This is a genomic window from Megasphaera hominis (assembly GCF_014269395.1).
GTDB classification, from domain to species: domain Bacteria; phylum Bacillota; class Negativicutes; order Veillonellales; family Megasphaeraceae; genus Megasphaera; species Megasphaera hominis.
In genome coordinates this window covers 1-56,201 of sequence record NZ_JACOGK010000020.1, presented here as the reverse complement: position 1 = coordinate 56,201, position 56,201 = coordinate 1, and the positions used below count along the sequence as shown (strand labels likewise).

The window sequence follows — 56,201 nt, the reverse complement described above, 5'->3', positions numbered from 1 at the left end:
CTGTGCTGCGTAGAAAACGCCACTAACCAGAGTATTCGTGCGGTATTCCGGCTTAAACAGTTCGGCCAATGTTACCTTTTCCCCTGTATTATCGGCTTCGTACGGCGGCAGGGTGTACTGGGCACCGATGTAACGATGTACGAGTTCAAGCCCCTGGTCATACTTGCCTACCGTAGACAGCCATTCGGCCGATTCAGGAATACGGCAGATCAAGCGGACGATACCGGCGACGAGGGCCGGAATAGCCGACGACATGAAGATGAATTTCCAATTATCTGCGCCAAAGCCCGTAATGACACTGCCCGTAAAATAAGAACCGACAAAACCGATAGTCCAGAAAATGATGAGCAGGCTCTGCGCCTTCGGGCTCCATTCTGCCGGCAGCCATTCTGTCAGGAGCGAGGCCCCTGTCGTATAGTCGACGGCAATGGTCAGTCCCAGGAGGACACGGACCACAAAGAGAATCAGCGGATCGTTAATGAAATACTGAATCAAGGCCAGCGCAGCGAAGACGAGCATATCGAAAAGAAAAAGCGTCTTGCGGCCTACGCGGTCGACAATATTGCCGACGATGAGGCTGCCCATGAGACCGATCAACGTACCGGAACCCAGGAGCCCTACCCAGAAGCTGTTCAGGTTCAGGGCGCTTGTAGCCTGCGCCAAGCCTGTGCCGGCAATGCCCAAGGTATACCCGCAGGCAATCTGGCCCAAGATAAAACAGAGAAATACTTTTTTATGAAATGTTAAGAGTGGTGCATCTTTCAAACTGATACTGGTACTCATGGCGACCAACCTTTCCGGCCTTTTGCATAAGGCCCTCTCTCCTTTCCTTCCGGACTACCGTCTGGCAGTCCGTACAGAAAGGATATCCATGAACTTCGTAAACATCTTAGATAACATTCGTTTCGTGCAGATTCTTGATAGCATCCATATCCAGATGGAGCAAATCATGGAGAATCGCATCGGTATGCTGCCCCAGCTGCGGTGCCGGCCGTTCAGCCTGGTCAGCACAGCCATGAATTTTCATCGGTGTTCCCGGTACGGAAATCGTTTCGCCAAAGGCCGGATCATCAATCTGCCAAAGCATGTGACGGCGTTTGATGATCTCACTTTCACAGGCTTCCTTCGTATTGCAAATGCGGCCGAAGGGAATGCCTGCCCCTGTCATCCAGGTTTCCAGCTCAGCCAGCGTGTGCTGGCTGCTCCATTCTTCCAGGAGTGGTTTTAATTCATCCAGGTAGTGGTCACAACGGGCCTGGTTATCGATGAAATGAGGGTTTTCTGCCAGTTCCGGTCGATTCATGACCTGGCAAAGGGATTTCCAGAATTTCTGTGTCCCACAGGCAATGGCAAAGCTGCCATCCTTGGCTTTCAGGACATCGAAGGGCGCAATTTCCGGATCGCGGTTACCTGCCGGTTCAGCGATTTTGCCATTCAAGGTGTAAGAAATGGCCCCTGTTTCAAGGATCGAGAAAATCGTATCGAGCATGGACACATCTACGCGCCGTCCTAAGCCCGTCCGTTCCTTCTGATATAAGGCCATGACGATGGCCAGGGACAAGTACGTACCGGAATAGTTGTCGGCAATGGCCGGGCCGACCTTGAAGATATGGCCTTTTTCACCGGTCATGCTCATGAGGCCGCCCATGGCCTGAGATACGACATCGTAGCTCGGCTGCGTAGCTTCAGGACCTTCCAGGCCAAAGCCGGAGATGGATGCATAAATCAGCTGTGGGTTGATTTCCTTGAGGACATCATAGCCGAGGCCCATCTTTTCCATCGTGCCGACGCGGAAGTTTTCACAGACGACGTCGACTTCGCGAATCAATTTTTTGAAGATTTCCTTACCTTTTTCTTCCTTCAAGTTCAGCGTAAGGCCGTACTTGTTGCGATTGACATAGGCATAGTAGCCGCTGGCACCATTTTTGAAAGGCCCCCAATTACGGCTCTGGTCCCCTTTGCCGGGAATTTCCAGCTTGATGACGGTTGCGCCATGGTCCGCAAGATGCATCGTGCAAAACGGGCCACTGTAGGCATGCGTTAAGTCTAGAATGCGGACACCGGTCAACGGCTTAACTGCTAATTGTTCAATTGTTTGTTTCGCTGTTTGTTTTGCACTTGCACCCATTGTTCCGGCCTCCTAGCCCCAAATGTCGCCGACTGTGAAGCCTTCAGGGAAGGGATCTGTCGAGTCGAGGACGAGATTGTTAAACCCATAAATCCAGGATTCACCTGTAATCGTCGGAATGACTGCCTTATGACCGGCAATTTCCGTTTCTTCAATTAAGTGGCCTGTGTAAACGACGCCCATGAGCCCTTCATGACGGAAGGCTTCGTTCAGCTTCAGTTCGCCTTTGGCATACATGGCTGCCATTCTTGCGCACGTACCGGTACCGCAGGGGCAACGGTCCAAAGCGCCGATCCACGTAGACGGGTTGTCGAAATCTACGGCACCGGAGGCTACGGTTACGGCATTCTTGACATCCGATTTTTCCGGGTTCGGGCTCGGTCCGAAGAGCTGGGAAATGGAAATCCCTACGCCCGGATAGTTCGGGTGTTCTACCGGCAGCTGATCCTGTGCTGCTTTCAGGATCAACGAGGAGATACGCGTAATTTCGCGGCCCTGATCCGGTTCCAGTGCGACCCACGGGAACTGGCGTACATCTGCCATGACATAGAACATGCCGCCCCAGGCTACGTCAACGGTTACTTTTTCTACACCGTGACCGATATGCGGTACTTCAATTTCTTTGTTTACGTATACGGCAAAGGCCGGTACATTCTTGAAGGTAACTGCCGTTACTTTGTCGTTTTCATACATGGCCTTAATGCCGATCAGGCCAGCCGGGCATTCAAGAATGAATTCATTCAGGCCTTCCTTGGCCGGAATCATACCCGTTTCCAACAGTACCGTTGCTACAGAAATGACATTGCCGCCGGACATCATCGGATATTCGGTCTGTTCCATAATGATGAATCCTGCTGCTGCGGAAGGATCCTTCGGCGGTACAATGACGTTGCAGCACATGGGCGGATAGCCGCGCGGTTCACGCAGTAAGAATTTCCGCAGCCCATCGCCGTACTGGCGTAAATATTCTTCCATTTCATAGACGCTGTTGCCGGGAATCGGGCCAATGCCGCCGGTTACGACGCGCATCGGTTCGCCATCATGTGTTTCTACGCAGTTGATTACTCTTTTGAATCCCATCTTAATTTCCTCCTTTTTACTTTCACGTGACATATATGTTACTTTATGAACTTTATTCCACAGGTGTTTCTCTCGTTTCTTCCCGTGTCTCAGCCGGCTTTGCTTCCTCTAGGCAGCCATAGTTCTTTTCCCGGATGCACTTTTCACAAAGCTTGAAGCTGGCGTAAATACAGGCAATGACTACGAAGGAGACCGGCACACCAATGAGGACAAACATGCCTTTGACGGAATTGACACCGCCTGAGGCAACGAGCACATAGGCTACGGTCGTAATGAGAAGACCCATGATAATCTTAATTAATTTCGGCGCTTCATCATCAATCTGCAGGTTCCGCACGCTCAGCGTAGCCAGGACGGCTGCCATAGGATCGGCGAGACAACAGAAAGAAATACATGTGGAAACGATGAAAGCGGCCATGAAAATCGTGCCAAAAGGCAGGCTGGACAGAATCTGGAAAATTGTCGTCTGCATGCCATACGTGTGGACGGCACTCCAGATGTCCAGGATTCCCGAGGTCTGCAGCTTAATCGTCATGCTGCCAAAAATGCCGATCCAGAACATGCAGAAGACAGAAGGAACGACAACACTGACCATGAGGAACTTGCGTACTGTATGGCCTTTAGCCATACGACTGAAAAACATACCGATTACCGGAGCATAGACGAAGAAGGAGCACCAGTACTGAATAATCCAATCGGCAAACCAATGATCCTCCGGTACCAGGGAATTCATGATCGTCGTATGCATCCCCCAATGATCGATCATGTACCCTGTCGCTTCTGTCCCCAGCTTGCTCATAAATTGCGTATCCCCCAAGAGGATGACAAAAACGAGGATGGACATGAAGATGAATATCTTCAACGTGGCCAGCCGCTGCAGGCCCCGTGCCATGCCGCACACACAGGATATGGTAAAAATGGAACAAATACAGACAGAAATAATCAGCCAGACAAGTTTTGACTGAGGAATGCCCAGGAGCAATTCGATTCCCGCGCCTACCTGCATGACGCCTACTCCCATAGAGTTGGAGACGGCGCCACACAGGCAGAAGATAATCAGCGCGTGTACCAGAATCGTCAGCTTCGGCATAGGGCGGCCAAAGATTACTTCCAGTAACGACCCAAAAGACAGGCTCTTTTTCAGATTATACGTCACGATGGCAAAGCCGACGGCACAAATGCCGTACATAGCGTACTGGATGAAGGACCAGTCCCACATGGCCTGCGAAATGGCATATATGGCTGCCTGCCGGCTAAAGGGTGTCACTCCGGCCGCAACAGGTGGCGTAGCAAAATGAAATATCGGTTCCCCCATGGCCCAAAACAGGATCCCCGTCCCTAATGAGCCGGCAATAGTCATGCAGCACCAGCTAAATGTGCTGTACTGGGGCTTCACATCAGCGCCACCAATTTTGATGTCCCCATACCGATAGATGATAAAGACTAGCACCAGGAAAATCATGCTAAGTGATAAAAGATTGATGTACCAGCCCAGGTTATTCGCCAGGCTGTACAGGAGCCCGTTGAGGAAAGCTCCCAGCTGTTCCTGGTCGAACACACCGGCGAGGATGAACAGCCCTAAGGCAATGGTCGCCGGCCAAAAGGACCAGGGATTGAGGTGCTTATCAAACGTATCCGCTTGCATCTTCATGTTTACATCTCCCTAGGAATCACAGCTCACTGCAGCACCGCATCTGCCTCCTTATGCCTGTTCCAGCAGAAAACATGAAATTCACGAATTTTTTATTCAGCTGTAAATGCCGTAACGGCCGCTTCAATCGTCGCACCTTCGGCTAAGTCACCAGCCTGGACCGTTACCCGGGCCGGTTTGTGTGTACCGAAAAATTCACTGTACACTTCATTGAACGCTTCAAAATCGTTGAGATCTTTCAGATACACATCAACTTTTGCGATTGTTTCCTTCGTACCGCCGCCGGCTTCGACGACGAGGAGCAAACAATCCAGAACCATTCTCGTAGCCTTGCGGATATCCGTGACGATTTCATTCGTATTCGGATCAAGGGCAATCTGGCCAGACGTGAGAATCAGGTTGCCGTATTTCGTACCATACGAATACGGGCCGGATGTTCTGGGCAGCTGCGGGTTCGTTAAAAATTCAATTGCCAAATTGGTCACCTTATTTCCATGAGATCTTGCATTCAGCTTATTTTTTTTCTACTGTTGCTACGCCTTTTTGATAGCAAACAAGGTTGGACGGCGTGTTGTGGCCTTTTTTTTCGAAATAGGCATTGAGGCCAGCACCGAATTTCTGCGTATCCATGAGCTTCGTCGCTTCAATGAGTGCGCCGAGCATTACCAGGTTGGCAGCGCGGCTGTTGCCTGCTTCATTGGCTTCGTTCGTTGCCGGAACGGCATAGACGTTGACGTTTTTCGGGAAGTCATGTTCGCCTACCATAGAGCTGTTGATGATGACCGTACCGCCGTCACGCATATTGCCGACATACGTTTCATATGCTTCATCGCTCATGGCAAAGAGGATATCATACTGGGAAGGATAGGGACTGCCGATTTCTTCATCGGAGACAACGATGTTGCAGCTTGCGGAACCGCCACGCATAGCAGCACCATAGGTAGAAGTCCAGCTTACGTTTTTGCCTTCTGCCGCTGCAATATTGATGAGGATTTTACCGGCCGTCAGTACACCCTGGCCACCTAAGCCGCTCATAATAATATCTGCCATTATTGTACACCTCCACGATCTGTGTATACGCCTACGGGGAATATTTTTTCGTTTTCGTTTTTAATCTTTTCCATAGCCTTGACCGGATCGAGTTTCCAGTTCGTCGGGCACGGGGAAAGGACTTCGATGAGGGAGAAGCCTTTGCCATCACGCTGGTTTTCCAGGCCTTTTTTGATGAATTTCTTCGTCTGTTCGATGTGCTTGACATCGTAGAGAGCACCGCGGGCAAGGAATTCTACATCGTAGTTCTGGAAGGATTTCAGCATATCTACAGGGTGGCCCATCGTATCAGGATTACGGCCGGCCTTGCTGCTGACGGTCTTGTCACCGACGAGAGTCGTTGCCAGGTTCAGCTGGCCGCCGGTCATGCCGAAGATACCATTGTTGGCGACAATCATCGTAATGGGTACATCGCGGATAGCAGCGTAAGACGTTTCGGAAAGACCGATAACGTAGGCACAGCCATCACCGGAGTGCACGTATACGTTAGCTTCCGGGCGAACCCGTTTGATGCCAGTCGCTACTGCTGCAAGACGGCCATGCGGGCCGGCGATCATATCATAGTCCAAGGCGTCGAGAGACCAGTAGGAACAGGCAATGTCAACGACACCAATGGTTTTATCCTGCAAGTTCAGTTCTTCTATAGATTCAGCAATGAGGCGCTGAATGATGCCATGGCCGCAGCCACCACAGTATTCTGTCGTATTCACAATCGATTCCGGTTTAGCAAATTTTGCCATTTTAGAACACCTCCGTCTGCTGAACCTTGCCAGCTTTGATATCTTTACAGAAATTGACAATGTCTTCTGCTTTCGGAATGTATTTCGTCGTCAAGTAGCTGTAGAACGGTTTCTGATGTTTCATTGCCAGGAGAACGTCTTCGCCCATCTGGGAGGACATGCCCATTTCTACCGTTACATAAGCTTCTACGCTCTTAGGCATTTTTTCGAAAGCCTTGCGCGGGAACGGCCATACCGTGATCGGCCGGAGCAGGCCCAGTTTGAAGCCTTCCTTGCGGGCCTGACGTACAGCAGATTTGCAGACACGGGAGGAAATGCCAATGGCTACGAGAACGATTTCTGCATCATCCGTCTGGAATTCTTCCCAGCGCTGTTCATTTTCATACATGGTCTTGAACTTGTTGCGCATGAGTTTTTCCCATGCTTCAAAGCCGATGGTGTGATCGAGGTTATAGACTTTGTTCTTCTTGACACCTAAGGGTTTACCTGTCAGCGTCCAGTCGAATTTGTTGATATCGTGTTCTTTTGCCGGTGGCAGCGTGCATTTTTCAATCATCTGGCTGATGGCACCATCAGTAAGAATGATGACCACGTTGCGATATTCTTCTGCTTTGTCGAAGGCCTGGTAGGTCAGTTGTACGCATTCATCGACAGAAGCCGGTGCATATACGAGCTGACGGCTGTCGCCATGACCACCGCCACGCACAGCTTCCCAGTAGGAGTCCTGGCCGGCTGTGATTTCGCCGTCACCTAAGCCGTAACGCATAGCGTCGACGAGGACACAAGGCAGGTTGTACGACGAGAGGTAGGAAATTTCTTCCTGCTTCAGGTCGAAGCCCGGGCCGGAGGAGCTGGACATGCAGCGTGCACCGGCAGCGGCAGCGCCCCAAATCATGCTCATGCTGGCGATTTCATTTTCACCCTGAATAAAGGTGCCGCCGTATTTCTGCATATTCGAGGACATATATTCCAAAATTTCACTTTGTGGAGTAATAGGATAGCCTGCATAGAAACGACAGCCTGCCCGCAGGGCAGCTTCCGCAATGGCTTCGTTCCCTTTCATCAATACGTAGTCTGCGCTCATTTTATAACCCCCTTTCGCTTACGCTATTGTAAATACGCAATCCGGACATGTCTTGTAGCACATGCCGCAGCCAATGCATTTTTCTTCATCAACGCGGATAATCTGATATCCTTTTTTGTTTACTTCTTCGAGAGGAATAATTGCCTGTTTAGGACATGCACCGACACATAATCTGCAGCCTTTGCATAATTCCGTGTTTGGTTTTGCTTTAGCCATCTTGAGCCCTCCATTTTGTTGAATGAATTACAATTATATGAAATGAAGCATACGTATTTTGAAACGCTGTTTTACATTTCTCTCTTCGCGTTTTATAATACTATTTTCAAATTCAAATGTCAATATATAATTCTCGTTTTTGTATTTTATTTTGATTATTTTAATATTGTTTACTATATTTCATTTTTACCAACTATCGTTTCAAAATAAATATTTAGAATTTCAAAATACAGTTTGACAGAATGGGAACTGTGTTGTTACAATAGAAACGGACAAATATAAGCTTATATCTATCTTTACACGAAAAAGAAGGGATTATCATGCCAACTGAAAAACCTGCCTCCTTTCAGGCAATTGACCGTGCCTGCCTGGTATTGGAAACCATTGCCGACCAGGGACAAATGAGCCTGAACGATTTACATACCAGGCTGAAGCTGAATAAGGCATCCCTTTCCCGCATTGTATTATCCTTGACAGAAAATGGCTTCCTAAACCGTGATGAAAAGAGTGGCGAATATTCCTTATCGCTAAAGCTCTTCGAAATCGGTGTGAAAGCGACGAAAGCGACGAACTATCCCCGTCTCATTACCAGTGAGCTCGAGAAGCTCGCTTCATCGCTGCAGGTCGTTGCCCAATTCTCCGTCGAGGACAACGGCGAGCTCCTGTGCCTGCAAAGTATAGATCCGGAAAATATGAATTCCTTTTCCGTCTATACCAGCGTCGGCGGCCGTTCGCCTTTATACGCAACTAGTGCCGGAAAGGCCATTTTAAGTACCTATACGAATGAGGAAATCATGGAAAAGTGGAATACCTTCCATGTCAAGACGATTACGCCGCATACGCTTACGACTCTCGATGCCCTGCTTCAGGACATTGCAGAAACGCGAAAACGCAAGTATGCCGTCGATCATGAAGAAACGGAACCAAACCTCTTCTGCATCGGCGCCGTCATCATGAACTACACAAACCGCCCTATTGGCGCCATCAGCCTGTCAGCCCATAGCCTGACAGCGGAGGAAGAAAAGCATTACAGTGAAGAGCTATTGAAAAGCGTCCAGCTCTTGTCAGCCAGTATGGGCTATACCGGGCCGGTCCGATAACAACAAAAGCTGCCGGCACAGAAATGAGTTCTGTGCCGGCAGCTTTTGTGTATCTATAAACTAAAAAAAAAGAACCACCGGGAAACATCCCAGTAGTTCTTTGTCCAGTAATCTGGCGGAGTGAGAGAGATTCGAACTCTCGCAGGCCTTACGACCTCTAACGATTTAGCAAACCGTCCTCTTCAGCCTCTTGAGTATCACTCCATATATCGCTGACTATATGATAATACAACATTTATGAGGTAATGTCAAGAGATTGTTTATCGGTTTGTCTAATTTTGCAGTCAGGATTTATCCTTTCTGATTGATAGCTTCTTCCAGCCGTTCCATCTTGCCGTTCATCATGTTCGTATAGCCCGGACGGATGTCGGCCTTTAAGACAACAGACGTACGGATCCCTTTATCCGTAAAATGCTGTGTAGCCTTTTTGACAACTGCCATGACGTCGTCCCATTCCCCTTCAATTTCCGTAAACATGGAATAGGTATGGCACGATAAACCGGAATCACGAATGATCTTTACCACTTCTGCTACGAGCGGCGCGTATTCATCGCCTGTGCCACTGGGAGCAATACAAACAGCAACGAGTGTATTCATTTCAAAAGACCTCCTCACGTAAAAAAAGAGAAATACGTTCTTCTTTCATTATACTGTTTTCCTGCTATTTGTCCACCAGTATAGAAAGACCAGTGCTGCCTCTGCAGTGCCTCATTCCTTGTCTGACGGCCGCTGCTGCCATAACCTGTCTTATTATTCATAAAAAGATTCTAACTGGCTTGTATGGCCGGCAAGGGCACTACAGGCTAAACGATAGGATCACAAAGAAAAACCGCCTTCCTCAGAAGGCGGTTAAAGAATCAGATTCTGTTAGATCTGCTACATCCGTAAATTCCGTATATTTCAGGCTTTCCTTATCGGCGGCAAAGACGATCGTGCCACTAATCTTACGGCGTGCCTGCAGCATGGGGATCCAAAGCCGGTCTCCACTCCACATGTCCTCATAGGGCAAGGTCGCAGCGGAAAACCAGCGCGGCTCCATTTCTTCCGTGGGAGCCGGCGTACCTTGCCACGTATGTACGAGGTAGACGTAACCGATATGATCAAGCTCTGCGTGCGTATCAAAACGGAAGTCCAGGAAGGCCACAAGTTCCAGGTCCGCTTCCTTAGCGACCAGGCCCGATTCTTCCCGGAGCTCACGTACGGCACACTGGCGGAACGTTTCGCCTGCTTCCAGTTTACCACCGAAGCCGTTCCATTTCGCTACGCCAAAGCCCCGCTTTTTACGGCCCAGAAGGAATTCTCCTGCGGCGTTAATGGGAAAACATAACGTAGTCGGACGCATGGAAAACACATCCTTTCCCTTATTTTCCTTTCTTTTTCATGTTCTTGAAATATTCATGTTCCTTATTGAGTTCCTGGAGGATCGTATGAATAGACCAGGAAATGTTGTTGGGCGTCAGCATGGCTTTAAGAGGAACATTTTTCAGACGGCCCCGGCGGATACTGTCTAAGAGAAGATTTACGTTCTGATTATCGAAGCCACAGAGAATCAGGGCTTCCTTCGTAACCGGTTCCAATTGTTCATCTTCTCCGACATTTTCGTGTACCTTTTCGTTGCCTTCTGTCGTTTCCGTCTTCATGGCCGCGATTTCTTCGATTTCTTCATCTGTAAGACCCAACACTTTGCCTACCGTTTCATCCTTTTCTTCTTCTGTAACGGCTTTAACCTGCGCTTTAGTCAGCATGCCGAGGAGCTTCAGCTGCTTTAACCGTTCCGGCGTAAAGTTTACTGCCAGGATCATTTTGAATGCCATAACTATCCTCCCTTTCATTATAAAAAATAATCTAAAAAAAGTCGCTGTGGCATAGTACCACAGCGACTCGTCTACCAATCAGATGCTATTTACGTTCCGGAAACCGTGCCCGGCCCGTACTTAGACTAATTCGATGATAACGATCGGAGCTGCATCACCCTGGCGGAAGCCTTTTTTAATGATGCGGGTATAGCCGCCCTGGCGATCTTTGTATTTCGGTGCAATTTCATCAAACAGCTTTTTAACTACATCTTCGTCCATGATATAAGCCAGAGCCTGGCGACGTGCATGAAGATCACCACGTTTAGCGAGGGTAAGCATTTTGTCCGCTACTTTGCGGAGTTCTTTTGCTTTTGCTTCCGTAGTTTCAATGCGTTCATACTGGAACAAAGAGGTAACAATGCTACGCAGTAATGCTTTACGTGCAGAGCTGTCGCGTCCTAACTTTCTATAAGCCATCGTTCATCCTCCTAAATCTTATTCATCACTGGATTTCAGGTTGTACCCATAATCCCGTAACTTTTCAATGATTTCATCAACGGACTTCTTGCCTAAGTTACGAATCTTGGCAAGATCATCTTCCGTATGTTCTAACAAATCAGCTATGGTATAAATATTGGCGCGCTTCAAGCAATTCGAAGCACGTACGGAGAGGTCGAGAACTTCGATCTTAATACCGGCCGTATCTGCACCAGATTCCGTATCTTCACCGGGTTGATCATTATTGACGAACTCACCGTTGGTTTCATTTACTTTCGGGTTCGTTGCAATGTCCTGGAAGAAATTCAAATAGCTGATCATAATGGAAGCAGCCTTAGCTACAGCATTTTCAGCTGTAATGCTGCCATCGGTCCATACTTCTAGCGACAGCGAATCATAATCCATTTCGTTGCCGACCCGGATATTGCCTACTTCGTAATTCGTCCGAACTACAGGTGAGAAAATGGAGTCAATAGGAATGACACCAATCATATCTGTATCTTTCTTGTTCTTCGTAGACGGTACGTACCCTTTACCGCGTTCGATATGGCACTGCATATGAATATGAGCATCCGTATCAAGAGTTGCAATATGAAGTTCCGGGTTCAAAATTTCAATGTCTGTGTTTACGTCAAGATCTTTTGCGGTGAATTCGCATTCGCCATTTACGTCAACTGTGATATCAAGTTCATCAATATCGTCGCGTGTGAACTTCATGCAAAGCTGCTTCAAATTCAGAATGATATCCGTTACATCTTCACGAACACCGGGGATGGTAGAAAACTCATGCAACACGCCATCGATTTTAATCGACGTGATAGCAACACCATCTAACGAAGCTAAAAGAATGCGCCGCAAACTATTACCCAATGTGATTCCGTAACCTCTATCCAGAGGTTCGCATACGAATTTTCCGTATTTGCCGTCTTCGCTTTTATTCGCGATATCAATCTTAAACTTGTTGTCATCACTCATTAGGAAAATCCTCCTATTTCAGAATCAAACCAACTTGGAATAAAGCGCAGACTATTATACGCGTCTACGTTTCGGCGGACGGCAACCGTTATGCGGGATTGGTGTTACGTCTTTAATGGAGTTTACTTCTAAGCCAGCTGCCTGTAATGCGCGGATAGCAGCTTCACGACCGGAACCAGGACCTTTTACGAAAACTTCAACCTGACGCAGGCCATGTTCCATAGCAGCTTTAGCAGCTGTTTCAGCAGCCATCTGAGCAGCAAACGGAGTGCTCTTACGGGAGCCGCGGAAGCCCATTTCACCAGCGCTGGCCCAGCTCAGAGCGTTGCCCTTTGTATCGCTGATTGTGACGATGGTGTTATTGAAAGTAGAACGAATATGAGCAGCGCCCGATTCTACATGTTTCTTTTCTTTTTTCTTATTGCTTCTTACGTTATTCTTAGCCAAAATCGTGTCCCTCCTTACTCAAAAATTATTTTTTCTTACCAGCAATTGCTTTGCGCGGGCCTTTACGTGTACGAGCATTTGTCTTTGTGCGCTGACCGCGAACAGGAAGACCTGCACGATGACGCTTGCCACGATAGGAATTTACTTCAATGAGACGTTTTACGTTCAGAGCAGTTTCACGACGAAGGTCGCCTTCTACTTTGTAGTCCGTACCGATAACTTCACGGATTTTCTGAACTTCATCTTCCGTCAGATCGCGAACGCGAGTGTCGGGATTGATGCCCGTTTTAGCAAGGATTTCCTGAGAAGAGGAAAGACCAATGCCAAAAATGTATGTTAAACCTACTTCTACACGTTTGTCACGTGGTAAATCTACACCGGCTATACGTGCCATCTATTCATTCACCTCCTGAGAATTAACCTTGTTTCTGTTTATGTTTTGGGTTTTCGCAAATGACCATAACACGGCCTTTGCGTTTAATAATTTTGCATTTTTCGCAAATCTTCTTAACCGACGGTTTTACCTTCATAATTAACCTCCTGCGTAATCAAGCTTACTTAAAGCGATACGTAATACGACCGCGATTCAGGTCGTACGGTGTCAATTCCATCGTGACCCGGTCACCTGGCAGGATACGGATGAAGTTCATCCGCATTTTTCCTGATACGTGAGCCAGCACGATGTGGTCGTTTTCCAACTTTACCTTGAACATAGCATTTGGCAGTGCTTCGACAACGACTCCTTCGACTTCAATGACATCCTGCTTAGACATGTCTTACCTCCCTGGTAGATTCAACCTTGGCCCGATTCAATACGGACCGTATCCATTCGTTGCTGATTCGTGTGGAACTGGCGTCCTGAGCGGTTACGCTCGTTCCGAAAATACGGAGATGCCGGCAGTTTTTCTTCTTCGGCTTCTCCACTCTATACGTCCGGCCGTCAGCAATCCATACATACGAACCAGCCAAACGGGCAATGACAACATACATCCGGCCTGCATCTTTACCGGCGCAGCTGATAACAACTGTACCAGTCTGAATCGTAGTCTTATTCATGAGACGGTAAGGTCAGGATTTCAGGACCGTTATCTGTGACAACAATGGTATGTTCGAAATGAGCAGCCGGTTTCTTGTCACGTGTAACGACAGTCCAGCCATTACTCAGCTGATGTGTCTTTTCTGAACCCATGGTAATCATAGGTTCAATAGCCAGGACCAGACCCGGTTCGAGCAGTTCGCCATGACCGGCAAGGCCATAGTTGGGAACTTCCGGATCTTCGTGCATTTCTGAGCCGATGCCATGTCCGACGTAGTCGCGTACGACACCGTATCCGAAGGATTCGGCATAAGCCTGAACGGCATGTCCGATATCACCGAGGTGATTACCGGCTACAGCCTGTTCAATGCCTTTATAGAGGCTTTCTTCCGTTACCTTGAGTAACTGAAGGGTTTCGGGAGCCACGTGACCGATGGGCAAAGTGACCGTCGAATCGCCGTGATACCCGTTTTTGTTTACCACCAAATCAATGCTGATTATGTCGCCATCTTTCAGCTTACGCCGGCCGGGAATCCCATGAACGACTTCTTCGTTCACACTGGCACAAATTGTGGCCGGGAAACCGTAATAACCTTTGCAGCTGGGAAACGCACCGCGACTGCGAATGTATTCTTCACAGCGCTGGTCAAGTTCACCCGTAGTAACACCCGGTTTCGCCAGTTCTCTCATCAAGACCAACGCATCAGCTGTAATCCGGCCTGCTTCACGAATATACTCAATTTCCCTTTTAGATTTTAATATAATCATTCTTATTTACTCTTTTCAAGGCTAGCTACGATATCATGGTATACAGCATCCATGCCCTGTTTACCATCTACTTCGATGTACAGGTTGGAGTTTTTGTAGTAATCGATGAGCGGCTTCGTCTGTGCAGCGTAGACGCTGAGACGTTTTTCTACCGTTTCCACCTTGTCATCATCGCGCTGGTATAATTCGCCACCGCATTTATCACAAACACCGGCAACCTTAGACGGTTTGAAGGTCAAGTGATAGGTCGCACCGCATTTGCGGCAGATCTGACGGCCAGTCGTACGTTTGATGAGTTCTTCATCCGGTACGGCAATGTTGATTACACCATCGAGTTTAATGCCAAGATCGCGGAGAATGGCATCGAGTGAAACCGCCTGGCTTGTGGTCCGCGGGAATCCGTCGAGAATAAAGCCTTTCTTGCAGTCATCCTTTGCCAACCGTTCCTTTACAATACCTACTGTTACAGCATCAGGAACCAGCTGACCATTATCCATATACTTCTTTGCTTCCAAGCCAAGAGGAGTCTGTTCCTTCACAGCTGCACGGAACATGTCGCCCGTAGAGATCTGAGGAATACCGTACTGTTCAATCAAGCGTTCGGCCTGTGTGCCTTTGCCGGCCCCCGGAGGACCCATTAACAGAATATACATTCAAACTACCTCCTTATTTCATAAACCCTTGATACTGCTTATTGAGAACCAAGGATTCAGCCTGTTTCATCGTATCGATAGCAACACCGACGACGATCAGAAGTGCTGTACCACCGAAGTACACGCCCTGGATACCGGTAATCCAACCGATGAAGTTCGGCAGGATAGCGACAAAGGCCAGGAAGAACGCACCGGCCAGAGTGATTCTGGTCATGATCCGGTCAATGTAAGCTGCCGTCGGCTGACCCGGACGAATGCCCGGAATGAAGCCGCCGTACTTTTGCATATTTTCGGTGAGCTGTGGAATATTCAGCGTGATAGCTGTGTAAAAATAGGTGAAGAACATGATCAGCAGTGCGTACATGATGGTGTTGGTAAGTGTACCCCAAGCAAAGAAGCTTGCAATCCACTGGACCGTTTCATTCTGCACAAACTGTGCAATCGTAATCGGGAACATCAGCACTGATGATGCGAAGATGATAGGAATAACGCCAGCCTGGTTTACCTTCAGGGGAATATGTGTCGTGTGCCCACCATACATCTTCCGGCCGACAACGCGTTTCGCATATTGTACGGAAACACGGCGCTGCCCTTGCGTTACTTCAATTACAACAATAATCATCAAAAGTGCGATAACAGCGAAAAGCAAGGCTTGGAAAATGTTGATACTTCCAGCCTGTACGTACTGGTAAATCGTACTTGCACCCGTTGGGAAGCGTGCTACGATACCTGCGAAGATGATCAACGAGATACCGTTACCAATGCCGCCTGCTGTGATCTGGTCACCAAGCCACATGAGGAAACACGTTCCGGCCGTCAATACAATGGATACCATGAAGACCATGGCCCAGCTGTTATCGACGAGGGCGTTATTAACTTTCAGGGCATAGCTCATGGCAAATGCCTGAATGAAACCGAGAACTACCGTGCCCCAGCGCGTTACTTTCTGGATTTTATCACGGCCGTCCTGGTTGTCTTTGGCCCACTGTTCAAACGTAGGCACAACCGATGTCAGCAGCTGCATGATGATCGATGCGTTGATGTACGGTGTAATACTCATGGCCAGTACAGAGAACTTGCTCAGAGCACCACCGGAGAACAAATCGAGCAAACCGAAGAGGTTGCCGCTGCTAAACAGACTTTCAATCGCTGATGAATCCACACCCGGAACCGGGATGTGGACACCAAGGCGAAATATGATAAACATGATCAAGGTGAACACCGCACGACGACGGAACTCAGGAACGTTCAGAACATTCTGAATGTTTTCTAGCACCTTAGATCACCTCTACTTTACCACCGGCTGCTTCAATTTTCTGCTGTGCCGATTTAGTAAAGCCCTGCGCTTTAACAGTGAGTTTCTTTTCGAGTTCACCGTTACCGAGGATGCGGATACCATCACGGACATTTTTAACAATACCGGCATCTACGAGTGTTACGGGAGTAACTTCGGTGCCATCTTCAAAGCGGTTTAACGTGGAAACGTTAACTTCAGCATATGTCTTCGCGAAGATATTTTTGAAGCCCCGTTTCGGCAGTAAACGATACAACGGCATCTGGCCGCCTTCGAAGCCCGGACGAGTGCCGCCGCCACTGCGGGAGTTCTGACCTTTATTGCCTTTACCGGCTGTAGTGCCGTTACCGGAACCGGTACCGCGGCCTACACGGGTACGTTTTTTCTTAGAGCCGGGAATAATGCTCATTTCATGAAGTTTCAATTCAGCGTACCTCCTTCTCTATTAAATTTCTTCTACTTTAACCAAGTGTTCAACTTTATGAAGCATGCCTTTGATCTGCGGCGTAGCTTCTTTAATTACTGTGGAGTTCGTCTTGTGAAGACCCAGGGCGACAACCGTTGCACGCTGATCGGCAGGACGGCTGGCAACGCTCTTTACAAGAGTAACTTTTACTTGAGACATTACGTTATCCTCCTCTTATCAGCCGTAAATTTCTTCTACAGTTTTACCGCGGAGTTCAGCTACTTTGTTAGCATCTTTCAACTGGGAAAGGCCTGTGAGAGTAGCGCGAACCATGTTGTTCGGGTTGGACGAGCCGAGGGATTTCGTGAGGATGTTACGTACACCTACGAGTTCCAATACGGCACGAACAGGACCACCAGCGATAACGCCAGTACCTTCAGCAGCCGGTTTCAAGAGAACCTTGCCGGCACCAAAGATGCCTGTAATCTGGTGAGGGATAGAACCGTTTTTGAGCGGTACCGTAATCATATTTTTCTTAGCGTCTTCAACACCCTTGCGGATAGCTTCGGGAACTTCGCCAGCTTTACCTAATCCTGCGCCTACGCGACCGTTGCCGTCACCGACAACAACGAGGGCACTGAAGGAAAAACGACGGCCGCCTTTAACTACCTTAGCAACACGGTTGATGAATACGACATTTTCCTGTAATTCGAGACCTGCATGGTCAACTTTTGCCATGTGTTATTTCCTCCTTGATTAGAATTTCAAGCCAGCTTCGCGAGCTGCTGCAGCCAGAGCTGCTACACGGCCGTGGTATACATAACCGCCGCGGTCAAATACTACTGTCGTAATGCCCTTTTCGAGCGCCCGTTCAGCTACGAGCTTACCAACCAGTTTCGCTGCTTCAGCATTGCCGCCGAAAGCGTTCTGCTCTTTGATTTCCTTGTCTAATGTGCTGGCGGAAACAAGAGTTGTACCAGTTACATCATCAATTACCTGAGCATACATATTGGAAAGGCTGCGGAAAACGTTCAAACGCGGACGTTCTGCCGTACCATTAAGATTCTTGCGTAAGCGCCAATGACGTTTAACGCGGATAGCGTTCTTACTCTTTTTCAAGGAATTCACTCCCTTCTTTAGATGATTAAATTATTTCTTCGTACCAGCTTTACCAGCTTTACGACGTACATGTTCGCCAGCATAACGAATACCTTTGCCTTTATACGGTTCAGGCAGACGATAGCCACGGATCTTAGCAGCAAATTCGCCAACATGTTCTTTGTTAGCGCCGGATACTACGATCTGTGTAGCGCTCGGGCATTCAACAGTGATGCCTTCCGGAGCGTCGAGTTCGAGGGGGTGGGAGAAACCAAGTGTCAGGGCAAGTTTTTTGCCTTTCATCTGGGCTCTGTAACCAACGCCTACGATTTCGAGTTCTTTCTTAAAGCCTGTCGTTACGCCTGTTACCATGTTGGCAATGAGGGCACGAGTCAGACCGTGCAGCGCACGATTATTTTTATCGTCATTCGGACGTTCTACTGTAATGACGTTATCTTGTACTGTTACTTTCATATCCGGGTGAAGCGTACGAGTGAGTTCGCCTTTCGGGCCTTTAACGTTAATTACCAAGCCATCGAGGTTTACATTTACGCCTGCCGGGATATCAATAGGCATTCTACCTACTCGGGACATATTGACACCTCCAAAACAATTTACCAGACGTAAGCGAGAACTTCGCCGCCTAAACCAAGTTTACGAGCTTTTTTGTCGCTCATAACGCCCTGAGACGTAGAAATTACTGCGATCCCTAAACCGCCAAGTACGCGCGGAAGTTCTTCCTTGTTTGCATAAACGCGCAGGCCCGGTTTGGAAATTCTCTTGATGCCGGTAATTACTTTTTCTTTATTAGAACCATAGCGAAGAGTAACTTTCAGTGTTTTACCTTCATTTACGGTTTCAAAATTCTTAACGAAGCCTTCTTCTTTCAGGATTTCAAGCACTGCTGCCTTTACCTTAGAAGCGGGCATTTCTACTTTTTCGTGATATGCCGAATTGGCATTACGGATTCTGGTGAGCATATCCGCAATCGGATCGGTCATTACCATAATCTAAAACCTCCCTCCATGTAATTATGTTACCAGCTGGCTTTTTTAACGCCAGGAATCTGACCTTTATAAGCCAGTTCACGGAATGTGATACGGCTGATGCCGAATTTACGCATATAACCGTGAGGACGTCCTGTTACTTTGCAACGATTGTGCAGACGTACAGGCGAAGCGTTAGCAGGCAACTGAGAAAGTGCTTCATAATCGCCTTTCGCTTTTAATTCAGCACGGAGCTTAGCGTATTTGGCAACCATTTTTTCACGTTTCTTTTCACGTTCAAGCATAGACTTCTTTGCCATGTATGTAATCCTCCTTATTGTTGCTTTTCAAACGGCATGCCCATCAGTTTCAGCATGTAACGGCCTTCTTCATCCGTTTTAGCTGTCGTAACGATGGTAATATCCATGCCACGGGCTTTATCAATCTTATCGTATTCAATTTCCGGGAAAATCAGCTGTTCTTTCAAGCCCAGCGTATAGTTACCGCGGCCGTCAAAACCAGTTGCGCTGACACCGTGGAAGTCACGTACGCGAGGCAAAGACAGATTGATCAGCTTATCGAGGAATTCATACATCCGTTCGCCGCGCAGTGTAACTTTGCAGCCGAGGTTCATGCCTTCACGGATTTTGAAAGCTGCGATAGATTTCTTAGCTTTCGTAATTAACGGTTTCTGACCGGAAATGATCGTCAGATCATTTACAGCAGCATCCAATGCTTTAGAATTCGTAACAGCTTCACCGACGGCCATGTTGATGACAACTTTGGTCAGCTTCGGGATCTGCATTACGTTTTTATAGTTATATTTTTCCTGTAATCCTTTCGTTACATCCGAAAGGTATAAGTCTTTTAATCTGGACACTCTCAAGGCCCTCCCTTCTATAGGTTAAGTTAGATAGCTTTGCCGCTCTTAACAGCTGTACGTACTTTTGTGCCGTCAGCCTGCTGTACCATTTTGATACGAGTCGGTTTGCCGCTTTCAGGATCGATAAGCATTACGTTGGAAACATGCAGTGCAGCTTCCTTTTCAATAATGCCGCCTTGAGGATTGTTCTGTGTCGGTTTTGTGTGACGTTTTACTTTATTTAAGCCTTCTACAACTACACGTTCCGTTTTCGGATATGTAGCCAGGACCTTACCTTTTTTGCCTTTTTCTTTACCGGCGATGACGATAACGCTGTCGCCAGTTTTGATGCGCATTTTACCCATTTAGAACACCTCCTCTGATTATAATACTTCCGGAGCCAGGGAGATGATCTTCATGAAATCTTTTTCACGCAGTTCTCTGGCAACCGGTCCAAAAATACGAGTGCCTTTAGGGCTCTTGTCGTTGTTGATTACGACAGCCGCGTTTTCGTCAAAGCGGATATAAGAACCATCGGCACGGCGTAATCCTTTTTTAGAACGGACGATAACGGCTTTCACTACATCGCCCTTCTTGACAACGCCGCCGGGTGTTGCATCTTTAACAGTGCATGTGATAATATCGCCGATGTTACCATACTTTCTGTACGAACCACCCATGACCTGGATGCAGAGTACTTTTTTCGCACCCGTGTTATCGGCAACATTCAACACAGTTTCTTGCTGAATCATGGCTTGACCTCCTATTAATCGATCTTACTTAGCTTTTTCAACGATCGTTACTACGCGCCAATGTTTCTGCTTGGACAGCGGGCGAGTTTCTTCAATACGTACGATATCACCGATACCGCATTCGTTGTTTTCATCATGAGCTTTAAACTTCACGGTGCTTACCATCGGCTTTTTGTAAAGTTCATGCTGTTCTTTATATTCTACAGCAACTACAACGGTTTTATCCATTTTGTCGCTGACTACTTTACCTACGCGGATCTTCCGTTCATTTCTTTCCATCTTGTGCATTGACCTCCTTTTAGATTTTCAACCCTATGTGACTTACGCCTGTGCTTTCAATTCTGCTTCGCGCTGTACCGTTTTGATGCGTGCGATAGTTTTCTTTACTTCACGGATGCGCATTGGATTTTCTAATTGGCCGGTCGCATGTTGAAAACGGAGGTTAAACAATTCTTCCTTCAGGCTAACCACCTTTTCGTCCATTTCGGCAGCGCTAAGAGCACGGATTTCTTTAACCTTCATTTTATTCACCACCTAATTCTTCCTGACCTTTAATAACAAATTTAGTTTTGATCGGCAGTTTATGGCCGGCAAGACGCATAGCTTCACGGGCTACTTCAACGCTAACGCCGCCCATTTCGAAGAGTACGCGACCCGGTTTAACAACTGCTACCCAGTATTCCGGGGAACCTTTACCGGAACCCATACGAGTTTCAGCAGGTTTTGCTGTGATCGGCTTGTCCGGGAAAATCTTGATCCAGACCTTACCACCACGTTTGATATAACGAGTCATAGCAATACGGGCAGCTTCGATCTGACGGTTCGTAATCCAAGCCGGTTCGAGAGAAACCAAACCATAATCGCCATGAGCAACTTTATTACCGCGCATAGCCTTACCTTTTAAACGGCCGCGGAACTGTTTACGATGTTTAACACGTTTTGGAATTAACATCAGTTGTCACTCCCTTCACGTTTTTTCTGCGGAGCTCTTTTAGCTTCCGGAAGGATTTCTCCTTTGTAAATCCAGCACTTGATGCCGATGCAGCCATATGTCGTATGAGCTTCAGCAAAGCCATAATCGATGTCTGCACGCAGTGTATGCAGGGGGATAGAACCATCACGAACGGATTCGCTACGGGCAATTTCAGCACCGCCAAGACGGCCGGAGCACATGATCTTAATACCCTTAGCGCCCATACGCATCGTACGGCCTACGCACTGTTTCATAGCGCGACGGAAACCAATACGGCGTTCGAGCTGGCCGGCTACGTTTTCAGCTACGAGAGTAGCGTCCATTTCAGCCTGTTTAATTTCTTCGATGTTTACATCGACGTTTTTATCAGTGAAAGCTTTGAGTGCTTTCTTGATATCTTCGATACCAGCGCCGCCACGGCCGATGACCATGCCCGGTTTAGCTGTATGAATGATCAATTTAATACGTTTTGCAGAACGTTCGATTTCGATACGAGAAACGCCTGCAATATATAACTGTTTCTTTAAGAAATCACGGATTCTCACGTCTTCATTCAGAAGTGCGGCATAATCTTTTTCTGCATACCACTTTGCGTCCCAAGGTTTTACAACACCGACACGAAATCCATGGGCGTTAACTTTTTGACCCACTACGTTTCCCTCCCTTAAGCTCTTTCTTTTACTACTACAGTCACATGACTGGAATGTTTCAGGATCTTGAACGCCTGTCCACGGCTGCGCGGATGAATACGTTTCAGCGTGGATGCCTGGTCAACAAAGATTTCAGAAACATACAAAGTATCTGCGTTCATATCATGATTATGTTCCGCGTTGGCGACAGCCGAACGAAGAACCTTTTCTACAACCTTAGAACCTACTTTAGGAGTAAATTTCAAGATAGAGAAAGCTTCGCCTACATTTTTGCCCCGTACCAAGTCAGCTACGATCCGGATTTTACGGGGGGCAATGCGAATATGTTTAGCAATTGCTTTTGCTTCCATGTTTAGTACCTCCCTTAGCGTGTAACTTTTTCGGATTTAGCGTGCCCCTTGAACGTACGGGTAGGAGCGAATTCACCGAGTTTATGACCAACCATGTCTTCCGTTACATAAACGGGAACGTGCTTACGGCCGTCGTGAACAGCAATCGTATGACCTACGAAGCTAGGCAGAATAGTAGATGCACGAGACCAGGTTTTGATTACTTTTTTTTCGTTAGCTTCATTCAGAGCATCGATCTTTTTCAAGAGATGAGCTGCTACGAATGGGCCCTTTTTGACAGATCTGGACACTTATATATCTCCTTTCCTAGACCTATTTACGTCTCTTCACAATAAATTTACTGGAAGCCTTCTTAGCGTCGCGAGTCTTCACGCCGTATGCAGGTTTGCCCCAAGGAGTAACCGGACGTTTACGACCGACAGGAGACTTACCTTCACCACCGCCATGAGGATGGTCACACGGGTTCATGACGACACCACGGTTGCCCGGGCGGATACCCATCCAGCGGGAACGGCCGGCTTTACCGATTGTGATGTTTTCATAATCCGGGTTGCTGACGATACCGATTGTGGCGCGGCAGTTTACGTGAACCTGACGCAATTCGCCGGAAGGAAGACGGAGCAGTGCATAGTTGCCTTCTTTAGCGATGAGCTGAGCCGAAGTACCAGCGGAGCGAACGATCTGTGCGCCTTTGCCGATTTTCAGTTCAATGTTGTGTACTACAGTACCAAGAGGAATCTTGCCGAGGGGCAATGCATTCCCGATCTTGATATCGGATTCCGGGCCGCTGACGACGACGTCGCCGACTTTGAGGCCGTGCGGAGCGATGATATATTTCTTTTCGCCATCTGCATAGTTCAGAAGAGCGATGTTTGCAGAGCGGTTCGGATCGTATTCGATCGTTGCTACTTTTGCAGGGATATTGTCTTTAATACGTTTGAAGTCAATCAAACGATAACGGCGTTTATGACCGCCGCCCTGATGGCGAACCGTCATTCTGCCCTGATTGTTACGACCGCCCTTGCTCGTTACTTTAGAGAGCAAGGATTTTTCCGGTGTGGACGTCGTGATTTCATCGAAAGTCGAAACTGTCATGAAACGGCGGCCGGCGGAATACGGTTTAAAAGATTTAATGGCCATTTTGGTGCCTCCTCCTTTATTTCAGTATTGCTTAAGCTTCAAAGAATTCGATGGATTCGCCTTCCTGAAGTGTTACGATGGCTTTCTTGTAGTCCGGACGCTTACCAATGTATTTACCCATGCGTTTGAACTTGCCCATCGTACGCATCGTCGTTACGCTTTTAACTTTTACTTTGAAAACAGCTTCAACGGCTTTGCGAATTTCAATCTTGTTTGCATGGAGCGGTACCTGAAATGTATATTTGCCATCAGACATCATCATTGTCGTTTTTTCAGTGATGATCGGTTTAATCAAGAGATCATGCATATCCATTAGCCGAGCACCTCCTCAATCTTAGCCACAGCGCTCTTCGTAACGAATAATTTCGTGTAGTGAAGCAGATCAAAGATATTGATGTTTTCTGTGGAAACGGCTTTTACGCCTTCAATGTTGCGGGCGCAGCGTGTTACGATTTCGTCATGATCCGTAACAAACAGAACTTTTTCACCTGCAAACTTGAAGTTATTAACGATCTGAACAACTTCTTTAGTCTTCGGTGCTGCCAAGTTGATTTCGTCGAGTACGAAGAGTTCGTTCGTATTGACTTTATCGCTCAGCGCGGATTTAACAGCCAGACGTCTTGCTTTGCGAGGCATCTTCTGTTCATAAGAACGCGGATGGGGACCCCATACCGTGCCGCCGCCAACCCACAAGGGGCTACGGGTGCTACCACAACGGGCCCGGCCAGTTCCTTTTTGTTTCCAAGGTTTTCTGCCGCCGCCGCGTACCAAACCACGGGTTTTCGTAGAATGTGTGCCTAAGCGTTCGTTGGCGAGCTGACGAAGTACAGCCTGTCTTACAACAGCTTCGTTTACTTCAACGCCAAATACGCTATCGTTCAATTCGATTTCACCGGTCTGTGCGCCGGCAATATTATACGTGCTTACTTTTGGCATTTATTTATCCTCCTTCCTGTATGACAACTATTAGCGGGGTTTTACCGTGTCGCGAATCATTACCAGGCTGCCTTTAGCACCCGGAATACCACCTTTAATCAGGATAAGATTCTTGTCAGTGTCAACTTTGACAACGGACAGATGAAGAACTGTAGCCTGATTACCACCATATTGTCCAGGAAGTTTTTTACCTTTGACGACTTTACCGCCGCCACCACTGGTCATAGGTCCGAGAGAACCCGGTTCACGGTGAGATTTAGAGCCATGACCCATAGGTCCACGGTGGAAACCGTGACGTTCAATTGTACCTGCGAAGCCTTTACCTTTGCTGGTGCCAATTACGTCGACGAGATCGCCGCTTGCGAAAATATCAGCTGCCAGAGTTTGGCCTACCGTATATTCTGGCGTATCTGTCAAACGCAATTCGCGAAGGTATTTAACAGGCGTTACGCCTGCCTTGTCGAACTGGCCTTTAACAGGTTTCGTAAGATGTTTTTCTTTGATGTCGCCATAGCCGAGCTGAATGGAATTGTAACCGTCCGTATCTACTGTCTTTACGCGTACAACTACATTCGGGGATGCTTCAACGACTGTTACTGGAACGACTGCGCCTTCTTCTGTGAAGATCTGAGTCATACCAAGTTTTTTACCCAAAATAGCTTTAGACATAATCGCACCTCCTCCTATAATTTGATTTCGATGTCTACGCCTGCCGGCAGGTCGAGACGCATGAGAGCATCAACCGTTTTCGGGGATACTTCAAGGATATCGATCAAGCGTTTGTGCGTACGCAATTCGAATTGTTCACGAGAATCTTTGTTAACATGTGGGGAACGAAGAATCGTGAAGATGTTTTTTTCCGTCGGGAGCGGAATCGGGCCGGATACCATTGCACCTGTCCGTTTCGCCGTTTCGACGATTTTCGCCGCGCTCTGATCCAATACTTTGTGATCATAAGCCTTGAGGCGAATTCTGATTCTTTCCTGTTTTGCCATTACGTAATTCCTCCTAACGTCTATTTCATTGAACAGACTGCTCCATAGAAGTTTCCCCGCCAGGCGGGCAACATTCTATTTCATAGTTTATCTACGCGTTGCAGCAGAGATAGACAGAGATACCCTGTTGTCGCGTACTTGATTATCATACTACAAATTACCCTTCTATGCAAGGACTTTAACCGCTATTTTATGCTATTTCACGCGGATTCAGACTTATTTCGCATGTTCAGTATGTTTTTCTGTACTAAAAAACATCTGCAGCAAATGCTGCAGATGTTTTTATCAGTTCAAGCCGTTGTATTAGCCTTCGATTTCAGATACAACGCCGGCGCCAACTGTACGGCCGCCTTCGCGGATAGCGAAACGGAGGCCAGCTTCGATAGCGATCGGTGTAATCAATTCAACTTCCATTTTGACATTATCGCCAGGCATGCACATTTCTGTACCTTCCGGCAGCTGGATTACACCAGTTACGTCCGTTGTACGGAAGTAGAACTGCGGACGATAGCCGTTGAAGAACGGTGTATGACGGCCGCCTTCGTCTTTTGTCAGGACATATACCTGAGCTTTGAATTTCGTGTGCGGATGAATCGTGCCCGGTTTTGCAAGTACCTGGCCACGTTCGATTTCTTTACGGTCAACACCACGAAGCAGAGCGCCGATGTTGTCGCCAGCTTCAGCGAGGTCAAGCAGTTTACGGAACATTTCTACGCCCGTTACGACGGTGTTCTTCGGTTCGTCAGCCAAGCCAACGATTTCTACTGCGTCGCCTACTTTAACCGTACCACGTTCAACACGGCCTGTAGCAACCGTACCACGGCCTGTGATCGTGAATACGTCTTCGACCGGCATCAGGAACGGTTTGTCCGTCGGACGATCCGGTGTCGGGATGTATTCGTCAACAGCAGCCATGAGGTCGAGGATGGACTGTTTAGCTTTTTCGTCGCCTTCGAGAGCCTGAAGAGCGGAGCCTACGATAATGGGTACATCATCGCCCGGATAATCGTAGGAGCTCAGGAGGTCACGAACTTCCATTTCTACGAGTTCGATCAGTTCCGGATCGTCAACCTGGTCAGCTTTGTTCAGGTATACAACGATAGCCGGTACGCCTACCTGGCGGGCAAGCAGGATGTGTTCACGCGTCTGCGGCATCGGGCCGTCAGCAGCGGATACTACGAGGATAGCACCGTCCATCTGAGCAGCGCCAGTGATCATGTTCTTTACATAGTCAGCATGCCCCGGGCAGTCAACGTGTGCATAATGGCGGTTGTCTGTTTCATATTCAACGTGTGCCGTGTTGATTGTAATACCACGTTCACGTTCTTCCGGTGCTTTATCGATATCAGCATAGTCTTCGAATTTAGCATAGCCTTTTTCGGAGAGTACTTTTGTGATAGCAGCCGTCAGAGTCGTTTTGCCATGGTCAACGTGACCGATGGTGCCAATGTTAACATGCGGTTTGGTTCTTTCGTAATGTTCTTTTGCCATTTTGCATTTCCTCCAATGTGTATTTTAGGATATTTTAGCCTTTGTCGCTAATAACTTTTTCCGCTACGTTCTTAGGAACTTCTTCGTAGTGGTCAAAAGTCATTGTATAGACGCCACGGCCCTGCGTCTTAGAACGCAGATCCGTTGCATAGCCAAACATTTCTGCCAACGGTACGAAGGCGTTGATGTGTTCTGCACCGGAACGCATTTCCATGCCTTCCACACGGCCACGGCGGGAGTTCAGGTCACCGATAACGTCGCCCATGTATTCTTCCGGAACAACAACTTCAACTTTCGTGTACGGTTCGAGGAGAACCGGGTTAGCTTTCTTAGCGCCTTCTTTGAAGCCCATGGAGCCGGCGATCTTAAATGCCATTTCCGAGGAGTCAACATCATGGTAAGAGCCGTCGAATACGACAACTTTGATGTCTACCATCGGGAAGCCTGCGAGTACGCCTGTTTCCATTGCTTCTCTGACACCAGCTTCAACGGAGCCAATGTATTCTTTAGGAATTGCACCGCCAACGACTTTGTTTTCAAATTCAAAGCCCTGACCAGCTTCCTGCGGAATAAGTTTGAGCCAGCAGTCACCATACTGACCACGGCCACCAGACTGACGGACGAAACGGCCTTCCTGTTCGACGCTCTTGCGAATGGTTTCGCGGTATGCAACCTGAGGTTTGCCGACGTTGCAGTCTACTTTGAATTCACGGGACATACGGTCAACGATGATGTCCAAATGAAGTTCGCCCATGCCGGAGATGATGGTCTGGCCTGTTTCGGCATCGGTGTGTACTTTGAAGGTCGGATCTTCTTCTGCCAGACGGGAAAGGGCTACGCCCATCTTTTCCTGGTCAGCTTTAGTCTTCGGTTCAACAGCAACGGAGATAACCGGATCAGGGAATTCCATTTTTTCCAGAATGATCGGGTGTTTTTCATCGCAAAGTGTATCGCCAGTCGTCGTATCTTTGAGACCAACAATACCGCCAATATCACCTGTATAGGCGATAGAAACTTCTTCACGGTGGTTAGCGTGCATACGCAGGATACGGCCTACACGTTCTTTTTTGCCTTTTGTAGAGTTGTAGACATACGTACCGGATTCGAGCGTACCCGAATAAATACGGAAGAATGCCAATTTACCTACAAAGGGGTCAGCCATGATCTTGAAGGCCAGGGCCGAGAACGGAGCGTCATCCGATGCTTCGCGCGTTTCTTCTTCATCTGTATCCGGGTTCGTACCTTTAACAGGAGGAATATCGAGCGGCGACGGCATGTAGTCTACTACAGCGTCGAGCAGCATCTGTACACCTTTGTTTTTGTATGCAGAACCGCAAAGTACCGGGAACATAGCGTTCGTGCAGACAGCTTTACGGATTGCTTTTTTGAGTTCGTCGATCGTGATTTCTTCGCCTTCGAGATACTTCATCATCAGTTCTTCGTCTGTATCGCATACAGCTTCGATCATGATGTTGTGGTATTCTTCGGCTTCGTCTTTCATGTCGTCCGGAATATCGACAACTTCGATTTCTTTACCGAGGTCATCATCATAAATTTCTGCTTTCATCGTGATCAGATCAATGATCCCTTTGAAATCTGCTTCAGCACCGATCGGCAGCTGAATAGCAACGGCGTTAGCCTGCAGACGGTCTTTCATCATTTGTACGCAGTTCAGGAAATCTGCACCGGTCGTATCCATCTTGTTGATGAAAGCGATACGCGGTACATGGTAGTGTTCTGCTTGACGCCAAACCGTTTCGGACTGCGGTTCTACCCCGCCTTTGGCGGAGAAAACAGCAACAGAACCATCGAGTACGCGCAAGGAACGTTCAACTTCTACTGTGAAGTCAACGTGCCCCGGAGTATCGATGATGTTGATACGATGTCCTTTCCAATGAGCCGTCGTAGCAGCGGACGTGATCGTAATGCCACGTTCCTGTTCCTGGGCCATCCAGTCCATGGTAGCAGCGCCATCATGAACTTCGCCGATTTTATGAACTCGGCCGGTGTAGAAAAGGATTCGTTCTGTTGTCGTGGTTTTACCGGCATCGATGTGGGCCATGATACCAATATTTCTTGTTTTTTCCAAAGGAAATTCTCTACCCACGATTTTTTCCACTCCTCATGTAATAATCTAATTACCAGCGATAATGTGCAAAAGCCTTATTGGCTTCAGCCATTTTATGCGTATCTTCTTTCTTCTTTACAGCAGCGCCTGTGTTATTGAAGGCATCCATCAATTCACCAGCGAGCTTTTCTTTCATCGTGCGTTCGCCACGTTTACGGGCGTAGCCTACGGTCCAACGAATACCGAGGGACAGACGGCGGTCTGCACGTACTTCAACCGGTACCTGGTAGTTGGCACCGCCGACACGGCGGGCACGTACTTCGAGTACGGGCATTACATTGTTGAGAGCCTGTTCAAAAACTTCCAACGGTTCTTTGTTCATTTTGGAACGGATGATGTCGAATGCATCGTATACGATGGATTCAGCGACACCTTTTTTGCCGTCCAGCATTACTTTATTGATGAAGCGCGTTACCAATTTGGAATGGTACACCGGATCCGGCAGCACATCGCGCTTGGGCACTGGGCCTTTTCTTGGCATGTCTAATTCCTCCCTTTATATGTAGGTTATCTTTTCATCTTAACTTGGCTGGCAACGATTATTTGCCTTTTTTAGCGCCGTACTTGGAACGGGACTGATGACGATCAGCTACACCAGCTGTATCCAAAGCACCACGTACGATGTGATAACGTACACCAGGAAGGTCCTTAACACGACCGCCTCTGATTAATACAACACTGTGTTCCTGTAAATTGTGACCAATGCCGGGGATATACGCAGTTACTTCGATAGCGTTCGTCAAGCGTACACGGGCAACTTTACGCAGAGCAGAGTTAGGTTTCTTCGGCGTTGCTGTGTAAACACGTGTGCACACGCCACGTTTCTGCGGGCAGTTTTTTAAAGCCGGTGCTGTGGATTTCGTAATGGAATCCTGACGACCTTTTCGAACCAATTGGTTGATTGTTGGCATATGGGCACCTCCTCTCCAAACAATTAGATTTATAATGTAATCACCAAAGGAGCCAGTGGCTCCGGAAAGTGATATTACCAAAATTAAGCAAGCACTCCTACAGCGGCTGCGCCGACTTTGATCCGGCAGGCCTGTCCCAGCTCTGCCATGGTGCTGTTCTGATCGACGGGAATTCCCATTTCAGAAGCACAGGCCAGTAACGGGGCAACAACCTGGGCATCGCAATCCTTTGCAATGTACAGCTGTGTGACTTCGTTTCGTTTCATTGCTTTTAGCGTCTGCTTGGCACCGACAGTTTTCTTTACGGTTCCCAATATTTCTAAGCTCACGAAACATCACTCCTTAGAATATGCAATTTGTGCGCAGTGCCAACACTGCGACACTTAGATATTTTATCATCAGCCCCTGGGGATGTCAATGATTTTTTCGTAAAGTAAGCCATCTTTTATTACACTGTGCCGGGTGTTTTATTTTTTTCTGTGCCGGCCAAATGCGGGTCATGCTATGAGAAAATGCAAAAACATCCTGCTACGTTCCTCCCTGTGGGGAGGCCGTAGCAGGATGTTTCCTGATAAAGCGCAGGTACTTATGCTTCTTCCGGCATGTCGACGGGATTGCCTTCTTCGTCTTCATACGTAACGGCCGGCGGAATCGTCTTGACAACTTTTACCTTGCGGTAACGGCTCATGCCTGTACCGGCAGGAATCAGCTTGCCAATAATGACGTTTTCCTTGAGGCCCAGAAGCGGGTCGACCTTACCTTTAATAGCTGCATCGGTGAGGACACGTGTCGTTTCCTGGAAGGATGCGGCCGAAAGGAACGATTCTGTAGCCAAGGCGGCTTTAGTAATCCCCAAGAGGATGGCCTTGCCGACGGCTTCCTTGCTCCCGGCTGCTTTCAGACGCTTGTTCTGATCTTCAAAGATGTTGACGTCTACATAATCGCCAGGCAGGAGATCGGCAGAACCGGGATCTTCGATCTTAATCTTCCGCAGCATCTGGCGGACGATGACTTCGATGTGTTTATCGTTAATTTCAACACCCTGGGATTTGTAAACCTTCTGTACTTCGTATACGAGGTACCGCTGTGTAGCTTCTACACCGAGGATCCGCAGGATATCATGCGGGTTGATGGAACCGGCAGTAATACGCGTACCCTTTTCGATGACATCACCTTCGTGGACGACGAGGTGCGAGCCATACGGAATAGTGTAGCTCCGTTCTTCGCCGTTTTTGGCAACGACGTGTACGATATTGATATCGTGATGGTCTTCTTTTTCCGTAATGGAAACAGTGCCGTCGATTTCTGTAACGATAGCATTGCCCTTCGGTTTACGTGCTTCAAACAATTCTTCGACACGAGGAAGACCCTGTGTAATATCGCCGGCAGAAGCGACGCCGCCTGTATGGAAGGTACGCATAGTCAGCTGTGTGCCCGGTTCACCGATGGACTGGGCAGCAATGATGCCGACCGATTCACCGACGTTGACCTTGCCGCCTGTACCGAGGTCACGGCCATAGCACTTAGCACATACGCCATAGCGGCTGCGGCACGTGAGGACGCTGCGGATTTTGACCTTGTCGTAATATTTAACGACTTCTTTGGCCTTATCTTCCATAATTTCTTCGTTCAGCGGTACGATAACTTCGCCTGTGTCTTTATTAATCAATGTTTCAGCTGCCGTACGGCCAACAATACGGTCTTCCAGCGGTTCGATGACGCCATTGCCTTCGACAATAGCCGTTACATAGACGCCGCGGATATCGTTGTTGCGTACTTTGACTTCCGTTACATCGCTCGTGAGGATGCGTTCAATCGCATCTTCCGTCAGCGGTGTACCGGCCGGGCAGATTTCATTCTGGTTCGAATCGATTACAGCTGTTTCGACGGTCTTGCCCAGCATATTTTCTACCATGGACTGGCGCAAGGCTGCGCGGATGCTGTCTTCCGGTGCGCCGAGATATACCGTTTCGATGACGTTGGTATGATTCATGTCGTCATTGATATCCATCTGGCTGCCACGGAGGGAGAGCTTCGGCACCTTGTGGGCAACGAGGACGTCCATATCATCTGTCGTCAGCAAGTGTTCTTCTTCGAAGATCACTTCGCCCGTTTCCGTATCGACAATTTCCTTAGCCAACACGCGGCCAATGAGCTTATCTGCCAAGAGCGTTACAGCCTGGCGGCACGAGCCGGCCAGACGGGCCCGTTCGCGGACCAAATCGATACCGAATACGTCGCAGTCGTCTTCACGGACGATAACGTCCTGGGAAACGTCGACGAGACGACGGGTCAGGTAACCCGAGTCAGCTGTACGCAGAGCCGTATCGGCCAAGCCTTTACGGGCGCCATGGGACGATGTAAAGTAATCCAATACGGACAAGCCTTCGCGGAAGTTTGCTTTGATCGGCAAGTCGATGATCCGGCCAGACGGGTCAGCCATCAAGCCACGCATACCGGCAACCTGACGAATCTGCTGTTTATTACCACGAGCACCGGAGTCAGCCATCATGAAGATGGAGTTGAACGGATCCATGTTATCCATCATGACTTCTGTGACATCATCTGTTGCTTTTTCCCAAAGGGCGCACGTCTTACGATAGCGTTCATCTTCTGTAATCAAGCCGCGCAAGTACATCTGTGTAACATTCTGTACCTGCTTGTCGGCTGCGTCGAGGATGTCCCATTTTTCTTCCGGAATCTGAATATCCGAAATGGCAATGGACATGCCGGCCTGTCGTGCATAGTGATAGCCAATATTTTTAATACGGTCCAGGAGTTCTGCCGTTTCCGTATTGCCAACGAGATGGAAGCAGGCATCGACGAGCTTGCCGATCTGTTTCTTATTCATCAGTACGCCCAGGCAATCGACATCGACGTATTCTTTGCCTTCTTTAAAGGCGGCGACGGCTTCCTTGTCGATCTTACGCGACGGCAAGGGCCGTACACTCAGGAGGTCGACATTAAATTTATCTTTCATGGCCTGGAAGCCATAATCCAGGATGCGGCCTTCGCTATCTTTGATCTTAACGAAGTGTGTCGAATCGATGAGGCCGTTTTCATAGGCAAAGACGGCATCTTCCGGATTGGTAAAGACCATGACTTTATCTGTGTGATACAAACGCAGTGGTTCGTACAACTGGTAATTATAGAGGAGCTTGCCTGCCGTCGTTTCAATGAGGCCGTGTTCCGGAATCCGGACTTTGATCAGCGCTTCAATTTCGATCGCTTTGGCATCGTAGGCGAGCATGACTTCATCGTAATTGGAGAAGATCTTGCCTTCGCCCTTAGCACCCGGTTTAACCAGTGTCAGGTAGTACGCGCCGAGAACCATATCCTGTGTCGGTACGGCAACAGGCTTGCCATCCTTCGGCGCCAGGATGTTATGGGCCGAGAGCATGAGGGTTCTGGCTTCAGACTGGGCTTCAATGGAGAGCGGCAGATGGCAGGCCATCTGGTCACCGTCGAAGTCAGCGTTGTAGGCAGTACAAACGAGGGGATGCAGCTTGATGGCGCGGCCTTCCCAGAGGATCGGTTCGAAGGCCTGAATGCCCAAGCGATGCAACGTCGGGGCACGGTTCAGGAGAACAGGATGTTCCTTGATGACGTCTTCCAGGACGTCCCATACTTCGCCATTGACGCGTTCCACTTTTTTCTTTGCGTTCTTGATATTTGTAGCAATGCCCTTTTCCACAAGCTTTTTCATGACGAACGGCTTGAAGAGTTCCAAGGCCATTTCTTTCGGCAGACCGCACTGGTGCATTTTCAGTTCAGGACCGACAACGATAACGGAACGGCCGGAATAGTCGACACGTTTACCGAGGAGGTTCTGACGGAAACGGCCCTGTTTCCCTTTCAGCATATCCGACAGGGATTTCAGAGGACGGTTGCCCGGACCCGTAACAGGACGGCCACGACGGCCATTATCGATCAATGCGTCGACAGCTTCCTGAAGCATACGCATTTCGTTACGGACGATGATATGAGGAGCGCCCAATTCGAGGAGACGGCTCAGGCGGTTATTACGGTTGATGACACGGCGATACAGGTCATTCAGGTCAGACGTAGCGAAACGGCCGCCATCAAGCTGTACCATCGGGCGCAGTTCCGGCGGAATAACCGGAACGACATCGAGGATCATCCATTCCGGTTTATTGCCGGAATGACGGAAGGCTTCTACGACTTTCAAACGGCGGATCGCACGTACGCGGCGCTGGCCCGAAGAATCACGCAATTCTTCACGCAATTCTTTATCTAAGGCATCGAGATCCAGGTTCTGCAACAGTTCTTTAATAGCTGCAGCACCCATGCCGACGCGGAAACGTTCACCATACATGTCATAATATTGGCTGTATTCTGTTTCCGTCAGCAGCTGTTTTTGTACGAGCGGCGTATCGCCCGGATCGAGGACGATATACGAAGCAAAATACAATACTTTTTCCAGCGAACGCGGCGAAATATCAAGGATCAGCCCCATCCGGCTCGGAATGCCTTTAAAATACCATATATGTGAAACCGGCGTAGCCAGTTTAATATGCCCCATGCGTTCACGACGAACTTTGGCCCGCGTTACTTCAACGCCGCAGCGGTCGCAGACGACGCCTTTATAACGGATGCGTTTATACTTACCGCAATGGCATTCCCAGTCTTTTGTCGGCCCAAAGATGCGTTCACAAAACAGGCCGTCCCGTTCCGGTTTTAACGTCCGGTAATTGATCGTTTCCGGCTTTTTTACTTCGCCGTACGACCATTCCAGGATTTTTTCCGGTGATGCCAGACCAATCCGCATAGAATCAAATTCATTCACATCCAGCACAAATACCGCTCCCTTCTCTGCGTGTACTATTATTCTTCATCATTATTATCGGTATCGTTATCCCCACCGGGAACAGTTTCATAGGTCATGCCACTCATGACATCGTCTTCTTCGCCGGCTGTGACATATTCATCATCAGAGTTTTCCGCGTCATCCGGTGTAGCTGCGCCTGCTTCATGATGAGCTGCTGCGTCTACGCCTTCTTCGCCTTCCATGACCTGACGGATTTCGTCGCTATCACCCTGTTCGATATCGTCATCATCATCGAGTTCCTTAATGACGACTTCTTCACCGTCTTCATTCAGGATCTGTACGTCAAGGCCGATAGCCTGCAATTCCTTCAGCAATACCTTGAAGGATTCCGGTACGCCCGGTTCAGGAATATTTTCGCCTTTGACGATCTTTTCGTATGCCTTAACACGGCCGACAACATCGTCAGATTTTACCGTCAGCATTTCCTGCAGCGTATAGGCTGCGCCGTAGGCTTCAAGAGCCCAAACTTCCATTTCCCCGAAACGCTGGCCACCGAACTGGGCTTTACCACCGAGCGGCTGCTGTGTAACCAGGGAGTACGGACCGGTCGAGCGGGCATGGATCTTATCGTCGACCAGGTGATGCAGTTTGAGGAAGTACGTATAACCGACAGTGACGCGGCGGTCGAACGGTTCGCCTGTACGGCCATCGTAGAGGACGGTCTTGCCATCTTCCGGCAGGCCGGTCATCTTGAGGGCTGCAAAGACATCTTCTGCATGGGCACCATCGAATACCGGTGTAGCAATGTGAATACCGGCTTTATCCGGCTTCGGCATGCCGTATTTATCATAATCATAGCCATTTTCACGCAGTTTGGCTTCCAGTGTCGGATCCATGTTCTTGATCTGCATGCCTAATTCATGCATGGCCCAACCCAAATGGGTTTCCAGTACCTGTCCGATATTCATACGGGAAGGTACGCCCAAGGGGTTCAGTACGATCTGAACCGGTGTGCCATCAGGCAGGAACGGCATGTCTTCCTGGCGCATAACGCGGGAAACAACGCCCTTGTTACCATGACGGCCGGACATCTTATCGCCTTCGTGAATCTTACGTTTCTGGGCAATGTAGACGCGGACCAAACGGTTTACGCCCGGCGGCAGTTCATCGCCATTTTCACGGGAGAAGACGCGGACGTCGACGATCTTGCCGGATTCGCCGTGCGGTACACGCAGGGACGTGTCGCGGACTTCCCGTTCTTTATCGCCGAAGATTGCCCGCAGGAGACGTTCTTCCGGGGTCAGTTCCGTTTCGCCCTTCGGCGTTACTTTACCGACCAATACGTCACCGGGGAATACATCGGCACCGATCATGATAATCCCGTCTTCATCGAGGTTCTTCGTGCTGTCTTCACTGACATTCGGGATTTCACGGGTAATTTCTTCAGAGCCTAATTTCGTATCACGGGCATCGCATTCATATTCTTCAATATGGACGGATGTATAGAGATCGTTTTTCGGCAGATCTTCACTAAGGAGAACAGCATCTTCGTAGTTATAGCCTTCCCACGGCATGTAAGCGACGAGGATGTTATAGCCAAGGGCCAATTCGCCACCATCCGTAGCCATGCCGTCAGCCAGTACCTGGCCGGCTTCTACATGTTCGCCCTTATAGACGAGCGGACGCTGGTTGATACAGGTGCTCTGGTTAGAACGGACGAATTTGATCAATTTATACGAATCTACAGAGCCTTCGTCTGTCGTAACTACGATTTCATCGCCGGTTACGCGTTTCACGACACCGGCATGTTTTGCCAGGATGCAGACGCCGGAGTCACAGGCGGCTTTGTATTCCATACCTGTACCGACGAGCGGTGCCTGCGTGCGCAGGAGAGGTACGGCCTGACGTTGCATGTTCGCACCCATGAGGGCACGGTTCGCATCATCGTTTTCCAGGAACGGAATCATAGAAGTACCGACGGAAACAACTTCTTTTGGCGATACGTCCATGAAGTCTACGCGTTCTGCCCGGAATTCACGGGTATCTTCACCGTGACGGCAGGCAACACGTTCATTGACGAAATGGCCGTCGTCCGTCAGCGGTTCGTTAGCCTGGGCAATGATATACTGTTCTTCTTCATCAGCAGTAATATAATGTACGTCGTTCGTTACGACGTGGGTTTCTTTATCTACACGGCGGTACGGTGCTTCGATGAAGCCGAATTCGTTTACTTTACCAAAGCAGGCCAAGGACGAAATCAGACCGATGTTCGGGCCTTCAGGCGTTTCTACCGGGCACATACGGCCGTAGTGAGAGTGATGGACGTCGCGGACTTCGAAGCCTGCGCGTTCACGCGAGAGACCGCCAGGGCCAAGGGCACTGAGACGGCGTTTATGTGTCAGTTCAGCCAAGGGGTTTGTCTGGTCCATGAACTGGGACAGCTGGCTGGAACCGAAGAATTCTTTAATAGCCGCTACGACGGGGCGGATATTGATCAGCATCTGCGGTGTGATCTGTTCCGTATCCTGTGTCGTCATGCGTTCGCGGACAACACGTTCCATACGGGTCAGGCCAATGCGGAACTGATTCTGGAGCAATTCGCCAACGCAGCGCAGACGACGGTTGCCCAAATGGTCAATATCGTCGACATTGCCAAAGCCATCCATGAGGTTCAGGAGGTAGTCGATATTGGCAATGATGTCTTCCGGCGTAATCGTGCGATGGTCATACGGGAGATTGCTGTTGTTACAGATCACCTTATATACGGAACCATCGGCTTTTTCTACGTAGGCAATGGCCAGGCCATCACCGGCATAGACACCGCTTTCTTTAATCTTTTCAACTTCGGCCGAGCCAATTTCCGTATGTGCTTCGATGACGACTTCGCCCGTTTCCGGGTTGACAATCGGTTCGTGCAGGGTCAGGCCAAAGAGACGGCGTTCCCAGCCCAGCTTCTTACCTGCCTTGTAACGGCCAACGCGGGCCATATCATAGCGGCGCGGATCGAAGAAGAGGTTTTCAAAGAGGCTGCGTGCACTTTCTACTGTCGGCGGTTCGCCCGGACGGAGTTTTTTATAGATTTCTACGAGAGCTTCATCCTGCGATTCTGTCGTATCCTTTTCAAGCGTCGCTTTCAGGCGTTTGTCGTCATAGAACAGTTCGAGAATATCCGCGTTGCTCGACCAGCCTAAAGCACGGATCAATACGGTAACCGGGATCTTACGGTTACGGTCGATACGGGCATAGACGATATCGTTTGCATCTGTTTCGAGTTCGATCCAGGCACCACGGTTCGGGATAACCGTCGAGTTGTACAGACGGATCCCCATGGGGTCGATTTCACGACCGTAGTACACGCCAGGAGAACGGACCAACTGGCTGACAATAACACGTTCAGCACCGTTGATAATGAACGTACCTGTATCGGTAATCAGTGGAAAATCACCCATAAATACTTCCTGATCCTTAATTTCACCGGTCACATGATTGACCAGGCGGATCTGGACACGCAATGGCGCAGCATACGTCGTATCACGTTTCTTGCACTCCTGGATGTCGTATTTGGGATCTCCCAATTTAAAATTTTCAAAGGACAAGGATAAATTCCCCGCGGCATCTTCGATAGGCGAAATATCCTTGAATATATCTTTCAGCCCTTTTTCTAAGAACCATTCGTAAGACTTAATCTGTAAGTCCAGCAAATGCGGCATCTTCAAGACTTCGTTGATCTTCGCATACGTATAGCGAGTTCTTTTCCCAACTTGTACAGGTTTGAACATGCTGTTACTTCACCCCTTATAAAAAGTAAATCATTCGACGGAAACGTATCTTGTCAAAGCGACAAAAAAGCAAGGCTCCCTATCAAGAATAGACTGAACCTTGCTTAATTTTTTTGTTGACCGGAAGCATTTCCTCCATGCATTTCACCAATAGCACACTCGCAAATTGAACATTTTGCAATAAGTAATTATATCATGTGAAAAAACACTTGTCAACTTTTATTTTATTGTTTTTTTCTTTAAAATTTACTGGATTTTGGCCAGTGTATATTTCTTTTTACCCTTCCGCACGATAACGAAGTGGCCATGGGAATTTTTATGAGGCCGTACGATTTCGTCCAGGCTGGTTACTTTCACGCCGTTAATCGTAATGGCACCATTCGTTACGTCTTCACGGGCCTGCCGCTTGGACGAATAAATGGTCGAATCGACGAGCCAGTTGACGACGTCTTTTTCTTCATTCGTCACATTGACCGTCGGCATCTTGCCAAAGGCCTGGGTGAGTTCGCTTTCCGAAAGATCGGCAATGCTGCCATGATACAGGGCTTCTGTAATATTCTGGGCTTCTTTCAGCGCTTCCGGGCTGTGTACGAAGGACGTTACTTCTTCAGCCAGCCGGCGCTGGGCCAGGCGTTTTTCCGGTTCGGTCTTAACAGCTTCTGCGAGCGCATCGATTTCTTCTTTGCTGAGGAATGTGAAGTACTTCAGGTATTTAACGACGTCCGCATCATCCTGATTGAGCCAGAACTGATAGAATTCGAAAGGCGAGGTCTTCTCCGGATCGAGCCAGATAGCACCGCCGGCCGTTTTGCCAAACTTCGTGCCGTCCGCTTTCAGCATGAGCGGAATGGTGAGGGCATAGACCGGTGTATTGCCGCCGTGCATCTTACGGATCATATCGATGCCGCCGGTAATGTTCCCCCACTGATCAGCGCCACCGACCTGAAGCTGTACATCATGAGTGCTGTACAGATGTTCATAATCGACAGCCTGAAGGATCTGGTATGTAAATTCCGTAAAGGAAATACCGTTTTCCAAACGGCTGGCAACAACTTCCTTCGCCAGCATGATGTTAATGGGGAAAAGCTTGCCATAGTCGCGTAAAAAGTCGAGCAGGCTGATTTTAGAAAGCCAGTCGTAGTTATTGACAAACGTAATGTTTTGGTCGTCACCAAAAAGGTGAGTAAACTGGGCTTTTAACTTTTCTGCATTGGCCTGGATGGTTTCCATCGTCTGCAGCTGCCGTTCTGTCTTGCGGCCGCTGGGATCACCGATGGCGCCCGTACCGCCGCCGATGACGATATACGGGTGATGACCTGCCATAGCAAACCGTTTCAGCATCATAAACGGAATCAAGTGACCAATATGAAGGCTGTCCCCCGTCGGGTCAACGCCGCAATACAGGGAGATGCTCTTTTCCTCTGTAAGCTTCCGGAGATTTTCTTCTTCTGTCATCTGATTTACGGCACCACGCCAGGACAATTCATCAATAATGTTCATCTAACCTGCTCCTTTATCTGTATAATGTAATCTGTTTACTCATTATAGACTACTGCCTTGCCTACGTCAATGACAGGCCTTCGCCCCTGTTTTGTTCCTTATTTAGGCTGACGGCGCAGATGGACGGAAAAGCCATGGTACAGTTCCTTGAAGTATGCCAGACGCACGCGGCCCTGATCATCGTAGGTAAAACCGTCTTCGGCAAATTCAACCCCCTGCCGTTTGTAATAGGCAATAGCCCGGTCTATATCACGCGTATCGATACCGACATGCCCCTTTTCGCCAGGCAACTTTTTATAGCATACTTCTACGAGCGTGCCTACAAACCACGAAGCACCGGGCACTTCGATTTTTTTCTGATGCAAGAGGCCGCACAGGCGGTCGGTCACAGCTTCTGCTTCTTCTTTCGTCTGGCAGTGAATGCCTGTGTGACAAATGGCAAAACCCAGGAGCTTATCGACAGCAGCCTGGCAGGTCGCCGTAATATCAGCCCATTGGCGGTTCTTGACCATTGCCGATGGCGTCATAAAGCTGCCGCCAACAGCAGCGACATTGGGCAGATCCAGATATTCCAGCATATTATCGTAATTGACGCCGCCTGTAGGCACGAATTTCATATGGCCAAAGGGGCCGGCCAAAGCTTTCAGTGTCTTCACGCCGCCATAGGCTGCAGCCGGGAAGAATTTGCAGACTTCAATGCCCATGCCGTTAGCTGCTTCAATATCTGCCGGCGATACCGTACCGGGCAGGATATCAATGTGATTGCGCAGGCACCATTCCGTAACAGCCGGATTAAAAGCCGGCGTAACGATAAACGTAGCCCCTGCCCGCACAGCGGCTTCTGCCTGAGCCACATTGTGTACCGTACCGGCACCAACGATGAGACCCGGTACATGCTGGGCCATAGCGCGGATCGTATCGAGGCAGGCATCGGTACGGAAGGTCACTTCTGCAATAGGAATACCGCCGGCAACCAGGGCCTGGCCAAAGGGTACAGCCTGGGCCGCATCATCGAGAACAATCAAAGGAACTAAGCCTATATCCAATATGGTTTGCATGTTTTTACTAATCATTGTACATCTTCCCCCTCATTATTACGTTGAAATGTTTCCAGTTCCTGCCGTGTGGGCAGGCCTTCATTATCACCGGCTACCTGAATCTGCAGGGCACCGATAGCAGCACCGCGCCGGGCAGCAGCATACAAAGGCAGGCCATCTAGCACACCGCTGGTAAAGCCTACGGCAAAGCCATCGCCAGCCCCGACGGTATCCACAATAGTTGCGACGGGATAGCTGGGAACGTACTGTGCGCCGGCTTCTGAGCAGACATAGGCGCCATGGCTGCCACCGAGCTTGATGACCGCCATCTGTACGCCCTGGTCCAAATAGTACTTGCCAATTTCCTTTTCATCGGCCAGACCGGTAATCCGCTTGGCTTCTTCCAGTCCCGGCAAAACAATATCTGCATGCAGGCTGGCTTCGCCAATGACCTTACACATTTCCCTTTCGGAAGGCCAAAGCATGGGCCGCAAGTTAGGGTCAAAGGAAACCAGTGCGCCGTGCTGCCGGGCCTGTTCCATCAGGGCATAAATGGACTGGCGGCAAGTATCCGATAAGGCCAGGGGAATCCCCGTCACGTGTACGAGCTTGACATCCTGCCAGTCAATCGCGTCGAGTGCAGCCGGCAGCAAATGGGTAAAGGCCGTATTTTTACGGATATTGGCAACCTTAGGATCACCGCTCGACACCTTTTCCTTCATTTGGTAACCCGTCATATAGGCCTTATCTGTCTGCACATACGCATCGTGAATATGATTTTCCTTTAGGAAATTGCGGATGCAAGCGCCAAAGGGATCGGCACCCACGCGGGAAATGTAATAGGCATCAAAGCCCAGCCGGGCCATCCCTACGATATAGTTCAGTTCTGCGCCGCATACGTGGCGTTCAAAATGTTTCACCAGATCCAGCGGGCCTTCACTTTCTGCTACGAGGAGGCCCATGGCCTCACCAATCGTTAAAACCTTTGTCATGAATACACCTCATTCTGTTTTTAGTACGCTGTACTTCATGCGGCAGGCAAACAAGACGTCTGCTGCCGCCACAGGCTAGCCTTTAACAGCCGCCGTGTAAAAGGCAGCTGCTTCTTCGATTTCCTGCCAGGCACCCCGGGCCACGCGTTCAGCACTGACCAGATTATTGCCAATACCGAAGGAATCGACGCCGGCCGCCAAAAACTCGTGAATATTCTGTTCCGATACGCCGCCTACGGCAGAAAGCCTGAGCTGCGATAAGGAAGATTTCACAGCCTTGAAGTAAGCCGGTCCCAGGCCGGACGCAGGAAAAATCTTGACGATATCGGCACCGCTTTCCCAGGCCAGTTCGGCCTCTGTCGGCGTGTAGGCACCCGGCAGGGAAAGGAGTCCCAATTCTTTCGTACGGCGGATAACATCCACATTGGTATTGGGAGAAATCATAAACTCTGCACCGGCAGCTGCCGCATCTTCTACCTGCTTAACTGTCAGCACCGTTCCGGCACCGATATGCAGGGATGGATAAAATTTTTCCTTCAAAAGGGCAATGCTCTGTAACGTATCGGCACAAGCCGCTTCATCACCAGGCCGGTAGGTTACTTCCACAAAGCGCACGCCGCCCCTGGCCAAGGCTTCTACAGCCGGCACAATGGACGAGCTCGGCACGCCCCGGATAATAGAGATTATTTTTGCTTCCACCATTTCCTGTAATACACTCATACGCTTCCTCCTTACTGAATTAAACCGCGCCGTTTGGCCAGCATGATAGCACCGTAACCGGACAGGCCCCGTTGCTGCTCAGCCGTGGCCAGGACCGTACGCCAGCCCTGCTTGGCAAACATACACGCATAGGCAGCCTGCAAAACGGGCCGGCCGGCTACGACAAACACAGCGTCATCCAAACCGGCAAAAAGACTGCTCCGCTTCAGGGAATAGAGATCATCTGCCAACAAGAGTCCTTGCAGATAGTTCTGTAATTCCAGCGTCGTGCCCTGGTCAAACATGCCTAAGATACGGGTCATAAAGGCGCCGTGCAAGAGGCCCAGCTGCGCATGGTCGGCCAGGCCCCGCAAAAAGGCAGCTTCATCAAACGAAGCTGCATAGGACCGCTGCAGTGTGTCCGCCAGGATCGTATCGTAGGTCAGTGAATGAAGGACTTCCCCACCGAGGGTGGTGAGACACCCAAGGAGCCGTTCCTGTCCGTCCAGCATAATATACTTATTATGAGAACCAGGCAGAACCAAGACAGCCGGACCTTCTGGTGCTGCATAGGCCAGCAGGCCGGCCGCTTCCGTTTCTTCCCCCCGCATGATATCCATATGGTCAATCGTTGCCGCCGTGCACGCAGCCGGGTCCAGATTGCGCAGGCCCGGAACGAACCAAATAGCCTGTGGGCAAACGTCCTCTATGGTTTGGCAGACCATAGCCTGCGCCAATTCATCTAAGGTTACCGGTGCCGTCACATGTTCAATTTCACAAAGGCCAACATTACTGGTCAGCATCCCTGCCGCCAGGACCAGGGACACATCGGCTAAGGAAATCCCAGCCTGGTGCGCCGCCTCGTTCAGAGTCTGACGAACAGCGCCAAGCAGCCGGGTCTTATTCCCGTCAATTGCCGTATTGCGCACACCTACAGCAACCCGGGCCTCACCTGCGATTTGCCCGTCTTTCCAGATGTAAGACCGCGTATTACTCGTACCACCATCTATCGTTGCAATAAACAAATAAACCACCCTCCTACCCTATGTGTATATACTGATATTGTAGCATATTTCATAAGATACGTATAAAAGCTCTTCTTCCCTAGCATTTTATACTATCAGGACAGGTAAGACAACACTGATACTTTATTATAAAATATAAATTATGCTCATTATATTTATATAATTTACCAGCCTAGGTATTTCCACTCTACCCGCAATTCCCATATCTATTGCCCTTTCCTGTCTAATTCAGTATACTGTAAGAAATTTGTATTGTATTTTCACACTATTTATAGAGGTGTCTTTATTGAAACTTACAGTTGATGAGATTCTCCATTATCCGGAATTTTCCGGTCTCCACCTGCTGGCTGGCGCCGGCGGCGTTTCCAACCAGGTTTCTTCTTGTGGCATTTTAGATTATGAATACGACAAAACGCTGAAAAACAAATATACCAAGCTGAGCTTTATTCCCAATCAGCTGATTTTGTCCAGTTTGCAATATGCCAAGGAGGCCCCGGGCTGTTTGATCGATGCCATCCGCTTGCTGCATCACAAACAGTGCAGCTGCCTGGTCATTAAAAATGTGTACGGTTTGCCTTTAGCGCCGCATATCCTGCGCTATGCCGATTCCGCCAATTTCCCTATTATCGTCATCCGCAGTTCCGAGCAGTATTTTGAACGGATTATCGTCAACGTGTATAAACGGCTCCAAAGTCTGCACGATTTCGACAAATTTGAGCAGCTCGTTGCTACCATTCTCGCCCTGCCCGAGCACGATCCCCGGCAAAAGGAGTTGCAGCTGGAAATCAACCCGTGTTTGCAGCCTGATATCTTTTGTATGTATTTCCGTGCCCTCCATCCCGTATCTGCCGATGAATACCAAAAGCTGGAAGAAACGGCGACAGCAGCAAACCTCTTAACATCCTATAGCACATTGCTGCGCTATAAAAACGGCTTTATATATATCCATTCATCGTATAACTTTAAAAACGCCAAATCCAGTAACCTGGCGACGGAAATCCTTACAGGTCCCTTACAGGCCTGCGCCGGGGCATATTGTATTGGCGTCAGTTCCATTCATTACAGGGAACGGAAAATCAAGCTGTGCCTGGAAGAGGCCATTTACAGCAGCTACTTCGCGGCACCTGACCAGGGTCTGTTCAGGACCTATGAATCGTTAGGGATTAACAGCATCTTGCTGCCCTATTGCCGTGAACCGGCTATGCAGCATTTCGCCAATACCATCCTCAATCCGTTACGCGACTATGATTCGGAAAATCATACGTCCCTTTTAGAAACAGCTTCAGCCTTTGTCCGCGCCGGCGGCAGCATTGCCACTACGGCCGAAGGGCTGCAGCAGCATCCCAATACGATCCGTTACCGGCTCAAGCAAATCGGCACTCTCCTCGCGTTGGATGCCTTCCGGCCTGAAGGCTACGAAACGCTCTCCCTGGCCTTACGCATAGACCAGTGCAGCCACATCGAATTATAATGACAAAAACCTCCCTGGCAGCTGTTGCCAAGGAGGTTTTCTTATCGTACTACTCTGTCAGAAAGTGACTGCGTATGAGAACAGTTCTGGCCGTCTGCGCCATGAGGGCATAGCCGGCCGGACTGGGGTGTACGCCGTCGACATAGAGAGACGACGTTCTGTTTGCCTTTTGTGCATCCCAAAGAGCTGCATAGAAATCGAATACGCAGAGCCGTTGCTGCTTGCACTCATTCAGGAGCCACTGGCGATAGGCCGTAAGCCGGTCATTATGCCCAGTGACGGCGTCTGCGGCTTGCCAGCCATAGGCGGCGCTTTCCGGCAGTGTCAGTGGCGGAATACCTACATAGACCGGTTTTCCCTGGGTCTGCAGGCGCGCAATCATATCTGTCATATGCGCCTGCGTCTGCTCCCTGCGTATATCGAGGAGGATGTCATTGGAGCCACCCATGAGAAAGAATGCATCATAGGCAGTCAGCTCCATCGCTTTCAGGCGCTGCAGCATGCCGGCCGTCGTATCGCCGCACAGGCCTTCATTCTGGCACTGTACGCGGCCAGCGCGGCTTAAGAGCGTGAGCCAGCGGTCCTGTGCGGCTACGCCATAGCCAAAGGTCAGGCTGTCACCCAGGCACAGGAGGCGCCTCATGACCGGTCCTGCGGCAACAGCTGCCGTACAGCAGCAACTGCCGTTTCAGAAGAAAGCCACGGTGCCGTAAACTGGCAGCCGGCCCGTTCTAAATCAAGCTGGCAGGCAAAGATTTTCGGCACGGCACTGGCATAGACATTCTTTTCATACATATACCGCAGGGTTTCTTCTACGTTGCCGTCACAAAGAATATGACCGTGGTCGATGAGAACCAGCCGGTTGGCGAAGGGCAGGGCTGCTTCCAGCGAGTGCTCTACGACGACGATCGTATGGCCATATTGTACGTTCAGGTCGTGAATGAGTTCGTAAAAATCACGGGTCCCTTCTGGATCGAGGGCCGATGTCGGTTCGTCAAAGACGAGGATTTCCGGACTGGTCGCCAAGACACTGGCAATGACCAGCCGCTGCCGCTGGCCGCCAGATAACTTACTAAGCTGGCGCTGCCGATATTCCGTCATGTGTACCTTTTCCAGTGACTCCGTAATGGCCGCATCAATCTGCTCCGGTGCTACGCCCTGATTTTCCAGACTGAAGGCAATTTCTTCTTCAACAGTCATAGCCACGAGCTGGCTGTCATAGTCATCGAGCATGGCGCCGACCTTATTGGCCAGCTTGGAAATCGTCGTCTGCGTCGTTGCCTGGCCTTCTACGTAGACCATGCCTTTCATGACGCCGCCAAAATAATGAGGAATAGCGCCGGTCAGAGCCATGCAAAGAGAGCTCTTGCCGCTGCCGCTTTCGCCGGTAATGACCAGAAAATCGCCGGGCTGGATGGCCAGCGTCACGTCATTGAGGACAGGCACCTTCTGTTTATTATGGATATACGAAAGATGTTCCATCGAGACGATGCCCTCTTGTGTCGGCTTCAGGTCGTAGCCGCTGTGATCGGAGGTCACGCTCTGTTCTTCCAGTGAATCGATAATGCCACGGGAGGCAAAGAGGCGGAGCGCCGGGAAATACATGAGCGGCGTTACGACGGCATTTAAGAGGCCGATGACGAATACCAGGGGCAGCATGCCCGTGAAATATACGATATTCGGCAGGCCCATAGCAAACTTCAGAATCGTAACAAAAATACCACCGCTCATGCAGGTTGCCGCAAGGCCCGTCAGGACCGGCAGACAGGAATGACCCTTAAAACGGATGAAGGCCAGGTTCTTGACGATGAGTGTACACGTCAGGGCCCCTGCCGGTTCACTGATCAGGTTGCCATAGGGAAAGCCCGATTTAGACGTCAAGACGTTGACCAGCGCGGCGACAAGGCCAATACCCAGGGACTGGGTATACGAAGGCTTGGTCAGGCAAATGGCGACACAATACGTCGCAATGGTCCAGTTCGGCGTAATACCGGCTACGCTCGGCGACACGAGGTGCAAAATCGTACCGATTGCCAGCATGAGCGTCGTAATCGTAATCCAGCGGAACTGCCCGCCTTGGCGGTGGTGAAATTCTAACGATGCAATATCTGTGATTTGTTTCATCCTGAGTTCCTCCTTAGACGAGATCGTGCATGCGCAGGTAAATGACGCCGATGCTCAGCAGCACAAAAAGCAGCAAGACCAGGTAATCGCAGCCGCGTAGCCGGACATTGCTCATAAAGCTGCGCGTATCGCTGTTGAAGCCCCGCAGCTCCAGGCTTAAGGCCATCGTTTCCGAACGGCCCAGGGATTTAAGCATGAGCGGCTGAATGACGCTCATGTAATTCAGTATCTTTCTAAAGATGTTTCCTTTGGCAGAAAAGCCACGGCACGCTTGTGCTTCCTGCACGGCATGGCTTTCGGCGATGAAGTCCGGCACAAAGCGCAGGGCAGCCGTAAACATGAAGGCGTATTCATAGGGTACGCGGATCTGTTTAACCAGGGCAGCTGTCAAATCCTGCAAACGGGTCGTCGTTAAAAGGATAATAAAGACAATCGTCATAGCCAGCATGCGCAGGCCCGTCACATACGCCGATTCCAGCGAGCCGCCGCCGATGAGCTGGACAACGGCCAGGAATACGGCAAACACGGCCAGGCTCAAAACGGCCTTGCTCGTACTCTTAAAATTACCGCACAGCGCCAACAGGCACAATTCAATGACCACCAGCACCGCCAGCGGCACAGGTGTATGAATGACGAGAGCCCAGAAAGAGAAGGCTGCCGTGCCAATCAATTTCGTTACAGGTACAAAACGCTGCATCATTTTTGGCCTCCCAGTTTCTGCAGCATAGCTGCCGTAAAATCCTTCATGGACTTGCAATAAGGCAGGCCCGGTACGGACAGGGACAAGGTAACGGAATCGGGCCGGCTAAGGCCCAGATCATAGAGATCATCCCGCTTGGTAAACAACTCTTCCGGCGTACCGTCAAAGGCTTTTGTATGCTGGCCAATGACCAGGACACGGTGACAGTATTCGGCGAAAATATCCATGTCGTGGCTGATGATGAGGACCGTCAGGCCTTGGCGGTTCAATTTGGTCAAGAGCTGCATGAGTTCTTCCTTATCAGCACTGTCCTGACCACTCGTCGGCTCATCGAGAATGAGATACTGCGTGTGCATGGCAATGGCAGAAGCAATGGCAACACGCTGTTTTTCGCCACGGTTTAAATTGGGCGGATAGGCATCGGCCAGGTCCGACAGGCCCGTCTGTTCCAGCGCCGCTTGCACAGAGGCTTCAATTTCATCAGCCTGACGGCCAAACTGCTGTGGCCCATAGGCGACTTCATCCCGTACGGTCGGGCGGAACATCTGCCGTTCCGGCCGTTGAAAGACGTAGCCAATGAAAGCACTGCGCCGGGACGCATCGTCTTCATTGATGATCCTGCCATCATAGCGGATTTCCCCGGAAACGGGCTTTTCCAGGCCCATGAGCAACCGCGTCACCGTCGTTTTGCCACAACCGTTACGGCCGCCTAGGCCAATGAACTCACCGGCACCTATTTCTACATTCATATGTTCCAGAATAGGAGTCCCATTCCCATAATGAAAACAGACATCCCGCATTTCTAACATAGGTCTTCTCTCCTTTTTACGACAATAAAAAAACCTTCCATCCCCTGACAGGGACGAAAGGTTGAATCTTCCGCGGTACCACCCACATTGGCTCGTACGAGCCCAGCTCTGCATGTACAGCATAACGCGATACACGGTTCTTTGATAGCGGTGGAACTACACCGTCGAACCCTACTGGTTACCGTTCAGGCCGCATCTCCCGAATCCATTCCATCTGCTGACCTAGGGCCGAACTTTCACTGCCATCGGCTCGCTGTACCTGTCGTTGCACATGTACTCGTTTCGTTCATCGATACTTACTCATATAGTTTACTTGTAATTATACGTTCTTTTCCTGTAAAGTCAAGGGCAAGCCCGTCAGCCCGGCCATGTATCATGCCGGATTTCGCATATAAGTATTCCTATTCATATATTTTTGTCATATCATTTTTCTTATATTGACAAATTTTCTCTACATGATACAATCAATATCAACAATTTCATTAGCAGTGGCTTCTGTACAACCGTCTTGTACAGACAAGCTTCATTGCGCTTTTATCCAGAGTGGTGGAGGGACTGGCCCTATGAAACCCGGCAACCGATTACACGGTGCCAATTCCTGCGGAAGCAATTCCGATAGATAAAGAAAACGCAGACTCTTTCTCTCTCGGGAAAGGGTCTTTTTTTCTTTTCTGTCCGAATCGATTCATTATATATTCCATAATCAAGGAGGCCTAACGTATATGAAAAAACTACACATTTTTACACTGGCTGCAGCCACGATGCTCTTATCCTTCTCCGTTCTCTTAAGCGGCTGTGGCAGTGATAAGCCTACAGGCGGTCATGAGGTTTCACACAACACTAAAATCACCGTCGGTGCCACGCCGGTACCGCATGGGGAAATTCTGGCACAGATCAAACCCCTCTTAGCCGCAAAAGGGATTGACCTCAACGTCGTCGAATTCACAGATTATGTCAAGCCTAACCTGGCTTTAAATGACAAGGAAATCGATGCCAACTTCTTCCAGCACCAGCCCTACATGGACAAATTCAATGCCGAACATGGCACCAACCTCGTAGCCCTGTGCAAGGTACACATCGAACCGATGGGCATTTATTCCAAAAAGATTACCAGCCTGGATCAGCTGCCGGACGGTGCCAAGGTAGCCATTCCCAATGACCCGACCAATGGCGGCCGGGCGCTCCTGATCCTGCAGAAGGCCGGCCTCATCAGCCTAAAAGATGGCGGCAGCATCTCTTCTACCGTCCAGGACATTGTCAAAAATGACAAACACCTGCAGTTCGTCGAACTGGAAGCCGCCCAGATTCCCCGTTCACTGGAAGACGTAGACATTGCCCTGATCAATACGAACTTCGCCCTCGAAGCCGGTCTCAATCCGCTGAAGGACGCTCTCTTTATCGAAGATAAGGACTCGCCCTATGCCAACATTCTGGCCGTCCGGGCAGGCGATGAAAATCGTCCGGAAATCAAAGAGCTCCAGCAAGCCCTGCAATCGCCGGAAGTAAAGAAATTCATCGAAGATAAGTACCAGGGCGCCATCCTCGCCAGCTTCTAACGCCTAACCCAGTCAGACTATACCATAAAAAAGGAAGCCTATTGTTATGAAAACCTGTGATCTCTTTGCCAAAAAAACTGTCTTTTCCTTTGAAGTCTTTCCGCCCAAAAAGGACATGCCTGTAGAAACGGTTTTTTCTACCCTCACGGAGCTGAGCAAGCTGTCGCCTGATTTTATCAGCGTCACCTGCGGTGCCGGCGGCCAGGGCGGGACACGGACCGTAGAGGTAGCCAGCCGCATCAAAAAGCTGGGCTGCGAAACGGCGGCCCACTTGCCGTGCATCAACTTGGACCAAAACGATGTCCGCTCTATTTTGCAGGAATTAAAAAAGGAAGGCATTGAAAATATCCTTGCCCTGCGCGGTGACCGCACGCCGGACATTGAGCCAAAACACGATTTTGCCCACGCCAGCGACCTCATTTCCTTCATCCGTCAGGAAACAGGCGACGACTTCAATATCATCGGCGCCTGCTATCCCGAAGGCCACCAGGCAGCCAAAAACCTGCAGGCCGATATTGACGCCCTGAAGATCAAAGTAGAGGCCGGTGCGAGCGAACTCATTTCCCAGCTCTTCTTTGATAACGCGTGCTTTTATTCTTTCCTGGAAAAAACGGAAAAGGCCGGCATTCACGTCCCTATCGAAGCAGGCATCATGCCCGTGACGAACAAAAAGCAAATTGAACGCATGGTTACTCTCTGTGGTGCTTCCCTGCCCCTTAAGTTCCAAAAAATCCTGACCAAATACGGCCACGACAACGTTGCCTTGCGCGATGCAGGCATTGCCTATGCCATCGATCAGATCGTCGATCTTCTGGCCAATGGCGTCGACGGCGTACACATTTATACGATGAACAGCCCTTACGTAGCGGAACGCATTACGTCCGCCGTCAAGACACTGCTCTAAGTGTCACCTTACTAAGCCCCCTGCCACGCAGCAGGGGGCTTACTTGTTTTTCCCTTATGGCTCTTGTATAATACAATTAGAATAACATTCATTATCATATTCTAGGAGGCGTTTTACGTGGGATTCTTCAGTAATTTATTCGGTGGCTCTGCGGAAGGGCAGGAAAAATTTGTATATATTCAAGGCATGATGTGCCAAAACTGTGCTGAGCATGTAACAGAAGCCTTGCTGGCCGTGCCAGGCGTTCTAAAAGTGAATGTCAATTTGCCCCGCGGGCGGGCTACGTTGCGCGTTACCGGTGACGTCGTAGAAAAAGATCTTTTAAAGGCCGTAGTCAACGCCGGCTATGGCGTCAGCAAAATCACAGAACAAAAGGAAGACTAAAAAAAGCAGGGAGCCGCCTGATTGGCGGTTCTCTGCTTTTTATATACAAGGATCGATGCGTTTATTCTTTCAGCACGTAGCCGTAGGCGCGGACACGGCCGTCGTCTTCATGTTCCAAATACACGCCTTGAATTTCCATGGCAAACCCCGGCAGGGCGTTGAGGCTTTCCTCGAGGGCCAGGAAATACTGGACAGCTGTCGGAGACCAGCGTTCACCCGGCACGACACACAGCACGCCCGGCGGGTACGGCAAGGCCCCTTCAAGGGCAATACGGCCTTCAATTTCGGCAATCGGCACCAGTTCCCGCTGGCCCCGGATAAAGGCGTAATGTGCATCTTGCGGACGCATAGCGTATTCCGGTAAAAACTCACGGCGGAAAAGCTTTTTCTGCAAGTCTTTTACATTGCGGTCCTTGAAGAAATCATGCATTTCCTGGCACAGCTGGCGCAGCGTATAGCCTGTATAACGGCCGGGATAGCGGTTATACACGCCGAGGAGCACTTCTTCCATGGGCACGTTATTATCGACAAAGCGTTCGAAGCGGACGAGCTGGCTCGTCAAAAAGCGCAGTTTATCTTTATTTTCTGCCGGCGTCAGCAAGAAGAGAATCGAGTTCAAATCGCATTTTTCCGGGATGACGCCGTTACCACGCAAATATGTAGCCAAAATATTGGCGTGAATGCCAAAGTTTTCGTACTCCCCTGTTTCCGCATCAATCCCGGGCGTCGTCAAGAGCAGCTTACACGGGTCTACACGGTACTGGTTGGGACCATAGCCTTCAAAGGCATGCCATTTGGCCCCCGGCTCGAAGGTAAAGTAATCGATATCATCGGCCATAGATTCCGTATCTCCGCGCTGCCAAAGGCGGTCGTGTACCATCGGCGCTACGAAGGGACGGATATAATGACAGCGCCGCAGAATATCCTTGCGCGCATCAATGCCCAGCTTGACGCAATCACGCCACATTTTCCGGCCTGCATCACCGGCATGAATTTTGGCATTCACATCGAGGGACGCAAAGAGCGGGTAAAAGGGACTCGTCGTGGCCTGCTCCATAAAGGCATTGTTAATGGTTTTATGGTTTACGTAGCGGTCCTGTTCGTGAATATGGCTGTCTTTCTTGTGAATCTGTGAGGTCTGGGAAAAGCCGGCCTGCTGCTTGTGGACAGACTGGACTACGAAGATCCCCGGATCACCAGGCTGCAAATCGAGGAGCAGCGGACTGCTGTCCTTGAGCATGGGAATGAACTGTTCATAGCCTACCCAGGCAGAATCAAAGAGAATGTAATCGCACAGGTGGCCAATACGGTCGACCACGTAGCGCGCATTGTAGAGCGTGCCATCGTACGTGCCGAGCTGGATCACAGCCAGGCGGAACGGCCGTTCCTGCTTGGCCTTTTCCGGATCCCGTTCGGCCGCGAGCTGACGCAAATAGGTTTCATCGAAGCAGTGGGCATCGATACCGCCAATAAAGCCGTAGGGGTTACGGGCCGTTTCCAGATATACAGGCGTAGCACCGGCCTGGATGAGAGCGCCGATGGCCACGGATTTATGGTTATTGCGGTCATATAAGACCAGATCTCCCGGTGTCAGCAGGGCATTCGTAACGACGCGGTTAGACGCAGACGAACCGTTAAGGACGAAATAGGTCTTATCTGCATGGAACACTTTCGCGGCAAAATCCTGGGAGTCCAAAGCCGGTCCTTCATGAATGAGCAAATCCCCCAAGGTGACATCGGCATTGCAGATATCAGATTGGAAGATATGGGGACCAAAGAAGTCGTACAGATAGCGGCCGGCCGGATGCTTTTTAAAAAAGGCTCCGTCCTGATGGCCCGGGCAGTCAAAGGGATTATTCTTTTCACTGACATACTCTACGAGTTCCCCAAAAAAGGGTGGCAGTACATTCTGTTCATAATTGCCGGCCAGGCGTTCTGCCGTTTCAATACAGCGGCTCTTATTGACGACTTCCTCCGAAAGGACGACGTCGACCTTATCCAAATACTGGGAAGGCAGCTTTTCGCCACTCGGCATGATTACCATAATGGGCACGCCAAACCCCGTTGCATCGATCGTATCGATATAATCAAAATCCTGATCCGAAAGGACGGCAACGGCAACATCTGTAAAATCGGTTTTTTCGACAGGCACGATTTCCCGGTCACTGTCAACAAAATAGTACTGTACGTCAAAGCTGTACGCAATCTTCATGTGTTTCATATGCTTTTACTCCTATCCTCTTCCTTTTCTTACGGCCTCTTTCTTGCCGGACAATGGCTCCGGCAAAGAAACTTGGCCTTTTTATATAATTCTTTCCCTATGAAAACACGGAAAGCACCGCGGCATTAGAACCCTGCCTGTGCGGATAGCCTTATTTTATGCTTTACCCGGTAGAATGACAAGCCTTTTCTGCCTTCGTTTTTTTTATTTTTCCATGAGATTCCATCGATTCGGCCTGGTCGTTCGTTCCTTCATGGCCGCTACTTATTCCTTAAGGTAAAAAGATGGACTATATTATGAATTTAATGCATTATTTACAGTTAATACTAGTATATTAATAGCTATTATGCATTAATTAAGTTAAAATAAATAATAGCCTTTCCCCTATCTATTGTATAAAATGAATACGACGAGTATATCAATGTACGCGTAGGTGTTTCTCTTACTACCTATGTGAATAATAGAACAACCATTTTTCTTCCTGAGAAAGGACTATGACTATGCAACAATTACAGAAAAAAACAAAAAAGCGCTGGTTTATACTTTCGCTGCTTTTCGTCCTTACAGCTATCAATTACCTGGACCGGACGAATATGGCCGTCGCCGCTTCCAGTATGAGTCAGGAATTGGAATTTAACGCCGCCACGATGGGGCTGCTCTTTTCCGCCTTTTCCTGGGCCTATGGTCTTATGCAGATTCCTGGCGGCTGGTTTATTGAATACGTCGGCTCCCGTATTTCTTACACGGTATCTCTCTTTTTCTGGTCTTTATTTACGATTTTTATGGGACTGGGCAATTCCTTTGCCTCCCTCTTTGGTATCCGCCTGGCCATTGGTGCCACTGAAGCGCCGGCCTTTCCTACGAACAGCCGTGTCGTCGCCTCGTGGTTTCCGGCAAAGGAACGGGCTACGGCTACGTCCATCTATACGGCCGGCGAATTCATCGGCCTGGCGTTTCTGACACCGGTCTTATTCTGGATTTTAGAAAATTACGGCTGGCGGGAAATCTTTTACGTCACTGGCGTCATCGGCATCCTGGCCAGCATTGTCTGGTATTTCCTCTATCGGGAGCCCAGTGAAAATTCCGGCGCCAACCAGGCTGAGCTGGACTATATCCGTGAAGGCGGCGGCCTCGTAGAAACGAAGAGTGAAAAACAGTCCATTACGTGGTCCCAGGTAACCTACCTCTTCAAGCACCGTCAGCTCCTGGGCATTTATTTAGGCCAGTTTGCTAACACGAGTACCATGTATTTCTTCCTGACCTGGTTTCCTACGTACCTGGTGATGTCCAAACAGCTGCCCCTCCTCAAGGCCGGCGTATACGCTGTCATTCCCTATATCGGTGCCTTATGCGGCGTTCTCCTGGGCGGCTACTGGTCCGATACGATGCTGCGCCGCGGTGCCAGCCTCTCCAAGGCCCGCAAGCTGCCCATCATTTGCGGTCTCCTCTGCTCCATGACGATCTTAGGCGCCAACTACGTCGATTCTCTTAATGCCGTCATTGCCATCATGGCCCTTGCCTTCTTCGGCCAGGGCATGGCTGCTATCGTTTGGAGTACTGTCGGTGATATTGCGCCGTCCGATTCCGTTGCCCTGGCCGGCGGCGTCTTCAATTTCATCGGCAACCTGGCAGGTATCATTACCCCCATCGTCATTGGCCTGATCGTGCAGTTTACAGGTTCCTTCGTCGGTGCTATGATCTTCATTAGCTGCATTGCCGCCTTAGGTGTCTTTTCCTTCCTCTTCATCGTCGGTGACATTCACCGCATTGAAGCCCTGCATCACGACGAAAGCCAATCATAACGTAATATTAAGCCCCGCTTGTTCCACTGAACCGCTCCCCGTCAAGTAGACAGAGCAAAAAATAAAACATGTACTTATTACTGCCACCGATATCCGGTGGCAGTTTTTATGCTGCCACGTAATAGTTATTGTGCTTTTCCATCGGGGTTACTACACCCAGTTTTCTCTGTAAACGCTTAGTATTGTAATAGCCAATGTAATCTTCAATCATTGCA

At 49.4% G+C, this 56,201-nt stretch carries 66 protein-coding genes, 1 tRNA gene, 1 riboswitch and 1 other annotated feature (1 of these 69 running past the window's edge); of the genes, 6 read left to right on the top strand and 61 right to left on the bottom strand.

The features are described 5' to 3' along the window. The 9 genes from H8J70_RS07880 to H8J70_RS07840 form a co-directional block, all read right to left on the bottom strand. Positions 1-783, bottom strand: the 5' portion of a protein-coding gene (locus H8J70_RS07880; protein ID WP_186503372.1) for an MFS transporter. Its footprint begins 564 nt before the window's first position; the window shows 783 of its 1,347 coding nt (coding positions 1-783); it begins with the start codon at positions 781-783; the stop codon falls past the left edge of the window. Between the two features lie 106 nt (positions 784-889). Further along, a complete protein-coding gene (locus tag H8J70_RS07875; protein ID WP_186503370.1) occupies positions 890-2,128 on the bottom strand; it encodes a CaiB/BaiF CoA transferase family protein in 1,239 nt (412 codons plus the stop codon). Positions 2,129-2,140: 12 nt separating this feature from the next. Then, positions 2,141-3,208: a proline racemase family protein gene (locus tag H8J70_RS07870; protein WP_186503368.1), complete on the bottom strand. Its 1,068-nt coding sequence runs from the start codon at positions 3,206-3,208 to the stop codon at positions 2,141-2,143. A gap of 52 nt (positions 3,209-3,260) precedes the next feature. Beyond that, a complete protein-coding gene (locus H8J70_RS07865) occupies positions 3,261-4,859 on the bottom strand; it encodes a BCCT family transporter (protein WP_222433631.1) in 1,599 nt (532 codons plus the stop codon). Positions 4,860-4,951: 92 nt separating this feature from the next. Further along, the gene (locus tag H8J70_RS07860) at positions 4,952-5,335 is read right to left on the bottom strand and encodes a RidA family protein (protein WP_186503366.1); all 384 of its coding nucleotides are present in this window, start codon (positions 5,333-5,335) and stop codon (positions 4,952-4,954) included. 37 nt (positions 5,336-5,372) lie between these two features. Continuing rightward, complete coding sequence (locus H8J70_RS07855; RefSeq protein WP_186503364.1) at positions 5,373-5,909, bottom strand: 2-oxoacid:ferredoxin oxidoreductase subunit gamma family protein; 537 nt, start codon at positions 5,907-5,909, stop codon at positions 5,373-5,375. After that, positions 5,909-6,649 (bottom strand): thiamine pyrophosphate-dependent enzyme, encoded by a 741-nt coding sequence (locus tag H8J70_RS07850; RefSeq protein ID WP_186503362.1) that lies wholly within the window; start codon positions 6,647-6,649, stop codon positions 5,909-5,911. The genes H8J70_RS07855 and H8J70_RS07850 overlap by 1 nt, the downstream gene beginning before the upstream one ends. Position 6,650: 1 nt before the next feature. Then, complete coding sequence (gene vorB, locus H8J70_RS07845) at positions 6,651-7,733, bottom strand: 3-methyl-2-oxobutanoate dehydrogenase subunit VorB (protein WP_186503360.1); 1,083 nt, start codon at positions 7,731-7,733, stop codon at positions 6,651-6,653. Between the two features lie 18 nt (positions 7,734-7,751). After that, positions 7,752-7,949: a 4Fe-4S binding protein gene (locus H8J70_RS07840; RefSeq protein ID WP_186503359.1), complete on the bottom strand. Its 198-nt coding sequence runs from the start codon at positions 7,947-7,949 to the stop codon at positions 7,752-7,754. A 320-nt stretch (positions 7,950-8,269) separates the two neighbouring features. Between H8J70_RS07840 and H8J70_RS07835 the strand changes: the two genes are divergently transcribed. Beyond that, the gene (locus H8J70_RS07835) at positions 8,270-9,049 is read left to right on the top strand and encodes an IclR family transcriptional regulator (RefSeq protein WP_186503358.1); all 780 of its coding nucleotides are present in this window, start codon (positions 8,270-8,272) and stop codon (positions 9,047-9,049) included. 113 nt (positions 9,050-9,162) lie between these two features. On the opposite strand, the gene H8J70_RS07830 is transcribed toward H8J70_RS07835, so the two are convergent. The 46 genes from H8J70_RS07830 to H8J70_RS07600 all read right to left on the bottom strand — a co-directional run bounded on the left by H8J70_RS07830 (position 9,163) and on the right by H8J70_RS07600 (position 44,015). Continuing rightward, positions 9,163-9,253 (bottom strand) — tRNA-Ser (locus H8J70_RS07830). 87 nt (positions 9,254-9,340) lie between these two features. Beyond that, entirely contained in the window at positions 9,341-9,646 is a 306-nt protein-coding gene (locus tag H8J70_RS07825; protein ID WP_186503357.1) for a thiamine-binding protein, read from the bottom strand. Between the two features lie 241 nt (positions 9,647-9,887). Next, on the bottom strand, positions 9,888-10,391 hold the full coding sequence (locus H8J70_RS07820) for an 8-oxo-dGTP diphosphatase (protein ID WP_186503356.1): 504 nt from the start codon (positions 10,389-10,391) through the stop codon (positions 9,888-9,890). Between the two features lie 19 nt (positions 10,392-10,410). Beyond that, positions 10,411-10,863, bottom strand: a complete 453-nt coding sequence (locus H8J70_RS07815; protein ID WP_246415308.1) for a DUF3783 domain-containing protein — start codon at positions 10,861-10,863, stop codon at positions 10,411-10,413. Between the two features lie 120 nt (positions 10,864-10,983). Further along, positions 10,984-11,322: a 50S ribosomal protein L17 gene (gene rplQ, locus H8J70_RS07810; protein WP_186503355.1), complete on the bottom strand. Its 339-nt coding sequence runs from the start codon at positions 11,320-11,322 to the stop codon at positions 10,984-10,986. A gap of 18 nt (positions 11,323-11,340) precedes the next feature. Then, the gene (locus H8J70_RS07805; RefSeq protein ID WP_186503354.1) at positions 11,341-12,318 is read right to left on the bottom strand and encodes a DNA-directed RNA polymerase subunit alpha; all 978 of its coding nucleotides are present in this window, start codon (positions 12,316-12,318) and stop codon (positions 11,341-11,343) included. 54 nt (positions 12,319-12,372) lie between these two features. Next, entirely contained in the window at positions 12,373-12,765 is a 393-nt protein-coding gene (gene rpsK / locus H8J70_RS07800) for a 30S ribosomal protein S11 (RefSeq protein WP_186503353.1), read from the bottom strand. 25 nt (positions 12,766-12,790) lie between these two features. After that, positions 12,791-13,159: a 30S ribosomal protein S13 gene (gene rpsM / locus H8J70_RS07795; protein ID WP_186503351.1), complete on the bottom strand. Its 369-nt coding sequence runs from the start codon at positions 13,157-13,159 to the stop codon at positions 12,791-12,793. Between the two features lie 22 nt (positions 13,160-13,181). Beyond that, positions 13,182-13,295, bottom strand: coding sequence for a 50S ribosomal protein L36 (gene rpmJ / locus H8J70_RS07790; RefSeq protein ID WP_007391661.1), 114 nt, complete (start codon positions 13,293-13,295; stop codon positions 13,182-13,184). A 24-nt stretch (positions 13,296-13,319) separates the two neighbouring features. Continuing rightward, on the bottom strand, positions 13,320-13,538 hold the full coding sequence (gene infA / locus H8J70_RS07785) for a translation initiation factor IF-1 (protein ID WP_186503349.1): 219 nt from the start codon (positions 13,536-13,538) through the stop codon (positions 13,320-13,322). A gap of 275 nt (positions 13,539-13,813) precedes the next feature. Continuing rightward, positions 13,814-14,569: a type I methionyl aminopeptidase gene (gene map / locus H8J70_RS07775; protein WP_186503346.1), complete on the bottom strand. Its 756-nt coding sequence runs from the start codon at positions 14,567-14,569 to the stop codon at positions 13,814-13,816. Positions 14,570-14,571: 2 nt separating this feature from the next. Continuing rightward, on the bottom strand, positions 14,572-15,222 hold the full coding sequence (locus H8J70_RS07770; protein ID WP_186503345.1) for an adenylate kinase: 651 nt from the start codon (positions 15,220-15,222) through the stop codon (positions 14,572-14,574). 13 nt (positions 15,223-15,235) lie between these two features. Beyond that, complete coding sequence (secY, locus tag H8J70_RS07765) at positions 15,236-16,498, bottom strand: preprotein translocase subunit SecY (RefSeq protein WP_186503344.1); 1,263 nt, start codon at positions 16,496-16,498, stop codon at positions 15,236-15,238. A gap of 1 nt (position 16,499) precedes the next feature. Further along, positions 16,500-16,940 carry a 50S ribosomal protein L15 gene (rplO, locus tag H8J70_RS07760; RefSeq protein ID WP_186503343.1) on the bottom strand — a complete coding sequence of 147 codons (441 nt, stop codon included), beginning with the start codon at positions 16,938-16,940 and terminating at the stop codon, positions 16,500-16,502. Positions 16,941-16,961: 21 nt separating this feature from the next. Next, positions 16,962-17,141, bottom strand: coding sequence for a 50S ribosomal protein L30 (gene rpmD / locus H8J70_RS07755; protein WP_186503342.1), 180 nt, complete (start codon positions 17,139-17,141; stop codon positions 16,962-16,964). An 18-nt stretch (positions 17,142-17,159) separates the two neighbouring features. Beyond that, entirely contained in the window at positions 17,160-17,660 is a 501-nt protein-coding gene (rpsE, locus tag H8J70_RS07750; RefSeq protein ID WP_186503341.1) for a 30S ribosomal protein S5, read from the bottom strand. Between the two features lie 18 nt (positions 17,661-17,678). Further along, a complete protein-coding gene (rplR, locus tag H8J70_RS07745) occupies positions 17,679-18,041 on the bottom strand; it encodes a 50S ribosomal protein L18 (RefSeq protein ID WP_186503340.1) in 363 nt (120 codons plus the stop codon). Between the two features lie 30 nt (positions 18,042-18,071). Then, on the bottom strand, positions 18,072-18,614 hold the full coding sequence (gene rplF, locus H8J70_RS07740; protein ID WP_186503339.1) for a 50S ribosomal protein L6: 543 nt from the start codon (positions 18,612-18,614) through the stop codon (positions 18,072-18,074). Between the two features lie 20 nt (positions 18,615-18,634). Further along, positions 18,635-19,027, bottom strand: coding sequence for a 30S ribosomal protein S8 (gene rpsH / locus H8J70_RS07735; RefSeq protein ID WP_186503337.1), 393 nt, complete (start codon positions 19,025-19,027; stop codon positions 18,635-18,637). 29 nt (positions 19,028-19,056) lie between these two features. After that, positions 19,057-19,326 carry a 30S ribosomal protein S14 gene (rpsN, locus tag H8J70_RS07730; protein WP_186503336.1) on the bottom strand — a complete coding sequence of 90 codons (270 nt, stop codon included), beginning with the start codon at positions 19,324-19,326 and terminating at the stop codon, positions 19,057-19,059. A 14-nt stretch (positions 19,327-19,340) separates the two neighbouring features. Then, on the bottom strand, positions 19,341-19,886 hold the full coding sequence (gene rplE, locus H8J70_RS07725; protein WP_186503335.1) for a 50S ribosomal protein L5: 546 nt from the start codon (positions 19,884-19,886) through the stop codon (positions 19,341-19,343). A 29-nt stretch (positions 19,887-19,915) separates the two neighbouring features. Next, a complete protein-coding gene (gene rplX, locus H8J70_RS07720) occupies positions 19,916-20,233 on the bottom strand; it encodes a 50S ribosomal protein L24 (protein WP_222433629.1) in 318 nt (105 codons plus the stop codon). Between the two features lie 18 nt (positions 20,234-20,251). After that, positions 20,252-20,620 carry a 50S ribosomal protein L14 gene (gene rplN / locus H8J70_RS07715; protein WP_059076098.1) on the bottom strand — a complete coding sequence of 123 codons (369 nt, stop codon included), beginning with the start codon at positions 20,618-20,620 and terminating at the stop codon, positions 20,252-20,254. 24 nt (positions 20,621-20,644) lie between these two features. Beyond that, on the bottom strand, positions 20,645-20,899 hold the full coding sequence (gene rpsQ, locus H8J70_RS07710; RefSeq protein WP_186503334.1) for a 30S ribosomal protein S17: 255 nt from the start codon (positions 20,897-20,899) through the stop codon (positions 20,645-20,647). Positions 20,900-20,941: 42 nt separating this feature from the next. Next, entirely contained in the window at positions 20,942-21,142 is a 201-nt protein-coding gene (gene rpmC, locus H8J70_RS07705) for a 50S ribosomal protein L29 (protein WP_014015743.1), read from the bottom strand. A gap of 1 nt (position 21,143) precedes the next feature. After that, positions 21,144-21,572, bottom strand: coding sequence for a 50S ribosomal protein L16 (rplP, locus tag H8J70_RS07700; protein WP_186503333.1), 429 nt, complete (start codon positions 21,570-21,572; stop codon positions 21,144-21,146). Continuing rightward, on the bottom strand, positions 21,572-22,243 hold the full coding sequence (rpsC, locus tag H8J70_RS07695) for a 30S ribosomal protein S3 (RefSeq protein ID WP_186503332.1): 672 nt from the start codon (positions 22,241-22,243) through the stop codon (positions 21,572-21,574). The genes rplP and rpsC overlap by 1 nt, the downstream gene beginning before the upstream one ends. 14 nt (positions 22,244-22,257) lie before the next feature. Further along, positions 22,258-22,593 (bottom strand): 50S ribosomal protein L22, encoded by a 336-nt coding sequence (gene rplV / locus H8J70_RS07690; protein WP_186503331.1) that lies wholly within the window; start codon positions 22,591-22,593, stop codon positions 22,258-22,260. 14 nt (positions 22,594-22,607) lie between these two features. Then, positions 22,608-22,883, bottom strand: a complete 276-nt coding sequence (rpsS, locus tag H8J70_RS07685; RefSeq protein ID WP_186503329.1) for a 30S ribosomal protein S19 — start codon at positions 22,881-22,883, stop codon at positions 22,608-22,610. A gap of 22 nt (positions 22,884-22,905) precedes the next feature. Further along, positions 22,906-23,733 carry a 50S ribosomal protein L2 gene (rplB, locus tag H8J70_RS07680; protein WP_186503327.1) on the bottom strand — a complete coding sequence of 276 codons (828 nt, stop codon included), beginning with the start codon at positions 23,731-23,733 and terminating at the stop codon, positions 22,906-22,908. A 31-nt stretch (positions 23,734-23,764) separates the two neighbouring features. Continuing rightward, positions 23,765-24,046, bottom strand: coding sequence for a 50S ribosomal protein L23 (gene rplW / locus H8J70_RS07675; protein WP_186503325.1), 282 nt, complete (start codon positions 24,044-24,046; stop codon positions 23,765-23,767). Continuing rightward, positions 24,046-24,669, bottom strand: coding sequence for a 50S ribosomal protein L4 (gene rplD / locus H8J70_RS07670; RefSeq protein ID WP_186503323.1), 624 nt, complete (start codon positions 24,667-24,669; stop codon positions 24,046-24,048). The genes rplW and rplD overlap by 1 nt, the downstream gene beginning before the upstream one ends. 30 nt (positions 24,670-24,699) lie before the next feature. After that, positions 24,700-25,338 carry a 50S ribosomal protein L3 gene (gene rplC / locus H8J70_RS07665; RefSeq protein ID WP_186503321.1) on the bottom strand — a complete coding sequence of 213 codons (639 nt, stop codon included), beginning with the start codon at positions 25,336-25,338 and terminating at the stop codon, positions 24,700-24,702. A gap of 14 nt (positions 25,339-25,352) precedes the next feature. After that, positions 25,353-25,664, bottom strand: coding sequence for a 30S ribosomal protein S10 (gene rpsJ, locus H8J70_RS07660; RefSeq protein WP_186503319.1), 312 nt, complete (start codon positions 25,662-25,664; stop codon positions 25,353-25,355). 303 nt (positions 25,665-25,967) lie between these two features. Continuing rightward, the gene (gene tuf / locus H8J70_RS07655; protein WP_186503317.1) at positions 25,968-27,155 is read right to left on the bottom strand and encodes an elongation factor Tu; all 1,188 of its coding nucleotides are present in this window, start codon (positions 27,153-27,155) and stop codon (positions 25,968-25,970) included. A 34-nt stretch (positions 27,156-27,189) separates the two neighbouring features. Then, positions 27,190-29,262 (bottom strand): elongation factor G, encoded by a 2,073-nt coding sequence (fusA, locus tag H8J70_RS07650; RefSeq protein WP_186503315.1) that lies wholly within the window; start codon positions 29,260-29,262, stop codon positions 27,190-27,192. A gap of 31 nt (positions 29,263-29,293) precedes the next feature. Further along, the gene (gene rpsG, locus H8J70_RS07645; RefSeq protein WP_186503313.1) at positions 29,294-29,764 is read right to left on the bottom strand and encodes a 30S ribosomal protein S7; all 471 of its coding nucleotides are present in this window, start codon (positions 29,762-29,764) and stop codon (positions 29,294-29,296) included. Between the two features lie 58 nt (positions 29,765-29,822). Then, on the bottom strand, positions 29,823-30,194 hold the full coding sequence (rpsL, locus tag H8J70_RS07640) for a 30S ribosomal protein S12 (protein WP_186503311.1): 372 nt from the start codon (positions 30,192-30,194) through the stop codon (positions 29,823-29,825). A gap of 83 nt (positions 30,195-30,277) precedes the next feature. Beyond that, positions 30,278-30,523 (bottom strand): ribosomal L7Ae/L30e/S12e/Gadd45 family protein, encoded by a 246-nt coding sequence (locus H8J70_RS07635; protein WP_186503309.1) that lies wholly within the window; start codon positions 30,521-30,523, stop codon positions 30,278-30,280. 257 nt (positions 30,524-30,780) lie between these two features. Next, positions 30,781-35,010, bottom strand: coding sequence for a DNA-directed RNA polymerase subunit beta' (rpoC, locus tag H8J70_RS07630; RefSeq protein ID WP_186503308.1), 4,230 nt, complete (start codon positions 35,008-35,010; stop codon positions 30,781-30,783). 29 nt (positions 35,011-35,039) lie between these two features. Then, a complete protein-coding gene (gene rpoB, locus H8J70_RS07625; RefSeq protein WP_186503307.1) occupies positions 35,040-38,762 on the bottom strand; it encodes a DNA-directed RNA polymerase subunit beta in 3,723 nt (1,240 codons plus the stop codon). Between the two features lie 246 nt (positions 38,763-39,008). Further along, positions 39,009-40,262 carry a tyrosine--tRNA ligase gene (tyrS, locus tag H8J70_RS07620; protein ID WP_186503306.1) on the bottom strand — a complete coding sequence of 418 codons (1,254 nt, stop codon included), beginning with the start codon at positions 40,260-40,262 and terminating at the stop codon, positions 39,009-39,011. Positions 40,263-40,360: 98 nt separating this feature from the next. Beyond that, the gene (gene eda, locus H8J70_RS07615; RefSeq protein ID WP_246415306.1) at positions 40,361-41,335 is read right to left on the bottom strand and encodes a bifunctional 4-hydroxy-2-oxoglutarate aldolase/2-dehydro-3-deoxy-phosphogluconate aldolase; all 975 of its coding nucleotides are present in this window, start codon (positions 41,333-41,335) and stop codon (positions 40,361-40,363) included. Next, the gene (locus tag H8J70_RS07610) at positions 41,332-42,291 is read right to left on the bottom strand and encodes a sugar kinase (protein ID WP_186503304.1); all 960 of its coding nucleotides are present in this window, start codon (positions 42,289-42,291) and stop codon (positions 41,332-41,334) included. Before H8J70_RS07610 ends, eda begins: the two co-directional genes overlap by 4 nt. A 75-nt stretch (positions 42,292-42,366) precedes the next feature. After that, positions 42,367-43,011 (bottom strand): bifunctional 4-hydroxy-2-oxoglutarate aldolase/2-dehydro-3-deoxy-phosphogluconate aldolase, encoded by a 645-nt coding sequence (locus tag H8J70_RS07605; protein ID WP_186503303.1) that lies wholly within the window; start codon positions 43,009-43,011, stop codon positions 42,367-42,369. Positions 43,012-43,022: 11 nt separating this feature from the next. After that, entirely contained in the window at positions 43,023-44,015 is a 993-nt protein-coding gene (locus H8J70_RS07600; RefSeq protein WP_186503302.1) for a 2-dehydro-3-deoxygalactonokinase, read from the bottom strand. A gap of 286 nt (positions 44,016-44,301) precedes the next feature. On the opposite strand from H8J70_RS07600, the gene H8J70_RS07595 reads away from it, so the two are divergent. After that, positions 44,302-45,486, top strand: coding sequence for a PucR family transcriptional regulator (locus H8J70_RS07595; protein ID WP_186503300.1), 1,185 nt, complete (start codon positions 44,302-44,304; stop codon positions 45,484-45,486). A gap of 49 nt (positions 45,487-45,535) precedes the next feature. Here the strand turns inward: H8J70_RS07595 and H8J70_RS07590 are convergent, their stop codons facing one another. The 4 genes from H8J70_RS07590 to H8J70_RS07575 are packed head-to-tail and all read right to left on the bottom strand — an operon-like array spanning position 45,536 to position 49,119. Beyond that, a complete protein-coding gene (locus H8J70_RS07590; RefSeq protein WP_186503298.1) occupies positions 45,536-46,129 on the bottom strand; it encodes an SGNH/GDSL hydrolase family protein in 594 nt (197 codons plus the stop codon). Further along, positions 46,126-47,610: a tryptophan transporter gene (locus H8J70_RS07585; protein WP_186503297.1), complete on the bottom strand. Its 1,485-nt coding sequence runs from the start codon at positions 47,608-47,610 to the stop codon at positions 46,126-46,128. Before H8J70_RS07585 ends, H8J70_RS07590 begins: the two co-directional genes overlap by 4 nt. Positions 47,611-47,623: 13 nt before the next feature. Beyond that, complete coding sequence (locus H8J70_RS07580) at positions 47,624-48,307, bottom strand: energy-coupling factor transporter transmembrane component T family protein (protein WP_186503374.1); 684 nt, start codon at positions 48,305-48,307, stop codon at positions 47,624-47,626. After that, a complete protein-coding gene (locus H8J70_RS07575) occupies positions 48,307-49,119 on the bottom strand; it encodes an energy-coupling factor ABC transporter ATP-binding protein (RefSeq protein ID WP_186503295.1) in 813 nt (270 codons plus the stop codon). Before H8J70_RS07575 ends, H8J70_RS07580 begins: the two co-directional genes overlap by 1 nt. Before the next feature lie 46 nt (positions 49,120-49,165). Then, positions 49,166-49,418 (bottom strand) — a binding site (T-box leader). A 232-nt stretch (positions 49,419-49,650) separates the two neighbouring features. Then, a riboswitch (SAM riboswitch) is annotated at positions 49,651-49,745 on the top strand. Positions 49,746-49,841: 96 nt separating this feature from the next. Here H8J70_RS07575 and H8J70_RS07570 point away from each other — a divergent pair. From H8J70_RS07570 to H8J70_RS07560, 3 genes are all read left to right on the top strand, one after another. Beyond that, positions 49,842-50,675 carry a MetQ/NlpA family ABC transporter substrate-binding protein gene (locus tag H8J70_RS07570; RefSeq protein WP_186503293.1) on the top strand — a complete coding sequence of 278 codons (834 nt, stop codon included), beginning with the start codon at positions 49,842-49,844 and terminating at the stop codon, positions 50,673-50,675. A 46-nt stretch (positions 50,676-50,721) separates the two neighbouring features. Then, on the top strand, positions 50,722-51,579 hold the full coding sequence (gene metF, locus H8J70_RS07565) for a methylenetetrahydrofolate reductase [NAD(P)H] (RefSeq protein ID WP_186503291.1): 858 nt from the start codon (positions 50,722-50,724) through the stop codon (positions 51,577-51,579). Positions 51,580-51,696: 117 nt separating this feature from the next. Beyond that, a complete protein-coding gene (locus H8J70_RS07560; RefSeq protein ID WP_186503290.1) occupies positions 51,697-51,963 on the top strand; it encodes a heavy-metal-associated domain-containing protein in 267 nt (88 codons plus the stop codon). 61 nt (positions 51,964-52,024) lie between these two features. Here the strand turns inward: H8J70_RS07560 and speC are convergent, their stop codons facing one another. Beyond that, positions 52,025-54,184 (bottom strand): ornithine decarboxylase, encoded by a 2,160-nt coding sequence (gene speC / locus H8J70_RS07555; protein WP_186503289.1) that lies wholly within the window; start codon positions 54,182-54,184, stop codon positions 52,025-52,027. Positions 54,185-54,684: 500 nt separating this feature from the next. Between speC and H8J70_RS07550 the strand changes: the two genes are divergently transcribed. Next, positions 54,685-55,986, top strand: a complete 1,302-nt coding sequence (locus H8J70_RS07550) for an MFS transporter (protein ID WP_246415305.1) — start codon at positions 54,685-54,687, stop codon at positions 55,984-55,986. A gap of 106 nt (positions 55,987-56,092) precedes the next feature. Here H8J70_RS07550 and H8J70_RS12855 read toward each other — a convergent pair whose 3' ends face one another. Continuing rightward, the gene (locus H8J70_RS12855; RefSeq protein WP_425489114.1) at positions 56,093-56,197 is read right to left on the bottom strand and encodes an IS3 family transposase; all 105 of its coding nucleotides are present in this window, start codon (positions 56,195-56,197) and stop codon (positions 56,093-56,095) included. Positions 56,198-56,201: the final 4 nt, after the last annotated feature.

Excerpts from the sequence above, each read along its gene's own strand:
- H8J70_RS07875 (WP_186503370.1), bottom strand. The coding sequence starts at position 2,128 with ATGGGTGCAAGTGCAAAACAAACAGCGAAACAAACAATTGAACAATTA.
- metF (WP_186503291.1), top strand. The coding sequence starts at position 50,722 with ATGAAAACCTGTGATCTCTTTGCCAAAAAAACTGTCTTTTCCTTTGAA.
- H8J70_RS07550 (WP_246415305.1), top strand. The coding sequence starts at position 54,685 with ATGCAACAATTACAGAAAAAAACAAAAAAGCGCTGGTTTATACTTTCG.
- map (WP_186503346.1), bottom strand. The coding sequence starts at position 14,569 with ATGATTATATTAAAATCTAAAAGGGAAATTGAGTATATTCGTGAAGCA.
- rplQ (WP_186503355.1), bottom strand. The coding sequence starts at position 11,322 with ATGGCTTATAGAAAGTTAGGACGCGACAGCTCTGCACGTAAAGCATTA.
- H8J70_RS07570 (WP_186503293.1), top strand. The coding sequence starts at position 49,842 with ATGAAAAAACTACACATTTTTACACTGGCTGCAGCCACGATGCTCTTA.
- H8J70_RS07610 (WP_186503304.1), bottom strand. The coding sequence starts at position 42,291 with ATGACAAAGGTTTTAACGATTGGTGAGGCCATGGGCCTCCTCGTAGCA.
- H8J70_RS07770 (WP_186503345.1), bottom strand. The coding sequence starts at position 15,222 with ATGTATATTCTGTTAATGGGTCCTCCGGGGGCCGGCAAAGGCACACAG.
- rplX (WP_222433629.1), bottom strand. The coding sequence starts at position 20,233 with ATGGGTAAAATGCGCATCAAAACTGGCGACAGCGTTATCGTCATCGCC.
- H8J70_RS07580 (WP_186503374.1), bottom strand. The coding sequence starts at position 48,307 with ATGCAGCGTTTTGTACCTGTAACGAAATTGATTGGCACGGCAGCCTTC.
- rplP (WP_186503333.1), bottom strand. The coding sequence starts at position 21,572 with ATGTTAATTCCAAAACGTGTTAAACATCGTAAACAGTTCCGCGGCCGT.
- eda (WP_246415306.1), bottom strand. The coding sequence starts at position 41,335 with ATGATTAGTAAAAACATGCAAACCATATTGGATATAGGCTTAGTTCCT.
- H8J70_RS12855 (WP_425489114.1), bottom strand. The coding sequence starts at position 56,197 with ATGATTGAAGATTACATTGGCTATTACAATACTAAGCGTTTACAGAGA.
- rplD (WP_186503323.1), bottom strand. The coding sequence starts at position 24,669 with ATGCCAAAAGTAAGCACGTATAATATTGCCGGCGCACAGACCGGTGAA.
- H8J70_RS07840 (WP_186503359.1), bottom strand. The coding sequence starts at position 7,949 with ATGGCTAAAGCAAAACCAAACACGGAATTATGCAAAGGCTGCAGATTA.
- infA (WP_186503349.1), bottom strand. The coding sequence starts at position 13,538 with ATGTCTAAGCAGGATGTCATTGAAGTCGAAGGAGTCGTTGTCGAAGCA.
- H8J70_RS07575 (WP_186503295.1), bottom strand. The coding sequence starts at position 49,119 with ATGTTAGAAATGCGGGATGTCTGTTTTCATTATGGGAATGGGACTCCT.
- H8J70_RS07805 (WP_186503354.1), bottom strand. The coding sequence starts at position 12,318 with ATGAGTGATGACAACAAGTTTAAGATTGATATCGCGAATAAAAGCGAA.
- H8J70_RS07855 (WP_186503364.1), bottom strand. The coding sequence starts at position 5,909 with ATGGCAGATATTATTATGAGCGGCTTAGGTGGCCAGGGTGTACTGACG.
- rpsJ (WP_186503319.1), bottom strand. The coding sequence starts at position 25,664 with ATGGCAAAACAGGAAAGAATCAGAATTCGCCTCAAGGCTTATGATCAC.
- rplN (WP_059076098.1), bottom strand. The coding sequence starts at position 20,620 with ATGATTCAGCAAGAAACTGTGTTGAATGTTGCCGATAACACGGGTGCG.
- rpsM (WP_186503351.1), bottom strand. The coding sequence starts at position 13,159 with ATGGCACGTATAGCCGGTGTAGATTTACCACGTGACAAACGTGTAGAA.
- rpsH (WP_186503337.1), bottom strand. The coding sequence starts at position 19,027 with ATGGTAATGACCGATCCGATTGCGGATATGCTCACCAGAATCCGTAAT.
- rplC (WP_186503321.1), bottom strand. The coding sequence starts at position 25,338 with ATGTCTAAAGCTATTTTGGGTAAAAAACTTGGTATGACTCAGATCTTC.
- tyrS (WP_186503306.1), bottom strand. The coding sequence starts at position 40,262 with ATGAACATTATTGATGAATTGTCCTGGCGTGGTGCCGTAAATCAGATG.
- rpsQ (WP_186503334.1), bottom strand. The coding sequence starts at position 20,899 with ATGGAAAGAAATGAACGGAAGATCCGCGTAGGTAAAGTAGTCAGCGAC.
- H8J70_RS07590 (WP_186503298.1), bottom strand. The coding sequence starts at position 46,129 with ATGAGGCGCCTCCTGTGCCTGGGTGACAGCCTGACCTTTGGCTATGGC.
- H8J70_RS07815 (WP_246415308.1), bottom strand. The coding sequence starts at position 10,863 with ATGGCATTCAAAATGATCCTGGCAGTAAACTTTACGCCGGAACGGTTA.
- H8J70_RS07825 (WP_186503357.1), bottom strand. The coding sequence starts at position 9,646 with ATGAATACACTCGTTGCTGTTTGTATTGCTCCCAGTGGCACAGGCGAT.
- H8J70_RS07835 (WP_186503358.1), top strand. The coding sequence starts at position 8,270 with ATGCCAACTGAAAAACCTGCCTCCTTTCAGGCAATTGACCGTGCCTGC.
- vorB (WP_186503360.1), bottom strand. The coding sequence starts at position 7,733 with ATGAGCGCAGACTACGTATTGATGAAAGGGAACGAAGCCATTGCGGAA.
- rpoB (WP_186503307.1), bottom strand. The coding sequence starts at position 38,762 with ATGTTCAAACCTGTACAAGTTGGGAAAAGAACTCGCTATACGTATGCG.
- rplF (WP_186503339.1), bottom strand. The coding sequence starts at position 18,614 with ATGTCCCGAGTAGGTAGAATGCCTATTGATATCCCGGCAGGCGTAAAT.
- H8J70_RS07865 (WP_222433631.1), bottom strand. The coding sequence starts at position 4,859 with ATGAAGATGCAAGCGGATACGTTTGATAAGCACCTCAATCCCTGGTCC.
- rpmJ (WP_007391661.1), bottom strand. The coding sequence starts at position 13,295 with ATGAAGGTAAAACCGTCGGTTAAGAAGATTTGCGAAAAATGCAAAATT.
- speC (WP_186503289.1), bottom strand. The coding sequence starts at position 54,184 with ATGAAACACATGAAGATTGCGTACAGCTTTGACGTACAGTACTATTTT.
- rplW (WP_186503325.1), bottom strand. The coding sequence starts at position 24,046 with ATGGATATGCATGATCTCTTGATTAAACCGATCATCACTGAAAAAACG.
- rpsN (WP_186503336.1), bottom strand. The coding sequence starts at position 19,326 with ATGGCAAAGAAGTCTATGCTTGAACGTGAAAAGAAACGTGAAAAAATG.
- rplV (WP_186503331.1), bottom strand. The coding sequence starts at position 22,593 with ATGGAAGCAAAAGCAATTGCTAAACATATTCGCATTGCCCCCCGTAAA.
- rpmC (WP_014015743.1), bottom strand. The coding sequence starts at position 21,142 with ATGAAGGTTAAAGAAATCCGTGCTCTTAGCGCTGCCGAAATGGACGAA.
- rpsE (WP_186503341.1), bottom strand. The coding sequence starts at position 17,660 with ATGGCAAAAGTTGACCATGCAGGTCTCGAATTACAGGAAAATGTCGTA.
- rpsL (WP_186503311.1), bottom strand. The coding sequence starts at position 30,194 with ATGCCAACAATCAACCAATTGGTTCGAAAAGGTCGTCAGGATTCCATT.
- H8J70_RS07585 (WP_186503297.1), bottom strand. The coding sequence starts at position 47,610 with ATGAAACAAATCACAGATATTGCATCGTTAGAATTTCACCACCGCCAA.
- rpsG (WP_186503313.1), bottom strand. The coding sequence starts at position 29,764 with ATGCCAAGAAAAGGCCCAGTGCCCAAGCGCGATGTGCTGCCGGATCCG.
- H8J70_RS07850 (WP_186503362.1), bottom strand. The coding sequence starts at position 6,649 with ATGGCAAAATTTGCTAAACCGGAATCGATTGTGAATACGACAGAATAC.
- rplB (WP_186503327.1), bottom strand. The coding sequence starts at position 23,733 with ATGGCCATTAAATCTTTTAAACCGTATTCCGCCGGCCGCCGTTTCATG.
- tuf (WP_186503317.1), bottom strand. The coding sequence starts at position 27,155 with ATGGCAAAAGAACATTACGAAAGAACCAAACCGCATGTTAACATTGGC.
- rpmD (WP_186503342.1), bottom strand. The coding sequence starts at position 17,141 with ATGTCTCAAGTAAAAGTTACTCTTGTAAAGAGCGTTGCCAGCCGTCCT.
- H8J70_RS07820 (WP_186503356.1), bottom strand. The coding sequence starts at position 10,391 with ATGCGTCCGACTACGTTATGTTTTCCCATTAACGCCGCAGGAGAATTC.
- H8J70_RS07605 (WP_186503303.1), bottom strand. The coding sequence starts at position 43,011 with ATGAGTGTATTACAGGAAATGGTGGAAGCAAAAATAATCTCTATTATC.
- H8J70_RS07870 (WP_186503368.1), bottom strand. The coding sequence starts at position 3,208 with ATGGGATTCAAAAGAGTAATCAACTGCGTAGAAACACATGATGGCGAA.